A 57,671-nucleotide genomic window follows, 5' to 3' on the forward strand; every position below is an offset into this window, starting at 1 on the left:
TTCCTGTATGCACCTTTAACCTTTATTCCCATGAATTTTTCGACAAGAACTTTTCACTGTCCAGTAATTAAAGAAAAATAGAATAATGCCGATATGCAAGCCGGAAGTGTATACTTCCGGTTTTTTTGTCATGGACATTTTCAATTATTGACTGTGCATGTCGTGATGCTAGATTCAGGGAAATTCAGGAAAGGACGAACAAAACTGCAACTGATTCCTCGTCAAAATCCCAAACTGGCACAAATGGGCAGATTTACCTGAACAAATGTGCTGTTTCTTTTCGATTATAACCATAAATCTTGCCAGGACTGTACCTCTGCTTGTTCCTGTTGCTTCCTTCTATTCTCCATCCCAAAGGTTTAATTCTACTTTAATTCGTACCTGCGGATCCAAAGGTTAGAATTGGTAATCGCTGAGTGAAGTGTGGAATCTTTCCTCTTAAAGGCAGACCCGATTATATTATAATGTAAGGGCATACAAAAGAGGGGGGAGAACTTGTGAGAACGGTTTTCGTCCGGCTGCTGCTGCATCTCACGGTTGCGGTCGTTCTGATTACATTGCTGGTCGGTGCACTGGTTTACCGGTATACGACGGTCATGCTAAAAGAGGAGGTTCTCGGAGCGAACACCGAGCTGCTCGCACAGACTCGGAAAATCGTGGAGCAGGCTCTGGGGGAGGTGCAGCAGATGGCAACATCGCTGGCGATCAACACAGATGTCCAGAAATCGGTCTGGCTTCCTTGGAATTTGGAAGAGGAGTACCATTTCCTGCAGAACACCGGCAATTTGTTCTCGGAACGCATCCATTCCTCCAACTATCTGCATTCCATTTATTTGTATAGCTCCATCAATAATAAGCTGATTTCCCCGTCGGGCATCATGGACCTGACAGACTTCCCGAACCGGGAGCCGCTGCGGGAATTTATCGAAGGCCGGGAAACGATGAGCTGGGGAGCGGGCCGCTGGCCGGACGAACGCAATTCCTCCGACAGTGTCCTTCGCTTCTATTTCAGCGTTCCTCTGAACCATATGGAGAAGAAAGGAGTTCTTCTTGTTCATCTGAAGGAAGACGTGCTCTACAACGCAGTGGTCAATACGAACAACCGCAAGCTGGGGAATGTTGCAATATTGAACTCCGAAGGGGAAGTATTGTCTTATAAAGATAAAAGCATGCTGCTTCATCCGTTCGCGGATACCGATATAGAGCAAATTCGTACAGAGAAGACAGGCTCGTTCGTCGAGAAGATTGGCGGGAAATCCATGCTGGTCTCTTATCTGACCTCCGACTTTAACGGATGGATCTACGTCACTCTGAATCCCTATCAAGAGGTGTTCAAGAGATCGAATGACATCATCCGGATTACGCTTCTGATTTCACTGCTGGGACTTGCTCTCGGAGTGGCCCTCATGGTGCTGGTTTCAAGAAATTACTACAAGCCGGTAAGAAGGATGGTCCATGCCTTATCCAACCATCTGGAAAGACCGTTCACCAAAGCTCTTCACCGTGACGAATTCAGCTATATCAGCGAATCGATAGATCATTTATTTAATGAAAATGAGGAATTTAAAACCAAATTTTATAACAGCGAGCTGGTTTTGCGTGAGCACGCCCTGATTCATCTGTTGTCGGGAAGCCCGTCCGGAAGCGAGGAACTGAAGCGCCAGCTTGCCTATTACGGCATACCTCTCCAGCCTGAGCATTTTATCGTGATTGTCCTTCGTCTTTATCTGGATGAGGAGCCGGAGCGGGCCGAGCCGGAGGAGAAGCTGCGTAATTTGATTCATTTTCAGGTCCGTATGCTGTGCGAGGAGACGATGGCTGCTTACGGGTCGGGAGTTTACATTCCCCAATTTCATAAGCAAGACGTCATGATCATGAATACGGGAACTTGGGGGGACCGGGAGCAGACGGTTAACAAGGCGAAAGAGCTGGCTTTTCAGGTAAAAAGAAACGTGACCACGCAGCTGCCAGAAGCCAGTCTGACGATAGGAATCGGCGGCAGCTACCGCAGCCTTGGAGAAATCTGTCTCTCCTATAACGAAGCGGTCGAGGTTCTGCTGTATGAACGCTTTACCGGCACAGGAAGCATCTTGTCCATCCATGATCTGCACATCAACTATATGAACCGGAACCGCTTTATGAACTTCCGCCAATGGGTGGACAAGGCCGTGAACGAGTTGAAGATAGGTCGGCTGGATGCTTCCCTGGCAGCTAAAGACGAGCTGATCCGGCAGCTGGTCGGGGATTCGGCGCTTGGCCTCCATCACAAAAATTTGATTCTGAACGGGCTGCTCCACGCGTTAATGACGGTTCGTGCTGAAATGTTGACGGGAAGGGAGGGGGAAGAGGAGGATGACGGTCTCGTATATGAATTTGCGAAGCTGCAGAGCCTGGAGGATATCCGTCTGTGGTTTGACAAGGTGTTCGCCCGGACGGCAGACGCTCTGCAGGATAAGCGGGAATACAAGAACGTTGAACTGATCGGCAAACTGGTGTCCCATATCCAGGCCAACTTCCGAGAGCCTCTCAGCCTGCAAATGCTGGCGGATCTGACTTATATGAACAGCCAATATTTATCGAAATTATTTAAAGAAGTGACCGGGCAGACGTTCATGGACTATCTGACCTATATCCGCCTGCAGGAAGCTTACCGTTTGCTAAAGGAATCCTCATTAGGCATTAACGAAATCGCGGCAGCATCGGGCTTCGGGCAGAAGCAGAATCTGATCCGGACAATCAAGAAGCACACGGGATTAACCCCTACCGAATATCGGAAAAGGTATGCGATAGAGCGTTTGAACGGGGAAAAATCGAAAATAGATACCGATCCGATCCATTGATACCTGCCCAATCTCCATAATTGATACCGTTTACAAGTATTGAATCTTGTCGGGCTCAACCTCCTCCTTCTATGCTGAAAGTGCTTACAACAAATGAAAGGAAGGAGGTTTGCTTATGCCAACGCCTGCTGCAAAACCGGGACGAACCGGCATAGGACCTGCAAGATTGGAAGTGCTGAAACGGATTTATAGCTATCGTTCCTTTTACTTGATGCTTCTACCGGCCATTCTCTATTATCTTGTGTTTCATTATTATCCGATGTACGGAGCGCTGATTGCCTTCAAGCAATTCAGCATCACCAAGGGGATCACGGGGAGCGCCTGGGTCGGCTTCCAGCATTTCGAATACTTGTTTGGCCTGGATAAGTTCTGGCAGATTTTCTGGAACACCATCGTGATCAGCTTATACCGGCTGGTCTTCGGCTTTCCGCTGCCGCTGATCGTCGCCCTTCTGCTTAATGAGGTTCGCAAGCTGATGTTTAAGCGGACAGTGCAGACAGTGATCTACTTGCCGCACTTTATTTCCTGGGTGATCATGGGAGGCCTGCTGATCAATCTGCTCTCGGTCGACGGCGGGGTGGTCAACAATTTGATACGATCGCTTGGCGGACAGCCTGTCGGCTTTCTGATTGACGAGAATTATTTTCGCGGCACATTGGTCTGGTCCATGATCTGGAAGGAGTTCGGCTGGAACACCATTATTTATATGGCAGCCTTGGCCGGTGTCAATCCGCAGCTTTATGAGGCGGCGGTCATGGACGGGGCCAATCGGTGGAGAAGGGTATGGCATATCACCTTGCCCTGCATCCGCAGCACCATCATCATTCTGCTGATTCTGCGTATCGGGGGGCTTATGGAAGCGGGATTCGAGCAAATTTTCGTCCTGTATCATCCCGGAGTCTATAACGTAGCGGATATTATTGATACGTATGTCTACCGGGTCGGCCTCACGGAAGGCAAATTCAGTCTCGCCGCCGCAGTCGGATTGTTCAAATCGGTCATCAATTTTACCCTTCTGGTCATAGCCAACAGTTTGGCGCGGAGAATGGGTGAACAAGGGATTTATTAAAGGGGGAAGGGGCATGACACATAGCGGTGCGGGCAGCAAAATATTTGATACAGTTAACTACATGTTTTTGACATTTCTCGCATTCCTGACTTTGTACCCGTTCTGGGATTCGCTGATCGTCTCGATTACTCCTCTGCAGGAAAGCTTGTCCTCCAACCTGCATCTCTATCCGAAATCGGTCACTCTAGAGGCTTACCAGTACCTTCTGCAGCTTAAGCAGCTGTGGGTTTCCTACGGGAACAGCATCTTTATAACGGTATTCGGAACGATTATCAGCATGTTCGCCACGACGATGGCGGCCTATGCGCTGTCGAAACGGCAGTTGCCGGGAGGACGCCCGATCATGTTCGCCATCGTCTTTACGATGATGTTCAGCGGGGGCATCATTCCCACTTATCTGGTTGTGAAGCAGCTTGGCATGATGAATACAGTATGGTCGATGATGATTCCTACTGCGATTCAAACCTACAACCTGATTATCATGCGGAATTTTTTCACCTCCATTCCGGACAGTCTCGAGGAGTCGGCCAGGATAGACGGCTGCAGTGATTTGGGAATTCTGCTTAGAATCGTCATTCCGCTGTCGATGCCGGCTATCGCCACAATCTCTTTGTTTTATGCTGTGGCGAGATGGAACGAATTTTTTACGGCGGTAATGTATGTCACCGATAAGGGAGTTTGGCCGCTGCAGCTGTTCCTCCGCTCCATGCTGATCGACAACGAAGCTTCTTTCCAGTCGGGGGGAGACAGCCCTTTTCTGCTGGGACAATCGATCAAGATGGCAACCATTATGATTTCAACCATACCGGTGATGATTATTTATCCTTTTTTTCAAAAGTATTTTGTGCAGGGGGTTACGTTGGGAGCGGTCAAGGAGTAGCATCGACACCTTAAGTTTTATATGCCTATAGAGGGGGAAGCAGGGACATGAAAAATATACGGAAGAAGAAATGGCTTACAGGCGCTTGCGCGTTGATCGTGCTGACTTCGGCGGCAGGATGCGGGAATAATGAAGCAGGGGGATCGTCCGCAACAGACGACAAGCCGGTCAAGCTGGTGTTTCTGACACCGGGTGATACGGCGGCGAATCCGATTGGGCCCGATGACCGGATCATAGCGGAAATTAACCGGAGGCTGGGGATTGATCTGCAGGTTCAGGTCGTCCCCGAGGGCAGCTACGAAAAAATAAACGTGTCCATCGCGACCGGCGATTTGCCCGATGTGGTCACGATTAATTATCCATCGCCCTCCCTCAGCCAATGGATCGAGGAAGGTATTCTTGTCCCGCTGAACGATTATTTCGATGTAATGCCGACGGTCAGAGGAAAAATTGAACAAAGGCTGACCTGGACGGCGGTGGACGGCAAGTATTACGGCTATCCGTTCATTGAGGAGCGGTCCAATACAACGATTGCCTATCGCGCGGATTGGCTGGAGAAGCTCGGTCTGAAGCCTCCGGAAACGCTGGATGAATTCTATCATGCGATGAAGGAGATTGCCGCGAAAGATCCTGATGGCAACGGAAAGCAGGATACGTACGGGCTGACGGCTACGAAGAGCACCGGCTTTAACAGCTCCTTTAACTTTATTTTCTACGCCTATGGGCTGCCGCATGGGGATTGGGTGTTAAATGAGCAGGGGGAAGTCGTGCCTATCTTCGAGCATCCGGCATTCCGGCAGGGAGTGGAATTCATCCGCATGCTGTGGGATGAGAAGCTGCTGGACCCGGAATTTCTGCTTAACGATACGCAGCAGCGGGAACAGAAGTTTTATCAGGGCAAGGTCGGATTCATGGGAGCCCCGCTGTTCCGTCACGTAGGACGGCTGGAGGCAAGCCTGCAGAAGGTGAACCCCGAAGGCAAGCTTGGCTTCATGGCCCCGCCTGCTGGTCCGGACGGTAAGCGAGGGATGGCCAACGCGCCCAAGAACGGTTTGTTCACGGCCGTTACGAGTCATGCCCAGGATCCGGAAAAAGCGGCGAAATTCATTGAATTCATGCTTTCTCCGGAAGGCCGCGATTTGTTGAAGCTCGGGATTGAAGGCATTCATTATACGAAAGACGGCGATAAAATCATATATAATGAAGAAGAACGCGCCAAAGACGGCTTCGCCTCCAATGGATGGTCGCATCCGCTCGCCTGGGGCAGCGTAGTCTGGCCGCTCGGCGAAAATTATTTGCCGGAAACCGAGCCGCAGGTGGACCGGGCGAGGGAATCGGTAGAGATTGCGACGGCCAATATCGTCCCCAATCTCCTGAACGTGACCACTCAGGAAGAGGTGGAGTATGGCGGTATTCTGGGTGAATTGTTTAATCAATATTACACCGAAATGATCACCGGCAAGAGAGAGATCGACGCAGGGATAGCGGAGTTGTCCCGGAAGTGGCGGGAGCAAGGCGGCGACGCCGTTTTGAAAGCGGTTAATCAAGCATATCAAGAGCAGAAATAGCGTCGTGTCCCCGAATTTGGAGCGGGGAGGGGCCGGCATGGGCTTGTAAGTGCTAACCTGTCACACAGCGGAGTGATGAGCGGCCTGAGAGGTGTGTGTACATGGAGAGCACCCGGTGTAACGGCAAGACGGGAGAGGCGTGTGTGCATGGAAGTACCGAATACAACAGTCGGACGGGAGAATCTAAGCGGCTAATGTGCTGAAGCATCGAGATACCAATAGCCTGAACGGAAGCCTGAACGGGACCCCGACCGGATGATAGGATTAGAAGGCAAGAATGACTAAATCATTAATTAGGAGGATGTTCAAGTGACGGCTTCTATATCGGATTATCCCAACATTTTATTCATCTTAAGCGATGATCAGGGGGCCTGGGCCTTGGGCTGTGCCGGTAATGACGAAATCCGCACCCCTCAACTGGATCGTTTGGCGGCGGAAGGAATGCGGTTTACCAATTTTTTCTGCACGTCGCCGGTTTGCTCGCCGGCCCGGGCCTCTCTGTTGACGGGAAGAATTCCGTCCCAGCATGGGGTTCACGACTGGATTCGCGGAGGCAGCGTAGGGGAACGGCCTATCGAGTATTTGCAGGGACAGAAGGCATACACCGAGATTTTGGCCGAGAACGGCTATCTTTGCGGGCTTAGCGGCAAGTGGCACCTGGGAGACAGTGTGAGGCCGCAGAAAGGCTTTACTCATTGGTACGTTCACCAGACGGGGGGGAGCGAGTACTATAACGCGCCGATGATCCGTGACGGGAAGCCGATCAATGAGCCGGGTTATTTGACCGATGTAATCACGGACGACGCGCTGCAGTTTCTGGAGGCGCAGGACGGGAGCCGGCCCTTCTATCTGAGCGTGCATTATACGGCCCCGCACAGCCCATGGATCGACAATCACCCGCAGGAAGTGGTAGACTCCTACGATGACTGCGAGTTCAAGAGCTGCCCGCAGGAGCCGAAGCATCCCTGGGCAATCAAGACCGCACCCTGGGCGGATAACCAGAAGGAAAACTTGAAGGGTTATTTTGCCGCCGTCACGGAGATGGACCGCAACATTGGACGGATATTAGACAAACTGGAGGAGAAAGGGCTGCGCGGCTCGACGCTGGTCTGCTTCCTGAGTGACAATGGGTTCAACTGCGGGCATCACGGCATTTGGGGCAAGGGTAATGGCACCTTCCCGCAGAATATGTATGACACATCGGTGAAGGTGCCGGCTATTTTCAGCCATCCCGGCCGTATCCCTCAAGGGGCGGTTTGCGATGCGCTTGTGAGCGGCTACGATATCATGCCCACTCTATTGGAGTACGTGGGCATGGAGTATACGGAGGCTGACGGGCTTCCGGGAAGCAGCTTCCTGAAGCAACTGCTCGGTGAGGAGGACGGCAGCCGGGAACCGGTCGTTGTCTTCGATGAGTACGGCCCGGTCCGGATGATTCGCACCCGGGAATGGAAGTACATCCATCGTTACCCTTATGGGCCGCACGAGCTGTATGATTTGGTCAACGATCCCGGGGAGCGTCACAATTTGATTGGCAGCCGTGAAGCGGAGGACCAGCGTATCGCCTTGAAGAGACAGCTTGAGCAGTGGTTCGTCCGTTATGCCGATCCGGCGCTGGACGGCACACGGGAGCCGGTGAGCGGCTTGGGGCAGCTGGACCTGGCCGGCACAGCGGGGGAAGGCCGGAAAGCGTACCATCCTTTGGAGGAAGGGTGAAGCAGCAGAAGGCACCCGGATCGGCCATCCCCAACTGATGGCCGATCCGGCATTGGCCGGCATCGTCGTGGCCGCCAGGTGACACCGGCTAGCACTGCAGGCCGCCCATCTGCGATAGGCGCGCGCCGCCGCCATTGGTCAGACGGCACATCGCCGTTATCGACTACGCCTGCCGGCGATTGCCGGGATCAAGAACCAGCATTTCTGCAGGTCTTCGGAACGATTTTAGTAAATCCGCGCAGGACATGCAAATGTGCAGGTGAATTTGGCCATTTTGCCGATTTTCGGGATTTTGGCGGGAAAGACCTGCACTATCGCATGTCTTTTGCCGTATTTACCGGATTTCCGTGAAATGACCTGTACTTTTGCTTGTTTTCAGCATTAAGGGATTTCCGGTGGCAAGCTAGTGACCGGAACGCTTACCAACAGGAACGTCCCGTCGTCAGGAGCCCTGGCAGCACTGTGAAAAAACAGCTAAGACCATGAAATAAGACAATCGGTAATGAAAGCCTGCGAAAGCGATGGTTTTAAGGCTGATTCGAGTCAAATTCTACATTATTCGTTGAAATTGGGTGCTTTAGTTTCCCGACCAAATTTACTATGATGGGAGTAGTGCTATAAGCGTTATATTAGATAATTAGTGGAAGCAAACCCCTCCCAATGAACCGGTATGAGAGAATGATCCCCTTATTTCTGCTCATGCCCTGCCACTAATGCAGCACTAACCGGCTTTATCCGCTTCGGCATTCCATGCCAATTAACCCTGGTTGCAGCCCTAAGAAACCGCATTGCAACCACTCCTTATTTAAAATGTTACAGGTAAGACCTCGGTTAGAAAAAACTCGTTAGCGCTAACGGGCTTTTTGACGGCAATAGATTTTTATTTGGCGATAACTCCGATAGGAGTTTTTCTATTCGCGAATTTGTGAAAAAAGATACAAATCCCAATAGAAAGAAGGGTGCTCCTCACCGGATCTGGCTTAAGTCTGCGTGAACGAGCAGTCTATTTGAGTGCGCGTTTCTGCTTGTACAATGAGTTTGAATAAGCCAATGATGCTCTTTGATTCAACAGTGTATGGAAAAATATGTAACAAATCTTGAGGAATTTTAAAAAAATCAATACAGGCCGATGAAGCCGGGGGATAGGAGGAATACGGATGAGACTGACACCTCGAGAGCAGGAGAAGCTGATGATTGTCGTGGCGGCCGATCTTGCCCGCAGGCGCAAAGAAAGAGGGTTGAAGCTGAATTATCCGGAGGCGGTGGCGCTGATCACCTATGAAATTATGGAAGGAGCCCGCGATGGCAAAACGGTGGCTCAGCTAATGAGCGAAGGGGCCACCATTCTACGCAGGGAAGATGTCATGGAGGGAGTGCCGGAGATGATTCCGGATATTCAGGTCGAGGTGACCTTTCCGGACGGCACGAAGCTGGTTACGGTCCACGATCCTATTAGATAGTGCATTTCACAGAAGGCCCGCTTACAAAGTGGTTTGGCCAGGATGCGTTCCTTTTTTCGACAGTGCATTACGGCATCGGCATGGAGGGACGGAATCTCGTACAACATGCAGAGTATCATTTCAAAGGAGGAGACAGGCTTGATTCCAGGTGAATATAAATTGCTGGGTAATGATGTGATTTGCAATGAGGGACGCCCTACCGTGTCTCTGGAAGTGCTGAACGTCGGGGATCGTCCGATTCAGGTCGGTTCGCATTTTCATTTCTACGAAGCCAATAAGGCCTTGAAGTTTGACCGGGAGCGTGCATTCGGCATGCATCTCAATATTCCTTCCGGCGCAGCCGTGCGCTTCGAGCCGGGAGACCGCAAGGAGATCGAACTGGTCCCGTTCGCCGGGGAACGGAAGGTCTATGGATTTAATAACAAGACGGACGGATCGCTCGATGAGAGGGAAGCGGAGGCTCAAGAACGCCGGGCTTCCGTCATTCCGTCTTCAACTGTCGGATCGGAGGTGGGCGTATGAGCTTTACCATGTCGAGGAAGCAGTATGCGGATATGTTCGGGCCGACGACCGGCGATGCGGTTCGCCTGGCGGATACCGACTTGTTCATCGAGATTGAGAAAGACTACACCCGTTACGGGGACGAAGCGAAATTCGGCGGCGGAAAATCGATTCGCGACGGTATGGGGCTGCATCCGCTGATCACTCGCGAGGAAGGCGCCATGGATCTCGTCATTACCAATGCCATTATCGTTGATTATACCGGCATTTATAAGGCGGATATCGGCATTCGCGACGGCAGGATTGCCGGGATCGGCAAGAGCGGCAATCCGCTCGTTATGGACGGAGTCGATCTCGTTATCGGGGCTTCCACCGAGATTCTCTCTGCGGAGGGGTTGATCGTCACGGCGGGAGGCATCGATACCCACGTCCATTTTATTAATCCTCACCAGGTGGAGCATGCGCTGGCCTCCGGCTTGACCACCCTGATCGGAGGCGGCACCGGGCCGGCGGAGGGCTCCAAGGCGACGACCTGCACGTCGGGCGAATGGCATATTCACCGGATGCTGGAGGCGTCCGAGGGCCTGCCGATCAATGTCGGCTTTCTCGGCAAAGGCTCGGGAGCCCATGAAGCGCCCATGGCCGAGCAAATCCGGGCCGGAGCGATCGGCTTGAAGGTGCATGAAGATTGGGGAGCGACAGCGTCTGCAATCGATTATTCGCTGCGTGTGGCGGACAAGTATGACGTCCAGGTGGCGCTTCACTCGGATACGCTAAACGAGGGCGGGTTCGTGGAAGATACGATTGCGGCGATCCGGGGCAGGGTCATCCATACTTATCATACGGAAGGAGCGGGCGGGGGCCATGCTCCGGATATGATCAAGATGGCGGCGCTGAGCCATGTGCTGCCTTCCTCGACTAATCCCACCCGGCCGTTCACGATCAATACAGTGGAAGAACATCTCGATATGCTGATGGTATGCCATCATCTGGATCCGAGCGTACCGGAGGATGTAGCCTTCGCCGACTCCCGCATCCGCAGCGAAACGATTGCGGCCGAGGATATTTTGCATGATTTGGGCGTATTCAGCATGGTCAGCTCGGATTCCCAGGCGATGGGCCGCGTGGGCGAAGTTATAACCCGGACCTGGCAGACGGCCGACAAGATGAAGAAGCAGCGGGGCAAGCTGCCGGAGGATGCGGGCTCGAACGGGGACAATTTCCGCGTCAGGCGCTATATTGCGAAGTATACGATCAATCCGGCGCTCACTCACGGCATTGCCGATTATGTCGGTTCGGTGGAGGTCGGCAAAATCGCCGATTTGGTCATCTGGCATCCGGCTTTCTTCGGGGTTAAACCCGAGATGGTGCTGAAGAACGGCTTTGTCGTGCAGAGTCTGATGGGGGATCCGAATGCATCGATTCCGACCCCGCAGCCGTATATCTACAGGCCAATGTACGCTTCTGTAGGCAGGGCGCTGGCGCGCTGCTCGGTCACTTTCGTTTCGCAAGCCGCGCTGGACGCGGGAGTTCCCGCACAATTGGGACTGAACAAAATCGTGCTTCCCGTCCGGGGCATCCGCACGCTAACGAAGAAGGACATGATCCTGAACGGGGAAACGCCGGAGCTGTTCGTTGATCCGCAAACCTATGAGGTAAGAGCGAACGGAGAGCTGCTGACCTGCGAGCCGGTGGAGGTTTTGCCGATGGCTCAGCGGTACTTCCTTTTTTAAGGCCAACGGACAAGTACGGGTCACCTTATAGTTGATAGACATTCAGAATCCGAAGGAGGGGCAGTATGATTATTGAACAAATAGCCGGGAAGCTGGAGCAGCTTCGGCCGGAGGACAGAGCCGCACGCCATGTGGAGAAGGTATATATGGACAGCGAAGATTTGCTGAAGAAAATTCAGCGAGTGACGACGGACCATGGCAACGAAATCGGCATCCGTCTGACGCAGAAGGATGAGCTGGCGGACGGGGATATTTTATACATGGATGACAAGAACATGATCGTCATCGTAGTGCGGCCGGACGACCTGCTCGTAATCCGCCCCCGCTCGATGCAGGAGATGGGAGAGATCGCCCACAAGCTCGGCAACCGTCACCTGCCGGCGCAGTTCGAGGGAGAGCGGATGCTGGTGCAGTATGATTATTTGGTCGAGGAGCAGCTCGTCCAGGACGCCATTCCATATACCCGGGAGAAGATGAAAGTGAAGAAGGCGTTCCGGCATGTGGGACATAAACACTAATTCGCTGCTTGCCCTGCTGCAGTGGTGCGATTCGAACTTTCCCTCCGGGGCGTTCAACCATTCGTTCGGATTGGAAACCTACCTGCAGGAAGGATTAGTGACGGATGCAGCCACCTTCCGGGAATGGCTGACGGTCTACCTTAACGAGCAGCTGGTCTATTCGGACGGATTGGGTTGCCGACTAGCCTATGAGGCGTTGGATGAAGGCCGCATGGAAGAGCTATGGGCATTGGACCGGCTGCTGACGGTTCAGAATCTCCCCTGGGAATCGCGGGAAGGAGTGCGCAGAATCGGAGAGAGAATGATCCGGCTTGCGGCGGAGTTGTATGAAGATCCGTCTTTGAAACAATATCGGGATCGGATATTGCGTAAGAGGTCGTATGGCCATCCGGCGGTCGCTTTCGCCATGGTCGCCCGTCTCATGCAGGCGGAGAAGCCGACAGCGGTGTTGGCTTGTCTGTACTCGTCCGTTAGCAGCATGGTGCAGAACGGGGTGAGGGCCATTCCGCTCGGACAGACGGAAGGTCAGCGGCTGTTGATGCATATGCAGCCCGCTCTGCTGCAGGCGGTTGAGGCTGTGGAGAGATTGACGACAGACGATATCGGAATCGTATCCCCTGGATTGGAATGGTCGCAGATGAAGCATGAGAGGCTGAATACCCGGCTTTTCATGTCGTAAATGATCGTTAAGCAAGGAATCGAGAATCTAGTATGGAAAGAGGGCGAGAGCATGAAACCGGTCAAAATCGGGGTAGGCGGTCCTGTCGGGGCCGGCAAAACGATGCTGGTGGAGAAAATAACCCGGCGTCTTCACGGAAAATACAGCATGGCTGTAGTGACCAACGATATTTACACGAAGGAGGACGCCAAAATTTTGCTGCAGACCGGGGTGCTGCCGGAAGACCGGATCATCGGGGTGGAAACGGGCGGCTGCCCGCATACCGCCATCCGGGAAGATGCATCGATGAATTTCGCGGCTATCGATGAACTGATGTCGCGGCATCCCGATCTCGAAATCGTGTTTGTGGAAAGCGGCGGCGACAATCTGGCGGCCACCTTCAGCCCGGAGCTCGTTGATTTCTCCATTTACATTATCGACGTAGCCCAAGGGGAGAAGATCCCGCGCAAGGGCGGGCAAGGGATGATCAAGTCGGATTTGTTCATCATCAACAAAACCGATCTGGCCCCTTATGTAGGCGCCAATTTGCAGGTAATGGAGGCCGACACACTCGCTTTCCGCGGCAATAAGCCGTATTTCTTCACAAACCTGAAGGAAGAATCCGGGCTGGACGAAGTTGTGGAATGGATTGAAAAAAACGCCCTGCTGACAGGTCTGGAATAACATGGGCGAATGGACGGGAACTCTCCGGATGAAGGCGGAGAACAGGGGAGGCCGGACGGTCGTCACCGATTTGTACCATCAGGGCGCCTATAAGGTGGCCCGCCCGATCTATCCCGATCATTCCGGGCAGGCTTGCTATTATGTGATGAATCCCGGCGGAGGATATGTGGACGGGGACCGGTATCGGATGAGTGTGGAGCTGGAGGAAGGGGCAGAGCTCCTGATCACGACTCAATCCTCGACCAAGATTTACAGGACGCCCGGCCAACCGGTGCTTCAGACGACGGAAATCCGCATGAAGTCCGGCAGCTATCTGGAATGGCTCCCGGACCCGATCATCGCCTACCGGGACGCCCGCTACCGGCAGCAGACCGTTATCCATATGGAAAGAGGAGCCTCGCTAATCAGCGCGGAAGTGATTACGCCGGGATGGTCGCCGGACGGAACGCTGTTCGCTTATAAGGAACTGTCGCTCAAGAGCGAACTGTACATGGATCGGGAACTCGTTCTGCATGATCACATGAAGCTCTGTCCGGAAAGCCGGCCGTTGTCCGGTTTAGGCAGAATGGACGGGCACACTCATTTCGGCTCCCTGTTCGTCATCGGTGAGCAGGCAACGGCGTCCTTCTGCAGTGCATTGACAGAAGCGGTTCAACTGGAGGAACAGGCGGGGAAGATCGGCCTGTCCGAGTTGATCGTGCCGGGCTTCGCTGTGCGGATGCTGGCTGATTCCACCCAAACCATCGAACGGTTATTTGGCCGGATTGTCAATTATACACGGGAGCAGTGGTTTGGGAAGGCGCCCGTGTCATTGCGCAAATATTAGCCGCCCGATAAGGGAAAGAAGGCTGCCAGATCCGCTTGGGTCTGCAGCCTTCTGTGTCTTCGCTTGATTAGATTTCGTTGCCGGTCTTTCCCCCGTATTCATGGGCATGGGGAGTGGCTCCATTAACGGTAGTGACGCCTTCGAAATAGTGGTAATGGCCACCTTCGGGAAGGGGAATGGCCGGTCCGGTCGTGCCCCGGATCAGATGCATATGGCCATCATCGAACGAGGTTTCAGCTTGATATTGATGGACATGCTGCACTCCGCTCGGAGCGGGGGCGGTTGTGCCCGCGTATTGATGTCTATGCCCGACATCGAAGGAGGTCACACCGGAGAAAGGATGAATGTGAACGGGTCTTCCATTCCAATTTGTAATATACAGTTTGTGGGAATGACGCCCGTCCGAATCATCCGAATGAACAACGAAGCCGGAGACGGGTATATCCATAGGGCTCACATCCTGTCAGAACGATCATTGCGGTTGTCTGCATCGCCAGGCAAGCCGGTTAGGGCGACAGCAGATAGCCTATATAAGTCTATGTCCCGGATTAACGGTTGGACTGTGCAGATGCCCATTTGTCGGAAGGACTACAGGGCATAGTAAAGGAAGCACCGGATCCTTAACAAAGAAAAAAGATCGGGCAGGAGCAATGCCCGACCCCATCTTATTTTATACGTCAAATTGAACACTAGAGCTGTATCAATATTCAGACATAACAAAATAACACAAGAAGAAACCGATTGATTTCTAAACCGGTCCTGTGCTACAATAAAATTTGGATTTTGTTGATGGGAAAATCCGAATATATTATTTCCCGATAATATATTATCACAAAAGAAGCATGGCTGTCAACATTCATTTTATTAGGTTGGTTAAAGATAGGGATTTAGCAAAAGGAGTGATTTGATGAGTTTGACTGAACAGGATTGGCTGGAAGAGAAGAAGCGTGTGAAGCGCGTGGAACAAGAAATTGACAGCAAGATCGCGGTTCTTCAGGAGCATGTCAGCGATAAGAAAGAGGAAACCGTGGACGTGCGGAGAAATTTCTGGGACGACGTCACCATAAATCTGGACGATTCCAGCGAGCTCATCGAAACCTACGCCAGCATTAAACAGCAGGCGGAAGTGTTGTCGGAGAAGGAGCGCAGCTACGAGCACGCGTACAACCAATTGAACATTCTGAACAAGCTCAAGCAATCCCCATACTTTGGCCGGGTGGATTTTCTGGAAGAGGGACAGAGCAGGGCCGAGTCCATATATCTTGGAATAAGCTCCTTGTATGATGAAGAAGAAATGGAGTTTCTCATTTATGATTGGAGGGCGCCGGTATCCAGCTTGTATTACGATTACGCACCCGGCCCTGCCCGGTATGAGACTCCCGGGGGCACGGTCTCCGGAACCGTTGAGCTTAAGCGTCAATATACGATCCGTGACGGGCAAATCGTCAGCATGTTCGATACAGGAGTGACCATCGGCGACGAGCTGCTGCAGGAGGTGCTGGGCAAGCAGGCGGATTCGCAGATGAGAAGCATTGTAGCCACCATTCAGAAAGAGCAGAATCAAATTATCCGCAACGAGAGAAGCCGTCTTCTTATCGTCCAGGGAGCTGCCGGAAGCGGCAAAACCTCGGCGGCTTTGCAACGGGTAGCTTATTTGCTGTATCGGTACCGGGAAACGCTGAAGGCCGAGCATATCGTTCTTTTCTCGCCCAATATGATGTTTAACAGCTATGTGTCGACCGTCCTTCCGGAGCTTGGCGAAGAAAACATGCAGCAGACGACCTTCCAGCAATTTCTGGATCATCGGCTCGGCCGTCAATTCCAGCTTGGCGATCCGTTCGCCCAACTGGAGTACGAGTACACCGCCATGAACGAACCGGGATACGAGGCCCGCATGGAGGGAATCCGTTATAAGGCTTCGGCGCGGTTTATGGAGCTGATCGAGAGGTATTTGTCCGTTCTCGGGAAGGAAGGAATCCTTTTTAAAGGCTTGAGGTTCAGGGGCAAAACGCTTCTGTCGGCGGCCCGGATCCGGGAGCAGTTCTATGCATTGGATTCGTCCTTGTCCATACCGAACCGGATGCAGTTGTTGTCCGAATGGCTTCTGGGGGAATTGAAGGAAAAGGAGAAGGCCGAACGGAATGAACCGTGGGTGGAGGATGAAATCGAGCTGCTCGATAATGACGCCTATCAGAAAGCTTACCAAAAGCTGAGGAAGCAAAACCGCTTCGCAGGGGAGTCATTCGATGACTATGATCGGGAAAGGGAGCTGCTGGGCTCCATGATTGTCCGCGAGCACTTCAAGGGGCTGCGTCAGCGGGTGAAGAAATTGCGGTTTGTTAATGTCCCGGGCATTTACCGGCAGTTATTTGCCGATCCGCAGTATGCCCTTCGCTTCGGCCGGGAGGCCGACCTGCCCAAGCATTGGGAGGAAATTTGCGCGCAAACCGTAGAGCGGCTGGACCGGTCCGAATTGGCCTATGAGGATGCGACTCCGTATTTGTATTTGCAGGAAAGAATAGAGGGCTTCCAGACCAACAACCTGATCCGCCATGTCTTTATGGATGAAGCCCAGGATTATTCCCCTTTTCAGTTCGCTTTTATCCAAAAACTGTTTCCGCGCAGCAAAATGACGGTGCTCGGAGATTTGAACCAGGCGATTTTCGGTCATGCGGAGGCGGAGGACCATTGGGAGACGCTGCAGGCTCTGTACGGGGAAGAACAGACCGAGCGGTTCATACTGACGCGAAGCTACCGTTCCACACGGCAAATCATCGATTTTACGCGCGGATTGATTCCGGAAGGGCATGCGATCGAGCCCTTTAACCGCGAAGGAAGCAAGCCGACCGTGACGCAAGCAGCCGACGAGTCTGACCTTAATGCGAGGGTGGCCGAACGAATCCGGGCTTTGCAGAATTCCGGACTTCGAACGATTGCCGTTATCTGCAAGTCGGCCCGGGAAAGCCGGCAAGCCTTCGCGAAGCTGGATCAACTGCTGGAGGCTCGGCTGATCGAGAAGGATGCGGCCTCGTTCGAGCCCGGGGTGCTGGTCATTCCCGCCTACCTGGCCAAAGGGGTGGAGTTCGATGCCGTCATCCTCTACAACGCCTCGCAGGAGCAGTACGGCAGAGAGGGCGAGCGCAGGCTGTTCTACACGGCATGCACCCGCGCGATGCATGAGCTGCATCTGTATTACATCGGCACGCGCAGCCCGTTTCTGGACGATGTCTCGCCGGATACTTACGTTGCAGGGGATTGATGACAGGGGCACGGGGCGTATGTCGGGCTGTATGACGCGACCGGTAACATGCAGATTCGAATTTTGAGATTCGGTAGCATTATTTGGGAGGGGAGTCAATGACTGACTGGAAAGAATGGGTCTCGGACAGTCAAAAGCGCTGGGAAGAAAATGCCTCCTACTGGGATGAACGCATGGGGGAAGAGAGTATTTTCACAGGCCACTTTCGGAATTGGTGACCTTGGGGCTGGAGCAGAAGTTCGTCCTGGATGGAATGGCCGAGCCGGTATTTCGGCGGGATGACGGAGGCCGAGGGTCGGTGTGGGAGGAGATCCCTCCTGTTCTGGTTGTTCGCTTTCGGAAGCTTCTTTCCGGTCAGTGAAAGAGGGCAAAGGGCTTGTTTGGTTAAGCCGGTTAATGGGTTAGCAGACTGTTTGCCGACACTCGGTAAATTCGTTTGAGGTGATATCGAGATGGTGATCCGTTGGGGAAGCATGGCCACCTTTGCATTTTAACGGTCATATATTGTCGGCAGCGATCTTCATCGTTATCTTGTTAAAAAAATAGGGGCAGCCCTGGAATCTTTTTTTGGACCATAGTCTTAGCTTTCTGATAAAATATGGAAAAAGGGGGCAATTGTGAAAAGAGGAGAGTGAGCGCTATGGGGAGCAAACGAAAGGTGACTGCGGAAGATCTATATAGTTTCCGCTGGGTCAGTGATCCGGCCGTATGTCCGGTGAGCCGTTCCATTGCTTATGTGTGTCAATCGGTGAGCGACGACAGGGAGAACTACCGGTCTCATATCCGACTTCTTACTATCGACGGAGCGGAGGATCGTTCGTTTACCAATGGAGGACCGCTGGCCCCTGAAGGGCAGGATACGGCTCCGGCCTGGTCTCCGGACGGGAACCGGCTCGCCTTCCTGCGCAAGTCCGATCAAGGAAGACAGATCTGGATCATTCCCCGTGAAGGAGGGGAGGCAAGGCAGATCACGCGCTTGCCGCGCGGCGTCAACTCTTTTGCCTGGTCTCCCGACGGCACGCATTTGCTGTTTACGGCGAAGGTGGCCGCAGATCCGGAGCTGGATGAGCTTACGCCGGAGGAAGAGAATAAGCGCTGGGCAAGCCGGGTCCGGGTCGTCACCCGGTCGAAGCCGAAAGCTGACGGCGCCGGGCTATGGGATCATCGGAGAAGCCATCTGTTTGTGCTCGACCTGGAGACGGAGCAGACTCGTCAAATCACCGATGGAGATTATGATGTTCATGAGCCCGTATGGTCGCCGGACGGTCGGCAGATAGCGTTCCTGGCGAAAATAGCGAAGGACCCGTCAGAGGACATCGACCTGCAGCTTATGAACGATCTGTTCCTCATCGACCGTGACGGAGGCGAACCCCGCCGGCTGACGGATACGAGCTGGGCGATCAGCCAGGCAAGCTTCTCTCCCGACGGGAAGCTCATAGCCTTCTTCGGCCACGACCGGGCATATGAAGGCGCGACGCAGACCGCGCTGTATACGATCTCCGCAGAAGGCGGGGCCGCAGCCTGCCTGACCGAGGGCTTCGATGTGTTGCTGGGCAATGCCGCTATCAGCGATATGAGGTCGCATTTGCGGACGCCTCCCCCGCTGTTCAGCGCGGACGGCCGCTCCATCTACGCGCTGGTTTCCATTGCGGGCAGTGTGCAGGTCTGCCAGTTCCCTCTGGACGGCGGCGGGAAGCCCGAGGCACTGACGGAGGGAGCCAGGGAAGTTTATCAATTTGCGATAACGAAGGACGAACGGTATCTGGTGATCGCAGTGACCGATCCGTTACTGCCGGGAGATTTATACCGGGTGGATCTGCACACCGGGGAGGAGGTCCGGCTGACCGCAGCCAACGACGCTTTCCTGGAGCAGATCGAGTGGAGCTCGCCGGAAGCCTTCGAATTCAAGGCTTCGGATGGCGTCACCGTTCATGGCTGGGTCATGCGTCCCGCCGGTTTCGAGGCGGGGAGACGGTATCCCGCCATTCTGGAAATCCATGGCGGCCCGCATGCCATGTACTCTCATTCTTTCTTCCATGAGTTCCAACTGCTGGCTGCACAGGGGTATGCCGTCCTGTATACCAACCCCAGAGGCAGCTTCGGCTACGGACAGACGTTCGTGAACGGCTGCCGCGGAGATTATGGGGGGCGGGATTATCAGGACTTAATGGAAGCGGTCGATTATGCAGCAGACCATTTCGATTTCATCGATAAGGAGAGACTCGGCATAACGGGGGGCAGCTACGGAGGCTTCATGACGAATTGGGCGGTAGGCCATACGGACCGCTTCCGGGCGGCCGTCACCCAACGGTCGATCTCGAACTGGCTGTCCTTCTACGGGGTAAGCGATATCGGCTATTTCTTTACCGAAGGGGAAATCATGGGAAATCCGTGGGAGGACACGGAGAAGCTGTGGAAGCATTCCCCGCTCGCTTATGTGAGCAATATCCGGACCCCGCTCCTGATTCTTCACGGGGAGCAGGATTTGCGCTGCCCGATTGAGCAGGCTGAGCAGCTCTATATGGCGTTGAAGCGTTCCGGCAAAGAGACCGAGCTCGTGCGCTTTCCGGGCGCAAGCCATGAGCTGTCGCGAAGTGGGAATCCCGGGCTGCGCGTTGAACGGCTGAACCGGATCGTGGAATGGTTTGAACGGCATATCAGCAAAGGATAAAGCTTACATAACTTTCTTATATATTTTTAAAAAAAGCTCCTGACGGAGACCTGAGGGAAAGCCAACGTCGCATCCGGGTCGGTGAAGACATCGCAAAGACGAGCAAAAATACATTAAAATCGTGACTATTTCCAATAAAAAGGTGAAAGACGCTCAAATGTGCAGGTCTTTTTCACAAAATGGGGCCATTTCGCAAAAATCGCTCCAAAGACGTGCATTATTGCTCTAGAATAGGGCATTGCGTGGCTTTTTCTCCGAAAAGACGTGCACTATCGCTCTAGAATCAGGTACTTCAAGGCTTTTCTCCGAAAAGACGTGCACTATCGCTCTAGAATCAGGTACTTCGAGGCTTTTCTCAAAAAAGACCTGCATTATTGCTCTAGAATAGGGCATTGCGTGGCTTTTTCTCCAAAAAGACCTGCACTATCGCTCTAGAATAGGGCACTCCGCGTTTTTTTCCAGAAACGACAAACGACGGACGATTCAACTCTCAACGTCCGTCGTTTGTCGTTTCCCATCAATGGTAGGGTTCAGCCTATCATCAAAATTTCCCGGATGTCCTGCTCCGTCAAGGAGGACAGAGCTTCCTGGCCGGGCTGAATGACTTCATCGATCAGATGCTTCTTCTTCTGCTGCAGCTCGTACATTTTGTCCTCTACTGTGCCCTGAGCGACGAGGCGGATAACCTGCACCACCTTCTTCTGCCCGATGCGGTGCGCACGGTCGGCGGCCTGCTCCTCTACGGCGGGGTTCCACCACAGATCATAGAGGATGACGGTGTCCGCCCCGGTCAGGTTCAATCCGGTGCCGCCCGCTTTTAAGGAGATGAGGAACAAGTCCTTCTCCCCTTCGTTAAACCGGCTGCACAGCTCAACCCGCTCGGAAGCGGGAGTTTTGCCGTCCAGGTAGAAGAAAGGCACTCCCCGGCTCCCCAATTCCTGACCGATCAGAGCGAGCATTTCGGTAAATTGGGAGAAGACCAGCATTCGCCTTCCCGCACTCCGGCAATCCTCCACAATGTCCATCAACTGCTCGAATTTGGCCGAGCTTCCGCCGTAGCCTTCGACAAACAAGGCGGGATGGCAGCATAACTGGCGAAGCCGGGTCAAGCCGGCCAAAATTTTGAGCCGATTCTTCCGGAGATCGTCCTCGTTCAGATGCTTCAACGTCTCCTGCTGCAGTTTGGCCAGATAGGCCAAATACAGCTTCTTCTGCTCCGGCAGCAGCTCGGAGGCCTGCAGCGACTCGATCTTATCCGGCAGCTCCTTGAGCACATCGGCCTTCAACCGGCGCAGCAGAAACGGCCGTGTCCGCCTGGCTACCACTTCCCTGGACAGCTCGTTGAAGGCCTTGCGGCCAGGGAACAGCCCGGGGAAGACCGCTTCGAAGATCGACCACAGCTCCTCCAGCCTGTTCTCGACCGGGGTGCCGGTGAGAGCAAAGCGATACCGGGCCTGAAGCTGCCTCACCGCCTGCGCCGTCTGGGTGGCATGGTTCTTGAAGGCCTGGGCCTCGTCCAGGATGAGGGTGTGGAACGAATGGCCGGCATATTCCCCGATATCCCTGCGAAGCAGAGGATAGGAGGTGATGATGACGTCCAATTGGGCCGCCTGCATCACTATATCGCTGCGATCCGCCTGGCTCCCGTCGGCAATGGCCGCCCGTATCTCCGGCGCGAACTTCTTCAGCTCATTCTGCCAATTATAGACGAGGGAAGCCGGGGAGACGATAAGCGCCGGCTGCTTCCTGTCCCTGATCTCGGGCAGCATAGAGACGAGGAAGGCGATGCTTTGCAGCGTTTTGCCCAGTCCCATATCGTCTGCCAGAATGCCGCCGAACCGGTAATGCGCCAGCGTTCGCATCCATTGGAATCCATACTTCTGGTAATCCCGCAGGACCGGGGCGAGACTGTCGGGAACCGGGAATTCCAGTTGGTCCGGATTGCGCATATTGTCCAGAAGCTGGCGGAAGGCTCTGCCCAGCTTGACGGCATTTCCGGAACGATCGGAGTCGACCAGCGAGAGCCCGCGGACGACCGGAACGCGGATTGTCGCTTCCTTCCGCTCTCCCTTGCGAATGCCCACTTCCCCTATGAAGCGGCTGATTTCCTGGAACTCCGCAGTTTCCAGCGGCATTAACGCTCCGTTCGGGAGCCGGTGATATTTGCGCTTCTCCTCGAGAGATTTCAGCAATTGGCCGATCTCCGACTCCGGAATCCCCGCGATATCGAAGCGGAATTCCAGCCAATCCGTCCGTTCATCCACATCCACCGTCACTTTCGGGGAGGCATGTCCGGTGAACAGCCGTACCTTGACGGCTGTGGTGGCATACACCTCGGCCAACTCCTCCAACCGGGGAACGACATGGTATAGAAATTCATATTCCGCTTCTTCATCATCCAGGAAATATCCGCCTTCCGTCCTGGCGAAGTCGCTCTGCTCCATCAGCTCCAGAATGCGCCGTTCCCGTTCGCCGTCACGTATGAGAATCCGATCGGAGCTGTGTTCCCGGCCATCTCCTTCCAAGGGATGGATCACTATATTTCCATAGTGAAACTCCAGGCCGGCGAGCAGCCGGTCCTTCACCCGGTCCAGATACAGCTTGGCCTTGAGCGGGGCTTGGACAATACGGTCGGACACGGCTTGCGCGATGCGGACACTGCCGAGCTTAATCAAGCTGGGGACGACCTTCTCCATCAACGGTTCCATTTGCTCGGACGGGATTCGAATTTCTTGCTTGCGGTAAGCCTCAAGCATCTGTTTCAGCTCCGCAAGACGTCTGCAAGACTCCGCCGGCAGCTTCTGCAGCTTGCCTGCGGTGAGGATCATTCCGTATGGTTCCAGGATGGTCATTTCATCCAGGCCCCGAATCTCCAGATGATAACCTTCCTCCTGCGCCTGACCGAACTCAAAATGAAGAGGAAGGGGCTCATCGGATAAGCCGATTCCTTCGTAGGTTTCCATTCCTTGCTGGAGCTGCAGCGCCGGAGCTTTGGCCAGCAGGGGAAGAAGGGCTTCCCAAGCGAGGGGAGGAATCATAAGAAGCCGGTCTTTGTCCTTGCCTCCATATGAAAAGGAGTAGGCATTCGCGGATTCGAGATAAATCGTTTCGTTACGCGTGATCTGAATTAACTGCTGAATGATGGCGTCGTCTTCCGGCAGAAAGCGGTGGACCTGCGGGTCGTATGTGAACAGCCTGGAGAATTCCTGGGCTTCCCCCCGGTCGATTCGCTCCAGAAACATCTTGATTTTCTGCACGATATACGGCCGCTGGATGCCTACCTTCATTTCTATGGCGAACAAGCTCTTCCGGAAGCCATAAGAAACCGGCTTGCAAATAAATTGAACATTCAGCGGCTCCCTGCTGTCAAACATCGTTCTGGTCCCGCTGGGACGGGTGGGCGTATCGCCAAAAAGCTTCAACAGGCCGCGGGTCAATTGAAGATCCCCTGCCGAGCTTCCCAAAGGCATGCCGGCAGTAGCAGAAAATCGCGGGGACAGCATCCCGGTGTCCTCCGACGAAGAATCCGCCAGATGCAGCAGGGAGGGAAATATGCGCTCCGGCGCTTGTCCGGAATACTCCTTCTCCTGGATGGAAAACAGCACGGCGGCAATATGCTTGCAGTAGTTGTCATAGGAATGAAACGCGGGACAGGTGCATTCCGCATCCACATCCCCGTTCCCGTCCACTTCAACGGAAACCTCGTAATGTTTGCTTCCTGTGACCACAGCTTCGTATATGGATGCTTCGGAATCGTATCGGGTGAAGGTTACTCTCTTACCGCGATGGTAAGCCGCCCCTCTATCATAAGAGGTCCGGCCGCACAGCAGCTTGATAATCCGATCTGTCAATTGAAAACTCATTGCTAAATTCCATCCTTTGTATTTATAAGAGTGAGACCTATGCGAATGTTGTATCTTCTAATAATACCAAAGTCGCCTGCTCTTAACATAACAAAAAAAGGCCCCCTGTTCTTCATTGGAAGAAGAGGGAAAGCCCGGAAATCCAAATGCCGTTATGCTCCATCCGCCGATTAATCCTGCTCCGTTATTTCCTCCTTATCGGGAGCCTCCTCCGGATGCTTAATAATTTCCACCTTGCGAATCCGGTGCTTTTCCTTTTCCCGGATAATGAAGGTCAAATTGTGATATCTCCACTCCTCGCCCTTTTTTAACTCTGTATTCTGCCCGTAGAGCCAGCCGCCGATCGTGTCCAGATTTTCGGTTTCGATCTCTGTATTTAGCAGGTCATTAATATGAGTAATCGTCACTTTGCCGTCCACGATCAGATGATGGTCATCGATTCTTTCGATCTCCGTCTTTTCATCCGCATCGAACTCGTCACGAATGTCTCCGACAATCTCTTCCAGAATATCTTCAATCGTAATCATCCCGGACGTTCCGCCGTATTCATCGGCCAGAACTGCCATATGAGCCCGTTCCTTCTGCATCTTCTTGAGCAGATGCTTGATCGGCATCGCTTCGGAAACGGTAATGACCGGCTGAAGCATATCCTCCAGCGCCAGGTCGGGCTGGTCATCGCGGGACAGGAAGAAGCGCTTGGTATTGATCATTCCCACGATATAGTCCTTGTTCTCTTTCATGACGGGAAAACGGGTATACTGCTCTTCTTTAATGATGCGAAGATTTTCCTCCAGCGGTTTATCCAGACTCAAGCAAACCATATCCGTGCGGGGGACCATAATTTCCTTGGCCAGCAGATCGTCGAAAGCGAAAATCCGCTCTACATATCCGTACTCGGTTTTATTAATTTTTCCGCCTTCATAGCTTTCCGTCAGAATAATCCGCAGCTCTTCCTCGGAGTGAGCTTCTTCGTGCTCTTTGGCCGGCTTCATGCCGAACAAGCGGACAATGCCGTTGGCCGATCCGTTCAGCAGCCAGATGAAGGGATACATGATTTTATAGAAGAAAATAATGGGACGGGCAGTCACCAGACTGATCCACTCGGCTTTCTGGATAGCGACGGTCTTAGGGGCTAATTCGCCGAGCACCACGTGCAAATAAGTAACCGAGATAAAGGCGATAATGAACGAGACGAAGGAAACAGCCTCACCCGGCCAATTCAACGGAGCGAGCAGAGGATCCAGCAGCCGTTCGACCGTCGGTTCCCCAAGCCAGCCGAGGCCGAGGGCCGTAATCGTAATCCCGAGCTGGCAGGCGGAGAGATAGCCGTCCAGATTTTGAATGACTTTCTTGACGGCGAGGGCGTTCTTGCGTTTTTCCTGCACCATTTGATCAACCAGACTGGGGCGGATTTTGACGATGGCAAATTCGGTAGCGACGAAGAAGGCCGTTGCGATAATAAGAATAGCAACCAAAACTAAGTTAAAAGCGATCATTTCCATCTCCTGAGTTCATTTTTTGTGAGCTTTCCAAATACAAGTTCTTATGAACCTATAATATGAACTTTCCCGGCAATTTGCAAAGCTCATTTTGGTTCATATTGTGCCGAATAGGACAGAATGCTTGCATTAAACTTATGTACTGAGCCCGCACTTTTATTTTCTAGCGCTTTGACATTCTTTTCGACAGGTCTTATTATAAGTTCGTATGAACTTGAAATGTGAGGGGGAGAACACAATGCAGATGTTTCAATTAACCCGCAAGCAGATGGCGGGTCTCTTGCTCTCGCTGGCCGGCCAAATCGATAAAACCCCTCTGGCTGTACTGCGGGAAGCGTGGTCCAGAGCCCATCAAATCGACATTAGGGACGGTAAATCGCTGGGGGCGTTTATGTCGACCTCACTGCCTCCGATTTTTGAGAAAATGATTAAAATGAAACAAAGAGGAGAAGGCTTCTCCCTTACGGATATTGTTGCCATGGGGAATCAGATTGAATACACTCATTTCTCCGTTACTTCCGTGCAAAATTGGGTGAAACGCGACTTTAAAGACTGGATCGGCTCTCCCCGGCTCGGAAAGAAGTATTCGATCGACCAAACCGCTATTCTGTTTATTATCGAAGATTTAAAGGCTGCTCTCGATTTTGAATCGATCCGCAAGCTGCTGGCCCTGGTATTCAACGACCCGCATATCGAGGCCGATGATTTGATCCGCCCCCTGCAGCTTTACTCCGCTTATTCTTCCATATTCGAAGATTTGGACGCCAACAACGATCAGGTGCTGGATCTGTCCGGGCATGAGAGCGGGATGCGGAACCAGGATCATATGCTGGAAAATCTGATCAAGCATAGAGCGGATCAATTCGCCTCGACACTGACGGGATTGGAAGAAGAGCAGCGGGAGGCGGTCAGTCATATGATCTTTATAGCGACGATTTCCGTGCAAACCTCCTATTTTCAGTCTTTGGCCAGAAGGTACTGGAATGCGGCTGTCTTTCTGCAGAATTTGAATTGAACGGGATCAAACCATGCGGCGGCCCGAAGACGGGAAGCCCTCGACGGTTAACTGCGATGGTCTATTGGAAAGGAAGGGATAGGTCGAATATGTTGAAGAGGCTGAGATGGATTCCAGTGCTGCTTCTTTCGGCGATGGCTTTAAGCGGATGTGCATTTCAATCTCAAAGTATGGAGCGGCCGATCGAAATGGTGGCCTATAGCAGTTTGACGGAGGAGGAAGAACAGCTCATTCCCGTGAGCCCGAAGGATTCGGTAGTGGAGAAAGTGACGGTTAATGAAGACTTGGCTACCTTGTTGGGCAGCAGCTATTCCGGTAAAGAAGTGTACTCCGTTACTTTTAATCATACGGAGACTCCTTCCGTCGGAAATTTCGTCGTATATGTCGATTTGGACAAAAAAACGGTGATCGGCAAAGGATTCAGTGATAAGTAGAGTAGCAGCGACGAACAATAGTAGGACATAGACTTTCTTTGTATTGTATGGTGAAAAAACCGGCTGCCATAATCGCGGAGGCCGGTTTGTTTTTTGTATTCTTTAGAGTGGCAGTGAGGGGTTATCAAGAAATTCATTGATCTTGTGGATCATGCTCAGCGTGATCTGATGATTCACTTTTGGAAACTCAATCAGTTGGACAGGTTTCTTCTGAGTTGAAATCATAATGCCCGGAAGCCTTAAGCCGGGGGCAGCTCACTCCACTTGTTCACACCTTCAGGCGGCTCATAGGAGGCCAAGCGGTCCAGAAGAATATCCGGGTCCTCTTCCACAATCAGAAGCCGGGATTGGGCAGCGGGAATAAAGCCGGCTTTGACGCCGTTGTCGACCATATCTACCAGAGGCTGATAATAACCTTTAATATTCAACAGTCCAAGCGGCTTGCTGTGAATGCCGAGCTGCCCCCAGCTTACGACCTCGAATACTTCCTCCAAGGTGCCGTAGCCCCCCGGCAGAGCGATGAAAGCATCGGACAATTCCATCATCTTGGCCTTCCGCTCATGCATTCCGTTAACTTCATATAGCTGGGTCAAGCCGGTATGGACCACCTCTCCGCGGAACAGGCCCTTTGGCATGACACCGATGGCTCCTCCCCCTTGATTCAGCACCGAATTGGCGATTCGTCCCATCAAACCGACCGAGGAACCGCCATACACGAGTTCCAAGCCTTTCTCCGCCAGCTTGACGCCCAACTGAACGGCGGCTTGCTCGTAAGCCGGGTCATTCCCCGGGTTGGAACCGGCATAGACGCATACTCTTTTCATAAGTTTCCCTCCAAATATACTATATCTTGTATCTATATTGTCAGTGACATACAATATGTTAGTATAAACTTTTTCATATGACAAGGAAATGACAAGGAGAACGATATGGAGCTAGAGGAATTCCAGAGATGGGTGCGGCAGTTTTACAGGCAGAGGGGCTGGTCCGAATACGGTCCATTCATCCGGGTCGGCTTTCTGATGGAGGAGACGGGGGAGGTCGCCAGAGCGGTTCGCGCCTTGGAAATAGGAAGGGACCGTCCGGACGAAACGGACCGGCCTTTGCCGGAGCTGGAGCAGGAGCTTGTGGAGGAACTGGGAGACGTGCTGGGCAATGTCATTCTGCTCGCCAACCTGTACGACGTTTCCCTGGAGGAGATTGCGTCGGCCCATCAAGCCAAGCTGATGAAGCGATATTCGGAGGGGGAGGGTACGGCCGTACCGCATAAGGAAGTATAGAACAATGCAGCTATGAGATTATGGGAGGCTGTCGAATAAAGGTGTACAACCAAAGATCATGCGTAAACCTACAAGGTTTGGTTATAACGGACCCCAGAGACCTTAATTGCTCCACAAGGTCCTTTCGGAAATTTTAACGGAACCAGATGACCTTATTCCCAAGAAATGCAGGCGAAAGTATGAGGATTTCAATGAAATAAGCGCAACGGTGTCCGTTAGTCTAAAAAAATCGCCTATTTTGACGAAATAGGGTCTCCCAGGTCCGTTATGTTTTCGCTGTTGGACTTTTCACTAGTACAACATCCTGTTGTACACCTTTCCCACAATGAATCGACAGCCTCTATGGGATAGATAAATCTTAAATGTGGATAGGCTATCTTGAATATGTATAGTTATCAACGGATATACAATCATTTACTATGGAGTCGACTACCTAAATAAAGGAGATGGTATGTTTGATTCCAAGGAAATGGTTTTCCGGAACGGCAGTTTTGCTAACGCTTACATTGCTGGTGGGAACCCTGTTTGCCGGATGGGGACAGTTAGTTTATGCGGAATCCCCGGAGCCGGACAATTTATTGCAGAATGGAGGGTATGAGGTAGAGAGCGGCGGGATCCCCGCAGGTTGGACGCCTTATCGCTTCAGTGGAAACCCGGAGTTTACAGTGGACGATACGATAGCGAAGGAGGGTAACCGATCGTTCCGAATACATGCCGCAGAGCCCAGCCGGGCCAGTTTATATCAAAATGTCCTTATTCCGGACGAATTGAAAGGACGTCATTTTAAATTTTCGCAATGGATCAAAACGGAAAACGTGACAGGCAGCGGGGCATTCAACCGGATGTTTCTCATTAATCAGAACGGAGGGCGCACAGGCGACCTGATTGAACTGAAGAAGGTTCAGGGAACGGCGGATTGGATTCAAATCGAAGGAACCATTTTCGTTCCCAAGGATAGTGCAGTGGCCGGCGTCAAAATTGAAAATTTCCTGGAAACCGGCACCGGGACGGCATGGTTTGACGATGCCCTGCTGATCGGGGTGGAATCCGGGCCGATCGGTGAGGAGATGGTGATGAACGGCGATTTCGAGAAAAGGGATGATAAGGGCGGCTTCATTAATTGGTCTAATTGGATAGCCAGCGGTTCTCCTTCCATTCAGGCAGACAATGAAGTTTATCATTCCGGGCAAACTTCGCTCAGAATCTCCGCGGAACAGCCGTCTAGAGCGGCCGTCGTTCAGAGTGTGCCTTTGAAGCCCGAGCATATCGGACGAGCTGTAAAGCTGCAGCTCTGGATAAAGACAGAAGAAGCGACCGGCGGCGGAGTGACGAGGCTGCAATTTACCGATTCCGGCGGGAAAAGGGTGGGCGATCTCGTCTATTTGGATACGCTGCGGGGAACGAACGATTGGACCTTGCTGGAACGCGTCGTTCAAATCCCGGACAACGCTGCTGTTTCCGCAGTGAAAATCGAGAATTTTCTGGAGACGGGCACCGGCAAGGTTTGGTTTGACGACATACGGATGGTGCCTTGGCACTCTGTGGAGGGAATCCGTTTGGATCAAGAGCAGGTTTCGCTTCAAATAGGGCAATCGGTCACCGTGAATGTCTACTTGACTCCTCCTAATGCTTCTAATCCCGCCGTGGAATGGAACAGCTCCAATTCCGACGTGGCATCTGTGGAGGAGGGAATGGTCACGGCGCACTCCGAAGGGATTGCCGTCATTAAGGCAGTAACCGCAGACGGGGGGCATACCGCTTCTTGTGTAGTTCTGGTCGGGAATCAGAGGGGGATTGCGGTGTTCGATTACTCGGCAGATGTTAACAAGAACGAATACGCAAGCGGCCGGATAGAGGGCGTGTCGGAACAGGGGCTTCCGCTTGTCTATTGGAAGGCGATGGACGCCGCACAAGGTGTGGTCTATGTCCAGGCCGACGGCCATTGGTCTTATTATCCGAACGATTCCTTCACGGGTACCGACAGCTTTTTGGTGGCCGTAGAGGATGGCAGGGGTTCCTTTGCCGTTTCCAAGGTGACGGTCCTTGTGCATCCGGTCAACCATGCGCCCGTTCTGGAGGAAGGTATTCAGCCTACGGATAAGAACACACCTGTCTCCGGGCAGATAGCGGCGTCCGATCCGGACGGCGACCCGCTGGTCTTCACGGTGGAGCAGCAGCCGCAGCACGGCCGGTTATCGATGGAGGAGAGCGGAAAATGGACGTATACCCCGAATGCGGAATACGTTGGTGCCGATTCCTTCACGGTAACGGCCTCCGACCCGCATGGCGGAACCGGCCGGACGATCGTCCGTCTGTACACGGCCCCGACGGCAGAGGAGATCATAGCGGAGATCAAGGCAAGCAATCCGGGCAATCAGCATCCGAGGCTGTTGGCTGAAGCGAGCGACTTCGAACGGATTCGGAATCTGGTATCCTCGGATGATAGGGCGGCTTCCTGGTTTGAAGGGGTGCGGAAGGAAGCCGACAGCATATTGCCCCAGCCCCCGGCGGTGTATCGGAAGCCGGACGGTTTGAGGCTGGATTCTACGGCTGCGAAGCGTGTGGCTACCTTGGCCTTCGTTTACCAGATCACACAGGATTCCAAATATGCGGAACGAGCCTGGGTGGAATTGGAATATGCTGCCTCCGATGCCTATCCGGATTGGAGTCCGCAGCATTTCCTCGACACCGCGACGATGACGCACGGAATTGCGCTTGGCTATGATTGGCTGTACAGCTATTTGAGCGAGGAGCAGCGGGCGACGGTGCGCCAGGCGATCGTCAACAAGGGATTGAAGCCTGCCGTTCCGATGTACATCGACAAAACGTACTGGTGGGTCTATAACCGTGACAATTGGAACTTCGTCTCCAATGGCGGAATGGCCCTGGGCGCCCTTGCCATTGCCGATGAAGAGGAACAATTGGCCGGCCTGATTCTCCGCGAAGCTTTCAAGTCGATTCAATACGGGCTTACCCAGTATGCCCCCGACGGCTCGGCCATCGAAGGCCCTGCTTATTGGGAGTACGGTACGATTTCCCTGGTCTATTTCCTGTCCGCTCTGGAGACGGCGGTCGGGCATGATTACGGGTTCGCCGAACGGGACGGCCTGTTCGAAACCCCCGAGTTCCCGATCTATATAGCCGGGTCAACGGGAGGATTTAATTATTCCGATAATAGTGCGGGATTGGTGCCCGGGCGACTGCTGCTCTGGTTTGCCAACCGGTTTGACAAGCCGGAATATACGGGCTATCACCGGTTCGCCACAGAGAATAACGTGGCTGCCGGAATGTATGATCTGTTATGGTATCGCCCGGAAATATACGGAGCGGCCGAGCCTGCCGACCTGGACCGCTACTTCGGGCGTCCCAAGGCCGTCACGATGCGGAGCTCCTGGAATGACCGGTACGGCTTATTCGTCGGCTTCAAGGGAGGAGTGAACGGCGCTCCGCATGGCGACCTGGATACCGGATCGTTCGTCTTCGATGCGTATGGTGTCCGTTGGGCCGAAGACTTCGGCAGTGAAGACTATAATGTTCCCGGTTATTGGGACAACGGGGTTAACGGCGCCCGATGGAATTATTACCGCAAGCGTGCGGAAGGCCATAACACGTTGGTGATCCAGCCGTCCGCCAGAGCGGATCAGAGGGAAGCGGCCGTTTCCGAAATCGTCCGCAGCGAATTCAACCGCCCGCAAGGCGCGTTTGCGATAACGGATATGACGCCCGCTTATCGGGATCAGGCAGTGTCCGTCCGCAGAGGCACGGCGCTTCTGGATCATCGGAGGCAGTTTCTCGTTCAGGATGAAGTGGAGAACAAGGTGCCTTCCGAGCTGTATTGGTTCATGCATACACGGGCGAATATCGATATAGACGATACGGGAACCTCGGCCGTGTTGAGTTATGGCGACAAGCGTTTGCTGGTCAAAATCTTGTCCCCGGGAGAGGCGAAGTTCAGCGTCATGCCGGCCGAGCCCTTGCCTACCTCTCCGAATCCTTCCGGCCAGAATCCGAATATCGGGGTCCGGAAGCTGGCCATCCATATGGAGGGGGTATTGAACACGACGATCAGCGTCTGGATGGTGCCTCTCATGCCGGGAGAGCCCCTGCCGCAGCAGGCGCCGGCGGTTGTGCCGCTCGATCAATGGCAGGTCATGGAAGGGGAGTTGGCCGAGGCTGGGGGCATAACGGTCGACGGTCAGCCGGTGGCCCGTTTCAAATCCAAGAAATATGTATATGAAATGGAACTGCCGGCGGATCAGGAGAAGCCCCCTGTCGTCAATGCCGTTCCATCTGTGGACGGGCATCAGGTTCATGTTCGGCAGGCGGAGCAAATTCCGGGTATGGCTCGCATAACCGTTACGGACCCGTCCGGTGTACGAAGCGAGGGAGTCTATTATATCTACTTTACGAGCCAGGCCCAGTACGGGATTCCTGCGGACCGTCCTTCCTGGCCGATAGCTTCGGTCGCCGCAAGCGAAGACGATGGCAACGTGCCGGAGAATACGATAGACGGCAATCTGGAGACGCGCTGGTCGGCCTCGGGTAAGCAATGGATAAGCTATGATCTCGGAGAGATCCGCGAAGTGACGGCCGTCAGCTTGGCCTGGTACAACGGCGATACCAGAACCGGCTTTTTCAACATTGAGGTTTCCGCAGACGGGGAGCAGTGGACGAAAGTATTCGACGGCTCCAGCTCAGGCAGAACAAAGGATCACGAGGTGTATCCGATTGCTCCGGTGAATGCCCGTTATGTCCGGGTCAATGGATTCGGCAACAATCAGAATATGTGGAACAGCATTACCGAGACAGGGATTTACGGTCCCGCCTATGAGCTGGAAAGGGTTGTCCTCTCTATCGACCAGGAGGAAATCAAACGGAAAGACCGCGTTCCGCTGGAAATCCAAGGCTATCTCAATTCATCCGAGCCTGTCGATCTGGCGGGGGCGGAAATCCGTTACTTCACTACAGATTACAAGATAGCGAGGGTAGAAGACGGAATGGTCGTCACACAGAAGACGGGAACGGCGGAGATATGGGCCGAGGTCACTCTGAACGGTAAGAAGGTTGCTTCCGAGCGATTGCAAATTCAAGTTGCGAAGAAAAACGGCAACGGACCGAAGAAGGGCGATTAACCGTTATAGAGGCTCCGTGGCAAGGGGCTATCCCAGAAGCGTCACATAAAACAGGAACATCCCAAAAATGAAGCAAAAAGGACCTCAAGTTCCACTATGGGTGGGAACGGGGTCCTTTTTCAGTAGCCAAATTTAACTCTAGGTGGGGCTTGAAAAATCATAGTTAAACTTATGAGACAACCCCTCTTGTGTGTCCGGCATGGGCGGCTGTGGGTAGAGCCGGGAGGGGGTATTATTTGCTCTTGCCGATCATGGATAAAACGATTTTCTCCAGCTCTTCTTGGGTTACACGCCCTTGGATATAGATTTCCGAATCGGTATAAGTCCCGTTCTTCGGCGAATGAGACTCGGGGTATACTGTTCGAGCCAAACAATTGATGCCATCCAGTTTATGGTATATACTATAGGGGTTCCGCCGCTGTCCTGAAAACCTGACGGCCGCAGCGGATACACCTATGTTTTTTCATAATGTGAGCAAGCAGTTTATAAAGAATGAGAGTTGATCCGTTTGACTACAAGGAGAAAATTAATGCTACCGGTACTGACGCTTCTATTGCTGGCAAGTGCCGCCTGGAATCTATATTTTATCAATCATAACATGAAGGAACGTCAGCAAGCGGAAGTAGACCGGGGCAAGCAGTTAATTCTGCATTACTATGATGCGATTATGTTTGCCGGAATCCTGCGCGATGCCACCGGAAGCCTGCTTCAGGAACACGAGATGGAACAGAGGCTGGGCTATAAGTATCAGGTAGGCTTGGCTTACCGCTCCAATCGGGCCATCCCCGCCTTAATTGCAGGGGCGGAAGAGATCAAGGGGAAGCCGTTCCGAACGATAAAATATACTCCACAAGCCTGGTTCACGGAGATCAATAATGCGTTGGGGAGGATAGGAAGTCACGAGGGGCCGCTGCAGGAGGAGGAATTGAATTACCTTCGCACCGCTCATGAGCTTTTCTCTCGGACGGCACAGCTTTTGGATGGCTATCATGTGGAGAATACGGCGGACGATTTGGCACTTACGATGGCCCGCGGAGGAAAGTGGGTCGATATTGTTGAGGAAATCAATGATATCTTTGCCGATGCGCCGGAGTTTCTGTTCACTTACCGCTCCGATGCAGAATCCAAGTAGTTCGTTAAGGCTTGTTAAAAGTCGCTATGCTAGAGGTGCATTTTAATGGAAGAAGGCTTCGGAGGGTCGTGCCCCGGAGCCTTGATTCTTTTCCCCGTTAACTCTTGTTTCGAGTCCTGTCTCTGCCTTACCTCTCTTTCTTTATGATCCCGAGCGGGAAGGAAATTCCATTTTTGTCATACTGTCCGGCAGGGGTTCGTAGACTGTATAGACTAGTCTATACAGATGGCATTTCTATGCCCATAAGGAGGGAAGCAGACGATGTCAGTCGATTCCAGGGAGCTTCCTCTCGGCTCGTTGCTGAAGGACCTGCTGCGGGAGCGTTCGCTCTCGATGCGGAAATTGAGTGAACGGACCGGTATTCATACAGCGACCATTTCACGGATTATCAATGGCAAACAGCAGGCCAAGCCGGACCATCTGCGCAAGCTGTCCGATCATTTGCAGGTGCCGGCGGAGCAGTTGTTTCGGGCGGCAGGCTATGCGGTCGGGGAGCCGCTGGAGGAAAATCCGTCTCAGATCGATGAAATCGTCTCGATTATTTATGAGGTGCTGGCCTCTTCCCAATGGTTCCACGAGCATTTTACGGTAGAGCGGATCGAACAGGAGCTGAACAAATACGAGCAATATGCCCGGACCAAGGAAGGGCAGCAGGTCATCCATAGCGATTTTCGGGCCAAGCTGGATCAGGTAAGCGGGGCGGGGCCTTTCATAAATCAATTAAGCGATATGTACCGAATCTATGAAGAGGGGCAGGCGTCGCCGGAGGAGCGGGCCGTTCTCGGCAGCGGGCTGCTTTATTTTATTTTATCGACCGATATTATACCGGATTATATCTTTCCGTTCGGCTATTTGGACGATGCCATAGCCGTTCATCTTGTACAGCGGAGGCTGAAGGAGATCACGGAATCCCGACTCCGTTCCGAAGGCTGAATGTTATGGAACAGGTTCGCTGCTTGAAGCGATGTTTGTTTGCTCGCACCGTGCATCTGAATGGGCGGAAAGTCCGTCCGATGCACTTTGTATTGTTTTCGAAAGCATAACCAAGAACGAACCCAATAAGAGGTCTGTATCGAGAACATCATCCGTAATTGGGACCCAATAAAGGCAGCAATCACTTATGTCTAACCGATAATCTCGGGAATAGGAAATAAATGGGGATCACTTGTTTGACGCTATCTAATGGGCCACAATAAAAACAGCAGCCGGACCTCCTATGGAAAGAAGGCCTCGGCTGCTGCTTCCCGGGGCTGATTTTGACAGGTGAATCATCCAACCAAGCTAGAAAGCGCCGGCACCGCCCCCACCCCCGGAATCGCCTCCGCCTCCACCACCTCCAGAGCTGCTGCCTCCCCCGGAGCTATACGAGCCCCCCCACGTACTCCAGGAATCATAGGTGTGATTGAAAGATTTCGTTGTACTATGCGGAATGGAGATTAGAGGGAACGCCTTCTCCAGCTCCTTGTAGCTCTCGAAGCTCGCATGATGCTTGGCGAACGGCTTGGAGATGTTGAGAATAAGAGCATACTGCATCAGCCGTTCCAACCGGGCAGCTTCTGTCCCTGCGGGGTACCTTTTACGTTTCAGCGCTCTTCTCCATTTGGCCACGGCTGCTTTGTAGGGGGCACCTTCCGAAGTAGGGACTCGCAGCGGCAGCAGCAGCCGGAGAATCATGGACAGAAGGATCGTTCCTACAAACAGAAATATAGCATTGCTAAAGGTGACCATGGCGACGTTAAAGAAGCATATGGCACCGTAGATCATAAAAGTCCGGGTCGACCGCCATAATGCTACAGTGACTGCGGCAGCCGCCCCAAGAATAACGCCGGCCCAGCCCATAGCGGTCCACGAGCTTACCTCCGCATAGTAGAGATATAGGGTCATGGCATAGAGGAAGACGGTCAGTATCGGCACTACCCATGCAACCGCCTTATTATTCTTGAAGAACGGAGCGAACCGTTCATGATGCAGCACCTTTTGTTTCCAGGCCTCGAATCTCTCATCGAATTTCTTCTTTCTTTTGCGGTAAGCTTCCATCGCTTTGCCATTATTGCGTTCCTCTTTGGACGGTCCACAGATGGATTCCAAAGAGAAGGAACGATTTCTTCCGGGTATATTCTTAAACAGCCAACCGACGAAATCCCGTTCATATTCATTAAGCAGGCGTTGGTCGCCGATGAATGTAAATCGGAACGTTTCATTCGGTGCCTTCGGATCTTGTCTATAATGTAGACTGGCAGGAATTTTCCTGATTTCTATCCAGCCCTTTTGGTATAAGGAAAACAGGCCGGCGGTAATGTCCTTTGGAATCAGTTTGCCGTTACGGTGTATATAAGCGACGAACAAAGGATCGAGGGCTTCCAGCTCATCCCGTGAAATATGCCTGCCGGCTAAGCCCGTCAGCTTGTAGGGAGTCAGCAGGGCGAGATAAAGAATGCCCAGCAGAATCATGCCGGAAGCTATTTTTATTATGTCTTCCGCGTAGGCGAGTTTTTCCCCGCGCTGCTCGTATCTGCTCTGCAGCTTCTGCTCCCGGGCGAGAATGGACTCCTTGCGGTTCTCTTCTGCCGAAAATGGGGAATCCGGCAGCCATTCTGTAGGGAACAACAGGCGGAACTCCGACTTCTGTCCGGCTGGCATCAGCTCCGTCTCGTAATGGATGGAACGGCCGGAAGTCCCGGTAATGAGGCCTCCTGTCTTATCATGAAAAAAATAGCTTACTTCCCCCGAGTCGACCGGTTGGGGCAGCATGATCTCGATGGACATGTTATGCAAATCGGTCTCATTATCCGAATCGAAGAAAGCCCAGTAGAATTCGGCGGTATCCGAATATTTCCAAACGGCATGATCCAGGCGGTACCGGTAGTAGACCTGCTTGATTTCGTCATTCGACTTGGTATGGATCCGATAAGTATTATCACTCAGCTCCGTTGTCAATCGATCGGCTTCCTTATAAGAAAAGCCACCCAGCTTCGCGTTCGCGGGCGGGAGATAAGCTTCGAAAAACTCGACCCCATCATGACCGCCGCTCTTGAGCTTCCGCGTAGTACCGTTGAACTCTCCCTTGAATTGGTAAGTATACAGTTCTTCGACGTACAGATCCCCATCTTCCAGGAGCTGCGCCCGAATATCCACCTTGTCGATGGTAAAGGAACGGCCTTCTTTGCATCCCGCCAACAGAGCCAAGATAACCACAAAGAAAACCAAGCCGACGGCCCTTCTCATCTCACCACTCCCCTAATCTATGTATTAAGTATAAAGATGTATAGCAATATATCTTGTATGGAAAGGTGATTCGCTGCCTGGTTGTATTTTATACGCAAGGGGAAGGGTTAGGATTCGATTCCTGGGCGGAAATGGTACTTTAGAATTAAGAAAAAATCCATTTTGTGGGAAAGTGGAGAATGTTGGATTTTAAGAGAAAGAATATAAGCCATAGTAATATTTAATCATACTAAGCATTAGCTGTCTGAGAACGGCTTGCTTGTCCGTCCCTCGGTGACTCCTTTAACGCCATTATAGCGGGCCCGAATTCCTGCGATTATACATCAATTTTGAGTCGATTTGGAACACTTCAGCGAAAAGCCTGCGATAGTACTTCAATTTCAGTAAAAAATCACCCAAACACCCTCGGAACGAGAAAAAAGATGTATTTTCGCAGGCTTTGCTACGGACGCGGGGTCCAACGGCCAAAAGGATGCAGAATTGCAGGCTTTCCCCCCACTATAGCGTAAGCATGGCGTGAACAAATGGTTGTTGGTTGAAAAGCCGCCTTATTGCAGGCTTGCTGCTGGAAGGCCGTAGTAAATGAGCAGGCTTTCCCCCCACTATAGAGTAAGCATGGCGTGAATAAATGGTTATCGTTAAAAAGCCGCCTTATTGCAGGCTTGCCGCTGGAAGGCCGTAGTAAATGAAATGGCACAACGTTTAAGGAGGGCTTGCTCGGAAGCCCTCCGAATGATACGGCATTTCAGCAGATACCGCCGCTCCCAGCCCTAGGCATATTTTTCAGAATAATCTCCGCTGCGCGCAGCCTGTTCTCCGGTTTGCCGTTGTTCAGCATGTCCTCCAGCACTCTCATTGCTTTCCGTTGAAGAGACTCGTAGGAAGAGACATCGGCTCCGATAGTGGAAGGGGAGCAGGCATCCGACATTTCCTTCCAACGGTGGCGGGCCTCTCTCTCGGTTTCCCGTTGTCTTTCCTCGGCGAATTTCTCTTTCGCCCAATAATCCATGAACATGGTTCCAGCCTCCTTATTGCTCTATAAAATTTACTGCTTATCAAGATTTTCTTTATTCGGCGGGTCTATCTTCTCGCTGTTCTCATCGAAGGAGAGCCCTCCTTGATTTTCGTCTTCGATATTGAACCAAGGTTCGTCAATTTCAAAAGCGACCGTAGAAATATAGTACAAATTTCCTTCATCCCCGCATTCTATTTCGGCTAGCTCAGCGACCAGCTTCCTGAATTTGCGCAGCCATTCTACGAATTGTTCTTCCGTTGCTCTTACCTCGGCTTGCATTGAAGTCCGGGGCCAGGAGTTCTTGTCGGGGGAAGTATGCTGAAAAGCTCGTTCGGGAGCGGAAAGAGCCCTTAACTTGGCACGGTCCAAGCTGGAGATCGTACTCTCCCGGAAGTAATCACTGACTTCTGTGGCATGGGGGAGCAGGTCGGGAGACGGAAAGAAGCCTCTGGCGACAGAACGGTAAAATTTCTGGATGATTCCGTTCTTCACTTCGGTCCGGTTGACCCGAATCAATTCGTTCTTTTCCAATTCATTGAGATGGTAATGGATTTTCGAACGGGGGATTTCCAGTTGCTGCGCCAGTTGTTGCCCGGTATAGGAGTTTTCAATCAACAGCATGACGATTCGGGCCCGGAACGGATCACTCAACGCTTTAAGCTGATCGAATTTATCGATCATTAAATAGGGTAGTTGATTCAATACTGTCACACATCCTCTTTAAATTACTCGGTCAAATATATTTACTCGTATTGTAATATATGACGGAATATTTTGTAAATAGGCAAAAAGAAAATAAATGGAAACAAAATAAAGAGGCACCTTGTTTAAGGTGCCCCGCTTTTTTTGAACAGGATTAGTCTCCTGTACCCTCTTTGCTATCGCCGATATCGCTGCCGGGAGCTTCTTTATCCGTATCTCCCAGAGAATCGTTAAGCTTCCCGCCGGTTCCGAGATCTGTGCTTCCATTTTCAGAAGGAGTCGTTCCGGAATCTACAGGGCTGCCGCCTCCGTCTCCGCATCCGGTCAACACCAACATTACCGCCATGACTACCGACAACAACAAAAATCCGGTTTTCTTCACGTATTTCTCCTCCTTATCCATTCGAGGCATTCTGTTTGATTTGCCTTCATGAAGTTAATAAACATCAACAGGAGGATTGAAACTACAAAATGTTGAGAAATTTATCCAAAGGATGCTTTGCCAATTGGGTGACAATTCATTACACTATAAACAGAAGTTAGTCGAAGGGAGCTGGAGAATAGGAATGCAAGCAAAAGATGGGATGAATTACGCGCCGACCGGCAAGGCGAATGCCGTTTGCGGCAAAGGGGAATTTCAAATCGCCGCCATCGGTCTGGATCACGGACATATTTACGGGATGTGCAACGGCTTGCTGGAGGCAGGAGCCGAGTTGAAATGGGTATATGATCCGGACCCGGTGAAATGCGCCAATTTTCAAAAGCGCTATCCTCAGGTGCAGATTGCCGATAGCGAAGAAAGAATACTGAATGATCCGGAGATCAAGCTGGTGGCCGGGGCCAAAATTCCTTCCGAACGCTGTGCGTTGGGATTGCGGGTTATGGACCACGGCAAAGACTATTTCACCGACAAAGCTCCGTTCACTACATTGGAGCAGCTGGAGTCCGCCAGGGTGAAGGTTCGCGAAACCGGGCGCAAATATGCGGTGTACTACAGCGAGCGGCTGCATGTCGAAAGCTCCGTGTATGCCGAGCAGCTCATTCGTGAAGGAAGAATCGGCCGGGTTCTGCAGGTGCTGGGTCTCGGTCCGCACCGGTTGAATGCTTCATCGCGTCCGGATTGGTTTTTTCGGAAGGAGCAGTACGGGGGCATTCTATGTGATATCGGAAGCCATCAGATCGAACAGTTCCTTACCTTTGCCGGCGTGAAGGAAGCAGAGGTGGTCAGCAGCAAGGTAGCAAACTATCATAATAAACAGTATCCCGAGCTTGAGGATTTCGGAGATGCCACTCTGATAGGAGATAACGGAGCAACCCATTACTTCAGGGTAGACTGGTTTACTCCGGATGGCCTTGGGGTGTGGGGAGACGGGAGAACGATCATTCTGGGCACGGAAGGAACGATTGAGCTTCGCAAGTATACGGATGTGGCCAGAGATCCGCAAGGGGACCATGTTTATTTGGTTAACCGGGACGGGGAACAGCATATATCCGTCCGCGGCAAAGTCGGCTTCCCTTACTTCGGCCGGCTTATTCTGGACTGTCTGAACAGGACGGAGGAGGCCATGACTCAGGAGCATGCCTTCAAGGCCGCCGAGCTTTGTTTAATAGCCCAGAAGAAGGCCGTACGAGTCGAATAACCGGGAGGATGCAATCAACCAACGGTTATTAGGGAACGTTTTGCGTTACAATAGTACATTAGGATCCTGGTTTAAACTTAAGTCATGAATGTAAATTTGAAGTCATTCGAGTGTAGTGAAGGAGTTGTACCCTATGCGCCCGGAACCCAGGCACAAGATAGATATTCGCGCCTTGACCGTCTGGAGATGGGAGGGCGCCATTACGTCATTTCTGATGGCGGCGGCCGGCGGAGTTCTGCTGTTCTTGACCATTAAATTTGATTGGCCCTACTGGATTTCCGCCATAGTATGGGCATTGATTGCCATAGGGACGGTGTGGTTTGTCGTAATCGTTCCCAAGTGGAGCTGGCACCGCTGGCGCTATGAGATCCGCGAGGAAGAAATCGATTTGCAGAGAGGCATCATCTTCCGGACCCGAACGATTATTCCGATGGTCCGGGTGCAGCATGTCGATACGAATCAAGGACCGATTATGCGTAAATTCGGGCTGTCCACCGTAACTTTCTCCACGGCGGCAGGGGGCCATGAGATTCCCGCATTGGCCAATGAAACTGCTGATCAGGTCCGGGATCGGATTGCCGAGTTAGCGAGGGTTTCCAATGAAGACGTCTGAAGGAAAACGGCTTCATCCACTGAGTTCGGTTTTGCTGGCTCTGCGTGCGCTTAAAGATTTTCTTCTTCCTCTTCTGATCATTTTTGTTTCCCAGTTTTTCAGGGGGCAAAGCGCAACGGGAGAATATTCCTACAGAATCCTGTTCGGGGCCGTGTTCCTCGTTCTGGCTATCGTTTCGGGGATATGGTCATGGGCAGTATTTCGTTATGGGACTAAAGACGGCAAATTGTTTGTCTATCAAGGTGTATTTTTTAAGAAAAGGCAGTACATTCCTTATGAACGGATACAAAGCATTGATCTCACGGAAGGCCTGCTGCACAGATTGTTCGGCCTGGTCCGGGTGCAGGTTCAGACTGCGGGGGGCCAGAAGCCGGAAGCCGTCCTGACGGCGGTGACCAAGGAGGCTGCGGCTGATCTGCAGCTTGAACTGCGGGGCCGGAAGAGGGCTGAAGCGGTTCGGGACACGCAGGAATTGGGCGACGAACGGGAGAGAGAAGATGCGGATAGCGGTCCGGAGGAGAGGTTCGACTCACCCGCCGAGGTGCTCGAGCCTGCCAAGGACAATGTTATTATGCCTAAACCCAGCCGAAGGCTGCCGTTCGGGCAATTGTTCATTGCCGGACTTACTTCGGGGAGTCTGGGTGTCGCGTTTTCCCTTATATTTGCCGCCTTTACACAGCTGGATGAATGGTTCCCGAACTTATTTCTTTACAGCAATGTGGCCCGTTGGGGTTGGCGAATGCTGATCCTCGCGGTATTATGTATTTTATTGCTGGCTGTACTGGTCGCTATTCTGTCCGCTATGATCCGGTTCGCCAATTTTACCGTCACGCGGGACGGAGATGAGCTGCTTATCGAGCGGGGGCTGCTCGAAATCAAGAGGGTGACGCTGCCGATCAGAAGAATTCAGGCGATAGTGATTGTCGAGGAACCGGTTTGGCAGCCGTTCGGCCTGGCCTCCATCCAGGTGGAGAGTGTCGGGTATGGCAATGAGAAAGGGGAGTCCACCCTGTTGTTTCCTTTGCTGCGCAAAGATGAGATCAGAGATTTTCTTAAGGAATTTGCCCCCGTGTTTGTGCAGGAAGAGGATAAAGCTTATACTCCGGTATCCCGTAAAGCATTGCCCGGTTATTTGTTTCCCGTACCGGCCGTACTCGCCGTCCTTACATTAATTATAGGCTATTTTACAAAATGGGGGGCAATCGGCTGGGGATTGGTCGTTCTGTTCCTGCTGCTTGGCTGGTGGAAATATAAAACGGCAGGCTGGATCGTCGATGCGGATAAGGTTATTTTCCGATATCGGCGAATCAGCCGGATGACGGCCATCATTCCCAGAGGAAGGATCCAGTCTTACAGCGTCGGCCGCCATCCCTTCCAATTAAGGAAAGGGCTGTGCACGGCCAAAGCGACAGTCGCCTCAGGCGGGGGAGGCACCGAGTTTCGGATTAAAGGAATGCCGGCGGAGGAAGGGCTTGCCATTCTTGCCTGGTACCGAAGATGGAACGTCGGGCCCGGCCGTTCTGCCGATAACCGAGGAGGGTAAGCAATGAAAGCTTTGATTGTCATCGATTATACTTATGATTTTGTGGAAGGAAAGCTGCCCTGCGGCGAACCGGCCATAGCGATTGAAGGACGCATGGCGGAGTTGACGCGGGAATTTACAGAACGGGGAGACTTTGTCGTGATGGCGGTCGATTTGCACGAAGAGAATGACCCGGATCATCCGGAGACGCTCCTCTTTCCGCCGCACAATATCAGAGGAACCAGCGGCCGGGAATTATACGGTCAATTGAAAGAAGTGTACGACAAATACAAGGATCGCATTTACTGGATGGATAAAACAAGATACAGCGCTTTTCACGGTACGGATCTGGAGGCTCAGCTTAAGGAACGGGGAATTAAAGAGGTGCATCTTGTTGGAGTATGTACGGATATTTGTGTCCTGCATACTGCTGTTGAGGCTTATAACAAAGGCTTTCAAATCTTTATTCATCAGGATGCGGTGGCCAGCTTCAATCCGGCAGGACATGACTGGGCGCTTTCTCATTTCAGAGGAACATTGGGCGCTACGATTGTCAACGCCGGATCGGTCGTTAAGGAATAGGAGGACCCGCATTGGATTTAGCAAACTTAGCTTTGCATACGGATAAATATCAAATCAACATGATGTATGCGCATTGGTATAACGGAACCCACAACTGTAAAACCGTCTTTGACGCTTATTTTCGCAAGCTGCCCTTCGGCAATGGATTCGCGGTTTTCGCAGGGTTGGAAAGAATTGTTAATTATTTAAATGAATTGAAATTCGATGAAGCCGCGATTCAATATTTGGCCGGACAAGAGGAGCGGTACGATCCGAGATTTCTCGAGGAGCTTCGGAATTTCCGGTTTACCGGTAATCTTTATTCCATGGAAGAGGGGACTCTCGCGTTCCCGAATGAGCCTCTCATAAGAGTGGAAGCCAGGGTGTTCGAAGCTCAATTGATAGAGACGGCCATGCTTAACTTCATGAATTATCAGACGCTGCTGGCGACCAAAGCGGCAAGAATCAAGCAAGTGGCCGGCGACGATCAGCTGCTGGAGTTCGGAACACGACGTGCCCAGGAAGCCGATGCAGCGTTATGGGGGGCGCGGGCAGCTTATATTGCGGGCTTCGACGGTACCTCCAATGTGCTTGCGGGGATGAGGTTCGGCATCCCGACCAAAGGGACCCATGCTCACGCCTGGGTCCAGAGCCACGAATCCGAAGAGGAGGCATTCGAGCGTTTTGCCGCTGCACTGCCGGGACAGGTAATTCTGCTGGTAGATACCTATGATACGCTCAAGTCCGGAGTTCCGAACGCCATCAAGGTAGGCTTGAAGCTGAAGGAGCAGGGGAAGAAGCTGCTCGGAATTCGTCTGGACAGCGGAGATCTCGCTTACCTGTCCATAAGGGCAAGGCAAATGCTCGATGAAGCAGGGCTTAACGAGGTCAAGATTACCGCATCCAACGATTTGGACGAGAATACGATATTCAATCTGAAGGCCCAAGGGGCCAAGATTGATGTATGGGGAGTCGGGACTCAGTTGATTACAGCCGGAGACCAGCCCTCGCTGGGAGGGATTTACAAGCTGGTGGCCAGGGAGGTCGATGGGGAGTATGTTCCCGCGATCAAAATATCCGGAAATCCCGAGAAAATTACGACCCCGGGCATTAAAGAGGTTTATCGGATAGTCAACCGCGCAACAGGCAAGGCGGAAGGGGACTATATCGCTCTCCAGGGGGAGGAGGATGCCGTTCAGGGGCAGAGCCTCAAGCTGTTCAATCCGACCCATACATTCATTCGCAAGACGGTTGCCAATTATGATGCCTATCCGATACTTAAGCCGATTTATATAGAAGGGAAACAGGTTTATTCTCTTCCCGGTTTGGAACAAATCCGTCAGCATCACAAGGAGCAGCTAAAATTATTCTGGCCGGAATATTTGCGCAAGCTTAATCCGGAGCTGTATCCCGTATCATTGAGCCAGAAATTATGGAATATGAAGATGGAGCTGATAGACAAGCATCTGGGGCAACGGCCGTAAACTTGGAGCAGACCGGGACGCAATTCAGCGCCCCGAACGATTATGAGCAAGGGCGAAGATTGGCGGAACAGGCTCAATGACATTAGAAGGACCGGTCGGTTGACCGGTCCCCGTTGAGAGAAAAAGGATAATTTACATTTACTCTCTAATCCCGATTGCGGTTCGTCATCTGCTGCCATACTGATCCTAGAGCCGCCTCCCCGCCCTCGATCCGCTCTATGGCCATGTTAATCTGCATGCTTACTTCAAACTCGGGATCGTCCTTCGCCGCTTTCAAGGCCGGCAGGGCTGTCTCATCGCCGGTTTCATACAGAAACCGGGCCGCTCTCCAGCGGACAAGCTTGTTCGTATCCTTCAGGGCATCTGCCATTGGACCAATGGCAGCGGGATCACCAAGGTCGGACAGCGTATCTCCTGCCGTTCTGCGAACGGCCACGGTCTTGTCCTTCAAGGCCTTGAAGAGCAAGGGCAGCACTTCCGGAGTTTTAATATCGCCCAGGTATACGGTCGCCAACCGGCGGATGGACATCTGCGGATCATCCAGTGCCCGGGAGAGCAGGGGGATAGCTTCTTCGGTCGGCTCTATTCTTTCCAGAGCGGCATAGCGGGTCCGCCAATCGCTGCTCTCCATCGCCGAAGCCAGCTCATCCAGCGACGCGGCCTCTTCTACGACGGTTTCGCCGGGCGCTTGCTGGGCAGCCTGCTCGATCATAGCTTCCAGACGTTGCTGGTCGTAGGCTGCATCGTATTCGCGAACTACCTCTTCCAGAACGTCCTTAAGCTCTCCATAGCGGACGCCCTGCTCCTCCAATTTGCGTTCCTTGATCAAATTGGGAGAGGCCAGGCCGGCGGTCATGGCCGCTTGTGAGAAGCGCTCGGGGAGAGCGGCACGCTGTTCCTCCGTTCCGTTGCTCACCCGAATTTGCATGGGGATTCCGCGGAACGTCTGGACCAGCACCTTCACTTCACCGAAGGCTGCCGGGGCTTCCGCTTCAGGAGCCGGCCCGGCAGCCGAGCCGGCCACCGCCTGATCGCTCTCGCCGAGGATTTCCCTTGCCTCGGTGAGAATCCGCTGCCAGTCCCCTCTCGGGTGACGGTCAATGGCGATAAAATCGGCGGCGTGATAAATACCGGTCACGCCTTCAATGTCCAGAAGCCGCTGCAGGCTCTCGGGGGCTTGATCTTTATTAGTAGGGCTATATTCCTTGCGGACGCCGTCAGGAAGCTTCTCGTCCAGATTGATTTTCATCGAATTCGGACTAGGCGTCGGCTCGATAGATATGATTTTCATTAAAGCGCAACCTCCTTGCGTAATAAGGATTCATATTAAGGATACCATATTTTGCGCTAAAATCTGGTCTATAAAGTTTAACTCAAGGAATACCTACTACTTTAATATGTAGATTTTCCGGACAGGCTCGGGCAAAGAACGCTGCCCAAGGCCGCAGCCTTCCCGGCTTATCCCGGGATCGGGGGCCGGGGGGAAGGCTGCAGAGCTTACCGGACGGGTTTATTGTCGGAACGACTGAATAGCTGGCGGACGGTCCGGTTGAAATCTTCTACATAACCGTCCAGAGGGTATCCCTTCCAGCTTTCCTGTGCGTAGGTGTTCATTTGGTTAATGAAATCCCGGTTAGCGGAAATATACACCTGCTGGACAGAGGGATAGGCGGCTTTAATCCGCTCGGCAATAGACTGCTTGAAGCCGTGAGCCAGGCGGTCGGGGTCCTCGACGGTATCGTAGTTGTTAATTCCTGTTGCGAGATCCTCCGGATTTGCGTACTGGTTAAAGGTAAACGGGTTGTATCGGCCGAGTGAGGTGCCGGAATTGTTAGTTTCTTTGCGTGCAGATGTACTGCCTGTCGTTCCGGTGGCGGAGCTGTCAACGAGAATGGCACAGTAAGCATTGCGATCCGTCAGCATGACAATAGCGCTGTTGACGCCGTCCAATTCCTCCACTTCCCGGGACAAGCTTTGGCTGAACGCTAATGTCTTATTATCGTGGAAAGAAGCGCTCTGCTGCTTAATGCCGTAAGTTCTGTTGCCCTGCTCCTCCGCAGGGACCTCGATGCGGCTCCCATAATTGTTGGCGTTCCGGCGGTCGGCCTTCAGATCGTAACAGCCGCTTGTAATCAGAAGCATAATCGAGATGAAAACGAAACAGGCCGTACGATTTAAACGAGTATGCATGTTTTTCCTCCTTGTTGCGAATAATCGTTGTATAGATAGCATGGGTCAGGAAGTTCAAATTATGCCCATTCCCAGAAGGCAAAACCTGCATTTTCGAGATGGAAATGACAAAAACGGATGGCTCTAAACCGAGTCGTGGCAAGGATTTAGAACATTGTGTGAACTTTCCTAGGAAGATTGACAAACCTGTATAACGAATTTATAGTTAATACGTGATTAGGTTTCTTGACACGGTGCGCATCCATGGTGATAGCGGTTAAAACAGAAAATTGGGGTTGATAAAAGATGAATCGTTGGAAATTTGTATGGCGTCTAATGCCCCTGCTGGCGGTATTGGCGTTTTTGCTGACCGGGTGTGGCGAACCTAACCTTTCCGCGCTTGATCCCAAAGGGCCTGTAGCTAGGGAACAACTGTTCATGATAAAGCTCAGCATAGGGATCATGATTTTTGTGTTTGTGGTCGTAATATCCATCTACACCTACGTTCTTCTGCGTTTCACGAAACGTAAGGGAGATAAGGATATCATTCCGAAGCAGGTGGAAGGCAGCCACTTGCTGGAAGTGATCTGGACCGTCATTCCGATCATTCTGTTGATCATTCTTGCGGTTCCTACTGTTACGTATACATTTAAGCACTCAGAGGACTACACTCAGAACGACGATATTCTCCAGGTGAAGGTAACCGCGCATCAATTCTGGTGGCAGTTCGAGTATCCTCAATATGGAATTATCACCGCTCAAGACCTTGTAATTCCTGCGGGACAGCAAGTTTCGTTCCAAGTCACCGCTTCCGATGTTAACCACTCCTTCTGGATTCCTGCTCTTGGAGGGAAGATTGACACCAACCCCGGTATGATGAACGTCAGCCATCTGGAGGCAGACGAACCGGGAGTTTACCGTGGTAAATGTGCAGAGCTTTGCGGAGCTTCCCACGCCTTGATGGACTTCAAAGTAGTGGCGAAGACGGAGGCTGAATTCCAAGAATGGATCGACAAGATGAAGACACCTGCAACGATTACCGCTGAAGCATCTCAGGGAGAGCAAATTTTCAAAGACAACTGTCTGTCCTGCCATGCGGTCGGAGCAGAAGGCTTAAGCATGGGGCCTAACCTGACCGGATTCGCTGACCGTGAATTGGTCGCTGGCATCCTGGAACATAACGATGAGAACATAAAGAAATGGATTCGGGACCCGCAAGCCGTCAAGCCGGGCAATAAGATGCCTAAGATCAATTTGACGGAAGAGCAGCTGGATCAGCTTGTTAAATACTTAAATCAATTATCGTTGCAATAACGGACAGCTTTGAAAAAAGGAGGTAACCACGTTGGCTCAATCTCATGCGGTAAAACGTTACACCGGCTTAATGGATTGGTTAACTACGATTGACCATAAGAAAATAGGGATTCTATATTTCCTTGCAGGGGGAATGTTCTTCCTCATCGGGGGATTGGAAGCCCTCCTGATCCGGATTCAGCTTCTCTACCCCAACCTGGAAATTTTCGTTGGAGGCACGTTTAACCAGTTAATAACTATGCATGGTACGACCATGATCTTCTTGGCGGCCATGCCGATGCTTTTAGGTTTTATGAACGCTATCGTTCCTTTACAGATCGGTGCACGTGACGTAGCGTTCCCGTTCCTGAACTCTCTCGGATTTTGGCTGTTCTTCTTCGGCGGTCTGCTGCTGAACCTGAGCTGGTTCATGGGTGGGGCCCCGGACGCCGGATGGACCGCATACGTTCCGTTGTCTACAGATACCAGCTTGTTCGGAGTGGATTTCTACGTAGTCGGTTTGCAGATTTCCGGTTTGGGTACTCTGATTGGAGGAATTAACTTCCTCGTTACGATCGTAAATATGCGTGCTCCTGGAATGACTTACATGCGTATGCCGTTGTTTACGTGGACTGCATTTATTACTTCGGCATTGATTCTGTTTGCTTTCCCTGCAGTAACCGTAGGGTTGGTACAGTTGATGTTCGACCGTCTGTTTGACGGAAACTTCTTCAACGTGGCCAAGGGCGGGAACATCGTTCTTTGGCAGCATATCTTCTGGATTTTCGGACACCCTGAGGTGTATATTCTGATCCTGCCGGCATTCGGGATCATCTCTGAAGTCGTCAGCACATTCTCCAAGAAGAGATTGTTCGGATACAGCTCCATGGTGTTCGCGACTATCCTGATTGGGTTCCTGGGCTTCATGGTTTGGGTTCACCATATGTATACGGTAGGAATGGGGCCTGTAGCTAACTCGATCTTTGCTGTAGCAACCATGGCTATCGCCGTACCGACCGGGATTAAAATCTTTAACTGGCTGTTCACGATGTGGGGAGGACAAATCCGCTTCACCGCCGCTAACCTGTGGGCGGTCGGATTCATTCCAACCTTCTTGATCGGCGGTATGACCGGGGTTATGTTATCTGTTCCTCCGGCTGACTTCCAATACCATGACTCTTACTTCGTTGTCGCTCACTTCCACTACACTATCGTAGGCGGAATGATGTTCGGTATCTTCGCAGGCTTCTACTACTGGTGGCCTAAGATGTTCGGACGTATGCTTAACGAAGGCCTGGGCAAGCTGCACTTCTGGACATTCTTTATCGGGTTCCATCTAACGTTCTTCCCGCAGCACTTCTTGGGCTTGATGGGAATGCCGCGCCGGGTATACACGTTCCTGCCGGGACAACAGCTCGAGCTGGGCAACTTCTTGAGTACGATAGGCGCTGCTTTGATGGGAGTCGGTGTAGTCGTATTCGTGCTCAACATCATTATTGCGGCCATGAAACCGGCAGATGCTCCTGCAGATCCGTGGGATGGCCGTACGCTGGAGTGGACGATTCCTTCTCCTGCTCCGGAGTATAACTTCAAGCAGCTTCCGCTCGTTCGCGGACTGGACGCTCTGTTCAAAGAGAAGATGGCAGGTAACAAAGAGATGACTCCGGCGGAGCCTCTGGGACCGATTCATATGCCGTCTCCATCGATTCTGCCGTTCATCATGTCGCTTGGGTTGTTTATTTCCGGATTCGGCTTCATGTTTGCCCGGTATGAATTCGACAGCAGCCTGATGAACACGCTGTTCGGCGATCACATTATTGCGATTTTCGGCCTTGCAATCTTCTTCCTGTGCATGATTATCCGTTCGTTCAAGGACGATCCGGGTTGGCATATTGAACTGGAGGAACTGCAAGGAAAGGGAGGTAAGGCTTAAATGGCAAATGCAAATCACATGAACGGCGCACTTCCTGCCCAACCGGAAAAAGCAACACTTGAAGGCAAAAATAAACTTCTGGCGTTCTGGTTCTTTCTAGGCGGCGAGACCGTCCTCTTCGGAACTCTGTTCGCGGGCTTTATCGCCCTTCGGAATCAGGTTCCGGAGGGGCCGACGGCCGACGAAATATTCAAGCTCGGCATGGTCGGTACCGCAACATTGATTCTTCTCACAAGCTCCTTGACGAGCGTGCTGGCTATGATCGCCATGCATAAGCACAAGGTCCAGGCTATGCTCGGATGGCTGATCGTTACCGTTATTCTCGGTTTGTCCTTCTTGGGTCTTGAGATTTATGAATTTGTGGAGTACGTTCATGAAGGCCATACATTTACAAGCAGCGCTTTCGGTACATCCTTCTACACCTTGGTCGGTTTCCACGGTGCGCACGTTGTATTCGGAACGATTTGGATTGCAATGCTGATTATTCAAGGCTTCAGAAAAGGATTAACGGTAGTGACCGCGCCTAAATTTTACGTAGCCAGCTTGTATTGGCACTATGTCGACGTAATTTGGGTATTTATCTTCACCGTAGTTTACTTAATGGGAAAGGTGGGTTAAACGGATGAGTTCAGAACAGCAATCTTCTGCGCCTAATGTACGTCATCGCGTTGAAGGCCCGAAAAACCATTATATTACGTATCTAGTCTCGATTTTATTGACGATGTTCGCTTTTGCCGCTGTGATCTACGGCGGCTTGAGCAAAGCATTTCTTGTATCCTTCCTGATTCTGCTGGCCATCGTCCAAGCGGTTTTCCAATTGGCGGTGTGGATGCATATGAAGGACAAAGATCACACCTTCCCGATTATTGGCATCATCTTCGGAGCCATCTTCGGAATGTGTGGAGTCGTAGCGGCATTATTTTGGATTTGGTGGTAAGTATTTATAGGGGGAGAGGCGGGATTAGACATGACTGGTACCGCCTCTCTTTCTTTAAAATATAAGAAAGTATAAGTTTTGCATGCTTATTCAGTTCTTATATTTCATCGAGAAACTGTACGTCCTTGGACAAGGATGGCCGCCGTTTCTTCTTGGATAAAATGATGCTTTGGCTTTGTTAAACAGGAAAATAAGGGGGTAAAACCCGTGCCAAATACAGGACATATCCATCAAAACCCGGATTTCTTCGCTCTATGGAGACCTGACATTCTGCTGCTGGTGATTCTGGCCGGTGTCGTCTATTTTTATTTGATGGGCCCCGGGCGCAAATTTTTTGCAGAGTCGGGACCGGTAAGCGGAGGCACCAAGGCATTAATGATTACGGCGCTTGGCGTCTATTATCTGGCTCAGGGAACGCCGATCAATTATTACGGACACAGCCATTTGTTCAGTTCTCATATGCTGCAGATGTCTTTGATTTACCTCGTCTTCCCGCCTTTATTTTATTTGGGGCTGCCACATTGGCTTATAAAATCGATAATTGAGATTAAGTGGATCAAACCGTGGCTGTACCGGATTACTCATCCGCTTATTAGCGTGATTGTCTTTAACGCTTTATTTTCTTTCTACCACATTCCGACAATCTTTAACTATATTATGGAAGTTCATTATCTCCATCTAATCTATCATTGGGTTCTGATGCTGACGGCTTTCCAAATGTGGTTTCCGATTTTTGTAAAAGATCCGAAATGGAGCAGACTCAACGGTCTTCAGAAGATGGTGTATATGTTTGCCAACGGCGTCCTGTTGACTCCGGCTTGCGCTCTGTTAATTTTTACTCAAGTGTTGGTTTACGACGTGTATATGGGGGCGCCGCAAACATTATTCTTCCTTCCTTCGTTAGATGACCAACAGATGGGCGGAGTCGTCATGAAGATTATGCAGGAGATTGTCTATGGAATTGTTCTGGCCTACAGCTTCTTCGAATGGTTCCGTTCGGAAAGGAAGAAGGAAGAGCAGATGGATCGGGATCTCCTGGAATCACTGCAGCCGATGAAGCGCAGCGAATCGGGGGAAACGCGGGATTCTGTATTAAATCCTAAACAAGTACCATCATCATAAATTAATGGGACGGGATGGCATTGAACTACTTACTTCCAACGATCAGCACCTCTTTTATCGTCATTAGCGCTGTTCTGGTAGCGATTGGCTGGTATCATATTCGTCAGAAAAACCGGATAGCGCACGAACGGTTTATGGTAGCCGGAGCGATATTTGCCGTTGCTTTTTTTATCGTATATGTATCGAGAACCATCTTTGCGGGAAATACCGCTATAGCCGAGAGTGCTCCTGATGCGGTAAGATCGTTTTATTATGTCTTCTTATTATTTCACATTGTGCTGGCAACGGTATCTGCGGTATTCGGAATTGTGACTTTAACTCTCGCTTATAAGAAAAGCTTTGCCAAGCACCGAAAACTCGGCCGTTGGACGGCTGTCATGTGGTTGATAACAGCTCCGACGGGAGTTATCGTTTATACTTTGCTCTATGTCCTCTATCCTGGGGGAGATACCAAGCCGGTCATTGACGCTATTTTTGGCTGGTAACCTTCTATACGCTAAATCAAATCTGCACTTAAAGGTGCAGATTTTTTTGGCTCTTCGCTATACTACATGGGAAAAACTACGTTTGAGAGGCATAATAGAGCGATTTGACATGGAGCCTCTGCGGGCATGAGTACTCGCGAAAGCCGCGAAGGGTAAGGAATTCGCGTTGCTAACCAGCTTATCATGCCCGCCTCTCCATATAAAATCGCTGTCTATTTACCCCACCCAGAGTAGCGAGGAAGCATTTTTTTATGTTTGGCTTAGGCTCATTAAGAAACGAGATATATAAATATAGCAAAAAGAACTGGCAACCAAGTATTTTACAGGCAGGAAGATTAGGAGAGCGTAGATAGATTTGGAGAGTATAAAGAAAATCGATGAATAGTATTGCATTACAGAATTCAAATCTGTATACTGTATATAACAATATATACAGTAATCACAGCATAAATATGGACTGGAAAACGGATAGAGAACAGAGGAGAAGGTGATCGTCGGTGGACAGGATGTTCATGTGGAAGAATGTCCGGTTTTTAATAAAATACGAAAGTGTTCGAACCGGTTGGGGATGGTTATGGACAACGATATTTTACTTTTTCTTTTCCCTGACGACTGTTTCTTTACTATACAGTCAGAGCTACACACTGTTTACTCGCTTTGCTGCCGATATATTCTTCTTGGCCGTTACGGGAACGATTGGGTTTACTTTCATGTCCAGGGATTATGGGAGCAATTGGTGGAAATCCCATGCTCTGTCCAAGAAACTGACGCTGCTTAAGAGCCTTCCCGTTACTACCTTTGAGATTGTTTTCAGCCGTTACATTGCATACTTACTGGTTTTTGTAATCATGAGTCTAGTTTATTTTGTCCCTCTATATTTTATAAGTCAATGGGAACTTCTTCCTCTCACGAGAGAGCAGTACATTTCCTTCGTGTTTATTTGGCTCGGATATTCATTGGCTTGCGGCGGCTTATATCTTCTGATGGAGCTTTCTCTTAAAGAGAGAACGTATTTTATATGCTGCGTGATTCATATGTTCCTTCTAATCTTTGTCGTGGCGGGACTGCAGTTGGCTGGAATTCATCTCGTGGAGGAAAGTATGGAACTGGCCGGCAAGAGCAGCATTCTGGCCCCCTTAATCAGTATAGCGGTTGGTGGGGTGATCCAAGCAGTCTGCTTGCGCATTTCCGTTCGACGGTTAGACTGGCGGGATGCAAGTTAGATTGTGCGGCAAGAGAATGGAGTGGAGGTGGGGATGATGCGCATTCCGGTCACAATTACTAATGATAGCGGCAAGCCTCTATATCATCAGATCAAGGAGCAGTTGAGAGCCATGATTCTAAGCAGATATTTGCCGGAAGGCATGCTACTGCCCTCTATTCGGGAATTCGCAGCGGATCTGTCCTGCAGTGTCATTACCATCCGCAGAGTGTATCAGGATTTGGAGCAGGAGGGATTGCTTTATACAAGACAAGGCACCGGCACATTTGTGGCCAGAGTGAGCGAAGAGGAACGGGAACGGTTCCGTAATGTGGCAGTCTATGAAGCTTTCCGTCAAGCAGTAGAGACAGGAAGACAGGTACAGTGCTCCTCCGATGAAATGAGATCCATTCTGGACGAGCTGCTGCAGGAGACAGAACCGAATTAATGGCGCTTGCGTCTTGTAGGACTATGAATAACCGAAGCGCTTCAAAATCTAGAAAGCATAGCCGTGTCCATGAGGCCGACTTAGAACATGATGGGCCTTTTTGCATGAAGGGTTGGAGAGCAAGCGTGTACCGAATTTTAAAGAAAAGAGGGGAGAGACTATGGAACCGGTATTGACCGTTTCAGATGTACGCAAGCATTACGATAATCGGTTTGTTCTCGGCCCGTTGAATTTCAGCCTGGAGCCGGGCTATATAACCGCCGTAGTAGGACCGAACGGCTCCGGCAAGAGCACGCTCTTCCGGATGCTGATGAGCCTGGCTTATCCCGACGAAGGCTCGATCCGTCTATTCGGCCGTTCCTACCCCGAGAATGGGGTGGAGATCAAGCGGAGGACAGGATATGTTCCTGAGCTTTCAGAATGGGACGATAGCTGGAGAACAGTTAAGGATGCTGTCCGCTTCTACTCGCATTGGTATCCAAACTGGCAGAAGGACCGATTCCAGGAATTGATGCAGCTTTATTCCTTGGATCCCAAGCTCCGTTTCAAAGGGATGTCCAAGGGGGTACGGAGAAAATTGTCCATTGCCCTGGCCATGGCCCATGACCCGGATCTGCTGCTTCTGGATGAACCTTCCTCCGGGCTGGATCCATTTGCTTCCCGGGCGATGGTGGAGGACATTCACCGCTTTATGGAAAGCGGCAGTAAATCGGTACTTATGGCTACGCATATCATGGACGAAGTTAAGAAGCTGGCCGACTATGTTATTTTTATATGTTACGGGCAGCAGTTAGGCATGTATGAGAAGGATGTCTTGCTGGATGAGTGGAAGGCGGTATGGGTGGAGCGCTCTTCCGACCGTTCGAAACAGTTTCCCGGCGTAATGGAAAGCTCGGGTTCGGGGCCTGTTCGAATCGTAACCAGTTCCTTCGAGGAAACGAGACAGGCTCTGGCCGAGGAAGGAAACCCGATTATTAAAACAGAGTCGCTTGAGCTGGACGAAATTTTTTATCATTTAATGAATAAACACGGGGTATCTGCAGGAAAGGAAAGGGGAGCTGGATAATGGCAGGATTAGAAGTACACGAAATCATCAAGCGGTTCGGAGAGCATACGGCTGTCAATGGAGTCAGTCTGGAGGTCAAGGAAGGGGAAATCTTCGGGCTCCTGGGCGGTAATGGTGCCGGGAAGACGACGACGATGCGGATGGTCTTGGGGCTCATTGTCCCGGATAGCGGCAGAATCCTGTGGAAGGGACAGCCTTATAACGAGAGCTTGCGGAAGACGATGGGCTATTTGCCGGAGGAGCGGGGGCTGTATCCGAAGATCAAAGTGAGCGAACAAATCGTTTATCTGGCCGAACTACGGGGAGTGTCCCGCAAAACCGCGGATAAACATTTGAAGGAATGGCTCGATAAATTCGGAGTTCCGGAATATTACAATAAAAAGGTGGAAGAGCTGTCCAAAGGAAACCAGCAGAAAATCCAGTTTATCGCCTCGGTGATTCATAATCCGGATATTCTGATTCTGGATGAAGCTTTCAGCGGATTGGACCCGGTTAACGTGGAATTGCTCAAAAAGACGGTGTTGGAGCTAAGGGACCAAGGCAAGACGATCCTCTTCTCCAGCCACCGGATGGATCACGTGGAGGAGCTCTGCCAAAATATTTGCATCCTTCATAAATCGAATGTGGTGCTGAAAGGCAATCTGAAGGAGATCAAGAGCTCGTTTCCTAAAGAACGCATTATTTTGGAGACGGACTCCAAGGTTACCGGCCTGGAGAAAATTGACGGCGTGAAGGCGGTTCTGCCACGGGAGAACGGTGTGGAGATTCGTATTTCCAAGATCGAATGCGCACAGCATATTTTGAAAACGGCCATGGAGCAGACCAGTGTTTCCAGATTCCAGGTGTTGGAGCCTACCTTGAACGAAATCTTCATTAAGAAAGTAGGTAGCGGACATGAGTAATATGATGAGCGTTATCCGGTTCACATTCAGAAACCGGTTTTTATCAAAAACGTCTTTAGTAACCACCATCATTTTTGCCGTAATCATAAGTATAGTCATTAATTTGCCTTACATTATTTCGTTATTTTCCTCCAATGAGGTGAAAGCGGTCGGGATAGCGGAGGGAAGCCGTTACTCTCAGGACATAGCTGCGTCTCTCAATCAACAGGAAGATGGAGAGCTGAAGATCGTGCTGCTGCCGGATGCCGGATCTCCGGAAGCCAATCTGCAGCAAGCGAAGGGCAAGATTGACAGCGGAGAAATATCAGGTTACCTGGAGCTGGTGGAAGAGAGAGGAACATTAGTTCAGGCGATCTACCATTCCGATGGCAGCCTGGGAACGGGTGAACAGTCGATTCTGACGACGGTTATGCAGTCCGTTAAGACAGAAGCGGTCGTTAAAGAGCTTGGATTGAGTCAGGAGCAGCTGGTCCGGCTGAACACACCGGTAGAGCTTAAAACGATGGAGATAAGTCCTCAAGAAGGGGGAATGGCAGAGAAGGACCCCGGGGAAAGGGCGATTGCTGTAGGGTTGGTCTATGTCCTCCTATTCCTGCTGTTCATGTCCGTCATGAT

47 protein-coding genes (1 of these 47 running past the window's edge) are annotated in these 57,671 nt (G+C 51.7%); 36 read left to right on the top strand and 11 right to left on the bottom strand.

The features are described from left to right. Positions 1–497 precede the first annotated feature (497 nt). From ACFQ03_RS00705 to ACFQ03_RS00760, 12 genes are all read left to right on the top strand, one after another. Positions 498–2,840, top strand: a complete 2,343-nt coding sequence (locus ACFQ03_RS00705; protein WP_379285450.1) for a helix-turn-helix domain-containing protein — start codon at positions 498–500, stop codon at positions 2,838–2,840. Positions 2,841–2,955: 115 nt separating this feature from the next. Beyond that, positions 2,956–3,909, top strand: coding sequence for an ABC transporter permease (locus ACFQ03_RS00710; RefSeq protein ID WP_379285452.1), 954 nt, complete (start codon positions 2,956–2,958; stop codon positions 3,907–3,909). A 13-nt stretch (positions 3,910–3,922) separates the two neighbouring features. Continuing rightward, positions 3,923–4,789 (top strand): carbohydrate ABC transporter permease, encoded by an 867-nt coding sequence (locus tag ACFQ03_RS00715; RefSeq protein ID WP_379285454.1) that lies wholly within the window; start codon positions 3,923–3,925, stop codon positions 4,787–4,789. Between the two features lie 47 nt (positions 4,790–4,836). After that, a complete protein-coding gene (locus tag ACFQ03_RS00720) occupies positions 4,837–6,357 on the top strand; it encodes an extracellular solute-binding protein (RefSeq protein ID WP_379285456.1) in 1,521 nt (506 codons plus the stop codon). 309 nt (positions 6,358–6,666) lie between these two features. Then, entirely contained in the window at positions 6,667–8,073 is a 1,407-nt protein-coding gene (locus tag ACFQ03_RS00725; protein WP_379285458.1) for a sulfatase-like hydrolase/transferase, read from the top strand. A 1,157-nt stretch (positions 8,074–9,230) separates the two neighbouring features. Then, the gene (locus ACFQ03_RS00730; protein ID WP_379285460.1) at positions 9,231–9,533 is read left to right on the top strand and encodes an urease subunit gamma; all 303 of its coding nucleotides are present in this window, start codon (positions 9,231–9,233) and stop codon (positions 9,531–9,533) included. A 138-nt stretch (positions 9,534–9,671) separates the two neighbouring features. Then, positions 9,672–10,055: an urease subunit beta gene (locus ACFQ03_RS00735; protein ID WP_379285462.1), complete on the top strand. Its 384-nt coding sequence runs from the start codon at positions 9,672–9,674 to the stop codon at positions 10,053–10,055. After that, positions 10,052–11,767 (top strand): urease subunit alpha, encoded by a 1,716-nt coding sequence (gene ureC, locus ACFQ03_RS00740; RefSeq protein ID WP_379285464.1) that lies wholly within the window; start codon positions 10,052–10,054, stop codon positions 11,765–11,767. Before ACFQ03_RS00735 ends, ureC begins: the two co-directional genes overlap by 4 nt. A gap of 65 nt (positions 11,768–11,832) precedes the next feature. Further along, a complete protein-coding gene (ureE, locus tag ACFQ03_RS00745; protein ID WP_379285466.1) occupies positions 11,833–12,285 on the top strand; it encodes an urease accessory protein UreE in 453 nt (150 codons plus the stop codon). Beyond that, positions 12,266–12,964 (top strand): urease accessory protein UreF, encoded by a 699-nt coding sequence (locus ACFQ03_RS00750; protein ID WP_379285468.1) that lies wholly within the window; start codon positions 12,266–12,268, stop codon positions 12,962–12,964. The genes ureE and ACFQ03_RS00750 overlap by 20 nt, the downstream gene beginning before the upstream one ends. A gap of 51 nt (positions 12,965–13,015) precedes the next feature. After that, complete coding sequence (gene ureG / locus ACFQ03_RS00755) at positions 13,016–13,627, top strand: urease accessory protein UreG (protein ID WP_379285470.1); 612 nt, start codon at positions 13,016–13,018, stop codon at positions 13,625–13,627. Position 13,628: 1 nt separating this feature from the next. Beyond that, positions 13,629–14,453, top strand: a complete 825-nt coding sequence (locus ACFQ03_RS00760) for an urease accessory protein UreD (protein WP_379285472.1) — start codon at positions 13,629–13,631, stop codon at positions 14,451–14,453. Positions 14,454–14,520: 67 nt separating this feature from the next. Here ACFQ03_RS00760 and ACFQ03_RS00765 read toward each other — a convergent pair whose 3' ends face one another. Continuing rightward, entirely contained in the window at positions 14,521–14,901 is a 381-nt protein-coding gene (locus ACFQ03_RS00765) for a YmaF family protein (protein WP_144935506.1), read from the bottom strand. A 459-nt stretch (positions 14,902–15,360) separates the two neighbouring features. On the opposite strand from ACFQ03_RS00765, the gene helD reads away from it, so the two are divergent. Both helD and ACFQ03_RS00775 read left to right on the top strand, forming a co-directional pair. Further along, positions 15,361–17,712 carry an RNA polymerase recycling motor HelD gene (gene helD / locus ACFQ03_RS00770; protein WP_379285475.1) on the top strand — a complete coding sequence of 784 codons (2,352 nt, stop codon included), beginning with the start codon at positions 15,361–15,363 and terminating at the stop codon, positions 17,710–17,712. 640 nt (positions 17,713–18,352) lie between these two features. Further along, positions 18,353–20,383 (top strand): S9 family peptidase, encoded by a 2,031-nt coding sequence (locus ACFQ03_RS00775; RefSeq protein ID WP_379285477.1) that lies wholly within the window; start codon positions 18,353–18,355, stop codon positions 20,381–20,383. Positions 20,384–20,913: 530 nt separating this feature from the next. On the opposite strand, the gene ACFQ03_RS00780 is transcribed toward ACFQ03_RS00775, so the two are convergent. Both ACFQ03_RS00780 and ACFQ03_RS00785 read right to left on the bottom strand, forming a co-directional pair. Further along, entirely contained in the window at positions 20,914–24,246 is a 3,333-nt protein-coding gene (locus tag ACFQ03_RS00780) for a DEAD/DEAH box helicase (protein ID WP_379285479.1), read from the bottom strand. 170 nt (positions 24,247–24,416) lie between these two features. Next, on the bottom strand, positions 24,417–25,742 hold the full coding sequence (locus ACFQ03_RS00785) for a hemolysin family protein (RefSeq protein WP_379285481.1): 1,326 nt from the start codon (positions 25,740–25,742) through the stop codon (positions 24,417–24,419). A gap of 241 nt (positions 25,743–25,983) precedes the next feature. Between ACFQ03_RS00785 and ACFQ03_RS00790 the strand changes: the two genes are divergently transcribed. Both ACFQ03_RS00790 and ACFQ03_RS00795 read left to right on the top strand, forming a co-directional pair. Continuing rightward, positions 25,984–26,760: a DUF1836 domain-containing protein gene (locus ACFQ03_RS00790; RefSeq protein WP_379285483.1), complete on the top strand. Its 777-nt coding sequence runs from the start codon at positions 25,984–25,986 to the stop codon at positions 26,758–26,760. 89 nt (positions 26,761–26,849) lie between these two features. Continuing rightward, on the top strand, positions 26,850–27,194 hold the full coding sequence (locus ACFQ03_RS00795) for a hypothetical protein (protein WP_379285485.1): 345 nt from the start codon (positions 26,850–26,852) through the stop codon (positions 27,192–27,194). 239 nt (positions 27,195–27,433) lie between these two features. Here the strand turns inward: ACFQ03_RS00795 and ACFQ03_RS00800 are convergent, their stop codons facing one another. Beyond that, on the bottom strand, positions 27,434–28,018 hold the full coding sequence (locus tag ACFQ03_RS00800; protein WP_379285487.1) for an LOG family protein: 585 nt from the start codon (positions 28,016–28,018) through the stop codon (positions 27,434–27,436). A 105-nt stretch (positions 28,019–28,123) separates the two neighbouring features. On the opposite strand from ACFQ03_RS00800, the gene ACFQ03_RS00805 reads away from it, so the two are divergent. Continuing rightward, complete coding sequence (locus ACFQ03_RS00805) at positions 28,124–28,474, top strand: MazG nucleotide pyrophosphohydrolase domain-containing protein (protein ID WP_379285489.1); 351 nt, start codon at positions 28,124–28,126, stop codon at positions 28,472–28,474. 455 nt (positions 28,475–28,929) lie between these two features. Further along, positions 28,930–33,606 (top strand): Ig-like domain-containing protein, encoded by a 4,677-nt coding sequence (locus tag ACFQ03_RS00810; protein WP_379285491.1) that lies wholly within the window; start codon positions 28,930–28,932, stop codon positions 33,604–33,606. A gap of 232 nt (positions 33,607–33,838) precedes the next feature. On the opposite strand, the gene ACFQ03_RS00815 is transcribed toward ACFQ03_RS00810, so the two are convergent. Further along, the gene (locus ACFQ03_RS00815; protein WP_379285493.1) at positions 33,839–33,976 is read right to left on the bottom strand and encodes a hypothetical protein; all 138 of its coding nucleotides are present in this window, start codon (positions 33,974–33,976) and stop codon (positions 33,839–33,841) included. 159 nt (positions 33,977–34,135) lie between these two features. Here ACFQ03_RS00815 and ACFQ03_RS00820 point away from each other — a divergent pair, with 159 nt between their 5' ends. Further along, on the top strand, positions 34,136–34,738 hold the full coding sequence (locus ACFQ03_RS00820) for a hypothetical protein (protein WP_379285495.1): 603 nt from the start codon (positions 34,136–34,138) through the stop codon (positions 34,736–34,738). 261 nt (positions 34,739–34,999) lie between these two features. Next, positions 35,000–35,671: a helix-turn-helix domain-containing protein gene (locus ACFQ03_RS00825; protein WP_144935472.1), complete on the top strand. Its 672-nt coding sequence runs from the start codon at positions 35,000–35,002 to the stop codon at positions 35,669–35,671. A gap of 348 nt (positions 35,672–36,019) precedes the next feature. Here the strand turns inward: ACFQ03_RS00825 and ACFQ03_RS00830 are convergent, their stop codons facing one another. From ACFQ03_RS00830 to ACFQ03_RS00845, 4 genes are all read right to left on the bottom strand, one after another. Further along, on the bottom strand, positions 36,020–37,963 hold the full coding sequence (locus ACFQ03_RS00830; protein WP_379285497.1) for a DUF2207 domain-containing protein: 1,944 nt from the start codon (positions 37,961–37,963) through the stop codon (positions 36,020–36,022). A gap of 745 nt (positions 37,964–38,708) precedes the next feature. Then, positions 38,709–38,978: a hypothetical protein gene (locus ACFQ03_RS00835; protein ID WP_144935464.1), complete on the bottom strand. Its 270-nt coding sequence runs from the start codon at positions 38,976–38,978 to the stop codon at positions 38,709–38,711. A gap of 30 nt (positions 38,979–39,008) precedes the next feature. Next, the gene (locus ACFQ03_RS00840) at positions 39,009–39,680 is read right to left on the bottom strand and encodes an ArsR/SmtB family transcription factor (protein ID WP_144935461.1); all 672 of its coding nucleotides are present in this window, start codon (positions 39,678–39,680) and stop codon (positions 39,009–39,011) included. A 154-nt stretch (positions 39,681–39,834) separates the two neighbouring features. After that, complete coding sequence (locus ACFQ03_RS00845; RefSeq protein ID WP_144935458.1) at positions 39,835–40,062, bottom strand: hypothetical protein; 228 nt, start codon at positions 40,060–40,062, stop codon at positions 39,835–39,837. 184 nt (positions 40,063–40,246) lie between these two features. Here ACFQ03_RS00845 and ACFQ03_RS00850 point away from each other — a divergent pair, with 184 nt between their 5' ends. From ACFQ03_RS00850 to ACFQ03_RS00870, 5 genes are all read left to right on the top strand, one after another. Then, a complete protein-coding gene (locus tag ACFQ03_RS00850) occupies positions 40,247–41,320 on the top strand; it encodes a Gfo/Idh/MocA family protein (RefSeq protein WP_144935455.1) in 1,074 nt (357 codons plus the stop codon). A 133-nt stretch (positions 41,321–41,453) separates the two neighbouring features. Next, complete coding sequence (locus ACFQ03_RS00855; RefSeq protein ID WP_144935453.1) at positions 41,454–41,933, top strand: PH domain-containing protein; 480 nt, start codon at positions 41,454–41,456, stop codon at positions 41,931–41,933. Continuing rightward, positions 41,920–43,476: a PH domain-containing protein gene (locus ACFQ03_RS00860; RefSeq protein ID WP_144935450.1), complete on the top strand. Its 1,557-nt coding sequence runs from the start codon at positions 41,920–41,922 to the stop codon at positions 43,474–43,476. The genes ACFQ03_RS00855 and ACFQ03_RS00860 overlap by 14 nt, the downstream gene beginning before the upstream one ends. Positions 43,477–43,479: 3 nt before the next feature. Beyond that, positions 43,480–44,037 (top strand): cysteine hydrolase family protein, encoded by a 558-nt coding sequence (locus ACFQ03_RS00865; RefSeq protein WP_144935447.1) that lies wholly within the window; start codon positions 43,480–43,482, stop codon positions 44,035–44,037. A gap of 59 nt (positions 44,038–44,096) precedes the next feature. Beyond that, the gene (locus ACFQ03_RS00870; protein WP_370451720.1) at positions 44,097–45,500 is read left to right on the top strand and encodes a nicotinate phosphoribosyltransferase; all 1,404 of its coding nucleotides are present in this window, start codon (positions 44,097–44,099) and stop codon (positions 45,498–45,500) included. 145 nt (positions 45,501–45,645) lie between these two features. Here the strand turns inward: ACFQ03_RS00870 and ACFQ03_RS00875 are convergent, their stop codons facing one another. Continuing rightward, the gene (locus tag ACFQ03_RS00875) at positions 45,646–46,791 is read right to left on the bottom strand and encodes a conserved virulence factor C family protein (RefSeq protein WP_144935441.1); all 1,146 of its coding nucleotides are present in this window, start codon (positions 46,789–46,791) and stop codon (positions 45,646–45,648) included. A gap of 206 nt (positions 46,792–46,997) precedes the next feature. After that, positions 46,998–47,690, bottom strand: a complete 693-nt coding sequence (locus tag ACFQ03_RS00880; protein ID WP_186328310.1) for a YhcN/YlaJ family sporulation lipoprotein — start codon at positions 47,688–47,690, stop codon at positions 46,998–47,000. Positions 47,691–47,975: 285 nt separating this feature from the next. Here ACFQ03_RS00880 and coxB point away from each other — a divergent pair, with 285 nt between their 5' ends. From coxB to ACFQ03_RS00935, 11 genes are all read left to right on the top strand, one after another. After that, entirely contained in the window at positions 47,976–48,983 is a 1,008-nt protein-coding gene (gene coxB, locus ACFQ03_RS00885) for a cytochrome c oxidase subunit II (RefSeq protein ID WP_144935435.1), read from the top strand. 70 nt (positions 48,984–49,053) lie between these two features. Then, positions 49,054–50,895 carry a cytochrome c oxidase subunit I gene (ctaD, locus tag ACFQ03_RS00890; protein WP_186328312.1) on the top strand — a complete coding sequence of 614 codons (1,842 nt, stop codon included), beginning with the start codon at positions 49,054–49,056 and terminating at the stop codon, positions 50,893–50,895. Continuing rightward, on the top strand, positions 50,896–51,513 hold the full coding sequence (locus tag ACFQ03_RS00895) for a cytochrome (ubi)quinol oxidase subunit III (protein ID WP_144935430.1): 618 nt from the start codon (positions 50,896–50,898) through the stop codon (positions 51,511–51,513). A 4-nt stretch (positions 51,514–51,517) separates the two neighbouring features. Next, positions 51,518–51,832 carry a cytochrome C oxidase subunit IV family protein gene (locus ACFQ03_RS00900; protein WP_144935427.1) on the top strand — a complete coding sequence of 105 codons (315 nt, stop codon included), beginning with the start codon at positions 51,518–51,520 and terminating at the stop codon, positions 51,830–51,832. Between the two features lie 207 nt (positions 51,833–52,039). Next, a complete protein-coding gene (locus tag ACFQ03_RS00905) occupies positions 52,040–52,954 on the top strand; it encodes a cytochrome c oxidase assembly protein (protein ID WP_144935424.1) in 915 nt (304 codons plus the stop codon). Positions 52,955–52,968: 14 nt separating this feature from the next. Then, positions 52,969–53,439 (top strand): DUF420 domain-containing protein, encoded by a 471-nt coding sequence (locus ACFQ03_RS00910; RefSeq protein ID WP_186328309.1) that lies wholly within the window; start codon positions 52,969–52,971, stop codon positions 53,437–53,439. A 497-nt stretch (positions 53,440–53,936) separates the two neighbouring features. After that, positions 53,937–54,662, top strand: coding sequence for a hypothetical protein (locus ACFQ03_RS00915; protein ID WP_144935417.1), 726 nt, complete (start codon positions 53,937–53,939; stop codon positions 54,660–54,662). Positions 54,663–54,665: 3 nt separating this feature from the next. Further along, positions 54,666–55,088: a GntR family transcriptional regulator gene (locus ACFQ03_RS00920; RefSeq protein WP_379285505.1), complete on the top strand. Its 423-nt coding sequence runs from the start codon at positions 54,666–54,668 to the stop codon at positions 55,086–55,088. Between the two features lie 160 nt (positions 55,089–55,248). Next, entirely contained in the window at positions 55,249–56,154 is a 906-nt protein-coding gene (locus tag ACFQ03_RS00925; RefSeq protein ID WP_379285507.1) for an ABC transporter ATP-binding protein, read from the top strand. After that, positions 56,154–57,056, top strand: a complete 903-nt coding sequence (locus ACFQ03_RS00930; protein ID WP_150959267.1) for an ABC transporter ATP-binding protein — start codon at positions 56,154–56,156, stop codon at positions 57,054–57,056. The genes ACFQ03_RS00925 and ACFQ03_RS00930 overlap by 1 nt, the downstream gene beginning before the upstream one ends. Beyond that, positions 57,049–57,671, top strand: the start of a protein-coding gene (locus tag ACFQ03_RS00935; RefSeq protein ID WP_379285509.1) for an ABC transporter permease. The gene runs 655 nt beyond the window's last position; 623 of the gene's 1,278 nt are visible here — the first part of the coding sequence; the start codon lies at positions 57,049–57,051; its stop codon lies off the right edge, out of view. The genes ACFQ03_RS00930 and ACFQ03_RS00935 overlap by 8 nt, the downstream gene beginning before the upstream one ends.

This window comes from Paenibacillus residui, assembly GCF_042677205.1.
GTDB classification, from domain to species: Bacteria; Bacillota; Bacilli; order Paenibacillales; family NBRC-103111; genus Paenibacillus_L; species Paenibacillus_L residui.

Coding starts and splice junctions, on each gene's coding strand:
- ACFQ03_RS00710 (WP_379285452.1), top strand. CDS start 2,956: ATGCCAACGCCTGCTGCAAAACCGGGACGAACCGGCATAGGACCTGCA.
- ACFQ03_RS00910 (WP_186328309.1), top strand. CDS start 52,969: ATGGCATTGAACTACTTACTTCCAACGATCAGCACCTCTTTTATCGTC.
- ACFQ03_RS00785 (WP_379285481.1), bottom strand. CDS start 25,742: ATGATCGCTTTTAACTTAGTTTTGGTTGCTATTCTTATTATCGCAACG.
- ACFQ03_RS00765 (WP_144935506.1), bottom strand. CDS start 14,901: ATGGATATACCCGTCTCCGGCTTCGTTGTTCATTCGGATGATTCGGAC.
- ACFQ03_RS00720 (WP_379285456.1), top strand. CDS start 4,837: ATGAAAAATATACGGAAGAAGAAATGGCTTACAGGCGCTTGCGCGTTG.
- ureC (WP_379285464.1), top strand. CDS start 10,052: ATGAGCTTTACCATGTCGAGGAAGCAGTATGCGGATATGTTCGGGCCG.
- ACFQ03_RS00930 (WP_150959267.1), top strand. CDS start 56,154: ATGGCAGGATTAGAAGTACACGAAATCATCAAGCGGTTCGGAGAGCAT.
- ureG (WP_379285470.1), top strand. CDS start 13,016: ATGAAACCGGTCAAAATCGGGGTAGGCGGTCCTGTCGGGGCCGGCAAA.
- ACFQ03_RS00865 (WP_144935447.1), top strand. CDS start 43,480: ATGAAAGCTTTGATTGTCATCGATTATACTTATGATTTTGTGGAAGGA.
- ctaD (WP_186328312.1), top strand. CDS start 49,054: ATGGATTGGTTAACTACGATTGACCATAAGAAAATAGGGATTCTATAT.
- ACFQ03_RS00805 (WP_379285489.1), top strand. CDS start 28,124: ATGGAGCTAGAGGAATTCCAGAGATGGGTGCGGCAGTTTTACAGGCAG.
- ACFQ03_RS00775 (WP_379285477.1), top strand. CDS start 18,353: ATGGGGAGCAAACGAAAGGTGACTGCGGAAGATCTATATAGTTTCCGC.
- ACFQ03_RS00850 (WP_144935455.1), top strand. CDS start 40,247: ATGCAAGCAAAAGATGGGATGAATTACGCGCCGACCGGCAAGGCGAAT.
- ACFQ03_RS00760 (WP_379285472.1), top strand. CDS start 13,629: ATGGGCGAATGGACGGGAACTCTCCGGATGAAGGCGGAGAACAGGGGA.
- ACFQ03_RS00925 (WP_379285507.1), top strand. CDS start 55,249: ATGGAACCGGTATTGACCGTTTCAGATGTACGCAAGCATTACGATAAT.
- ACFQ03_RS00800 (WP_379285487.1), bottom strand. CDS start 28,018: ATGAAAAGAGTATGCGTCTATGCCGGTTCCAACCCGGGGAATGACCCG.
- ACFQ03_RS00870 (WP_370451720.1), top strand. CDS start 44,097: ATGATGTATGCGCATTGGTATAACGGAACCCACAACTGTAAAACCGTC.
- coxB (WP_144935435.1), top strand. CDS start 47,976: ATGAATCGTTGGAAATTTGTATGGCGTCTAATGCCCCTGCTGGCGGTA.
- ACFQ03_RS00715 (WP_379285454.1), top strand. CDS start 3,923: ATGACACATAGCGGTGCGGGCAGCAAAATATTTGATACAGTTAACTAC.
- ACFQ03_RS00795 (WP_379285485.1), top strand. CDS start 26,850: ATGTTGAAGAGGCTGAGATGGATTCCAGTGCTGCTTCTTTCGGCGATG.
- ACFQ03_RS00875 (WP_144935441.1), bottom strand. CDS start 46,791: ATGAAAATCATATCTATCGAGCCGACGCCTAGTCCGAATTCGATGAAA.
- ACFQ03_RS00900 (WP_144935427.1), top strand. CDS start 51,518: ATGAGTTCAGAACAGCAATCTTCTGCGCCTAATGTACGTCATCGCGTT.
- ACFQ03_RS00830 (WP_379285497.1), bottom strand. CDS start 37,963: ATGAGAAGGGCCGTCGGCTTGGTTTTCTTTGTGGTTATCTTGGCTCTG.
- ACFQ03_RS00750 (WP_379285468.1), top strand. CDS start 12,266: ATGTGGGACATAAACACTAATTCGCTGCTTGCCCTGCTGCAGTGGTGC.
- ACFQ03_RS00835 (WP_144935464.1), bottom strand. CDS start 38,978: ATGTTCATGGATTATTGGGCGAAAGAGAAATTCGCCGAGGAAAGACAA.
- ACFQ03_RS00860 (WP_144935450.1), top strand. CDS start 41,920: ATGAAGACGTCTGAAGGAAAACGGCTTCATCCACTGAGTTCGGTTTTG.
- ureE (WP_379285466.1), top strand. CDS start 11,833: ATGATTATTGAACAAATAGCCGGGAAGCTGGAGCAGCTTCGGCCGGAG.
- ACFQ03_RS00790 (WP_379285483.1), top strand. CDS start 25,984: ATGCAGATGTTTCAATTAACCCGCAAGCAGATGGCGGGTCTCTTGCTC.
- helD (WP_379285475.1), top strand. CDS start 15,361: ATGAGTTTGACTGAACAGGATTGGCTGGAAGAGAAGAAGCGTGTGAAG.
- ACFQ03_RS00730 (WP_379285460.1), top strand. CDS start 9,231: ATGAGACTGACACCTCGAGAGCAGGAGAAGCTGATGATTGTCGTGGCG.
- ACFQ03_RS00825 (WP_144935472.1), top strand. CDS start 35,000: ATGTCAGTCGATTCCAGGGAGCTTCCTCTCGGCTCGTTGCTGAAGGAC.
- ACFQ03_RS00855 (WP_144935453.1), top strand. CDS start 41,454: ATGCGCCCGGAACCCAGGCACAAGATAGATATTCGCGCCTTGACCGTC.
- ACFQ03_RS00880 (WP_186328310.1), bottom strand. CDS start 47,690: ATGCATACTCGTTTAAATCGTACGGCCTGTTTCGTTTTCATCTCGATT.
- ACFQ03_RS00895 (WP_144935430.1), top strand. CDS start 50,896: ATGGCAAATGCAAATCACATGAACGGCGCACTTCCTGCCCAACCGGAA.
- ACFQ03_RS00780 (WP_379285479.1), bottom strand. CDS start 24,246: ATGAGTTTTCAATTGACAGATCGGATTATCAAGCTGCTGTGCGGCCGG.
- ACFQ03_RS00820 (WP_379285495.1), top strand. CDS start 34,136: ATGCTACCGGTACTGACGCTTCTATTGCTGGCAAGTGCCGCCTGGAAT.